Here is a 57,671-nt window from a genome sequence, read left to right as displayed (position 1 = left end):
CGCCGACACCGAGCCCGCCGGTCAGGCCGACGGCCGCCAGCAGGCCGTGCTCGGCCAGGACCGCCCGCACCAGCGCGGCGCGCGGCACGCCGAGGGCCTGCAGGCGGGCGAGCTCGAGCCGGCGCAGCCGGAGGCCTGCCGCGACGCTCGTCGCCACCCCGGCCCCCGCCAGGAGCACGGCCGCTGCCGAGAGGATCCAGAGGGCGGCCTGGAGGCCCACCCGGTCCGGCCCGTCGAGCAGGGCTGCGCGCTCGCCGGCCAGCGACTGCGCCTCGCCGAGGTCGACTGCGGCCGCGGTCAGGGCGGGGACGGCGTCGTCGGGCACGGTGCCCCACCACGCGTCGGGGCCGCGGGCAGCGGCGGCTGCCGCGAGCTCGGCGGCCTGCAGGGTGTCGCGGCGGACGAGGATCCCCGGGCCGGTCCCGCCCGGCAGGTGCTCGACGACGCCCGCCACCTCCAGCAAGAACGGTGCCGAGCCGCCGAGCCGCACGGTGTCGCCAGGCACCAGCTCCGCGGACGCGGCCAGCTCGGCCGTGACCACCGCGGGGAGCGGCTGCGGGACGGCGAGGGCGCCCGGCGCGGCGACGAAGCCGTCGCCCTCGAACGAGAAGGTCACGGGTTCGATCCTCTGCTCGAGGGTGAGGGCGCTCGCGGACGCCTCTGCGTCCACGGGGCTCTGCGTGCCGGCCCCGGGGATGCCCGTCCCGACCGTGCCGCCGGACTGCGGGCGGGTCAGCGCCGTCCATGAACCGTCGAGCGGCACAGGGGTGACGGCGCCGGTGCTGTCCGTCGCGGTCAGGTCGGCGACGGTCACCTGGAGGGTGCCCGGGCCACCCACGAGGTCCTCGTCCGGGAGGTCGCGCCCGGGGACGGCCGTGACCAGCAGGCCGACCACGCGCAGCGAGGCGCCGGCAGAACCGTCCGCGGGGGCCGCGTCGCGCAGCGTCACCTCGCCGACCGTGGACCCGCCGAGGGGCACCCCGCCGAGCGGGTTCGTCACGAGGGCGCTCTGCGTGCGGACCCCACGTTCGTCCTCGAGCACGACGTTCACGAAGACGCTGCCGGCCAGGGGCGGGTCGACGGTGGCGGTGATGCGCGCCGAGAGGCGGGTGGCCTCCGCCGGGAGGGGCAGGCCTGCCGCGGGGGCGGCGGCCGGCCCCAGGTGCGCGACGACGTCGTCCCAGGTGGTTGCCGTCCCGAGGCCCGCGCTCGGCTCGACGCGGCCCCGCAGGACCGAGGCGTCGTCGACGCCGAGCAGCCGCGCTCCCAGGCCTTCGCTGTCGCCGTCGGCCCCCTGGAAGGCCACCGCCCGGTCGGTGACGGGCAGGAGCGCCAGCGCGGCGACCTGGGCGGACGCGTCGAGCGGGGAGCCCGGCACGTCGGTGAGGCGCAGGTCGGTACCGACCGTCTGCGCGGCCTGCTCGACCTGCGAGGTGCGCCAGGTGGCGAGCGTGACCTGCGCGAACGTGCCGCTCGCGACCGCCAGGGTCACCAGCAGCACCGTGCCCGCGGCGCGGTCCGGACGACGCCCCGTCTCCCAGGCCGCGAGCGGCGCCACGAGGCGGCGCGAGCGGGCCGCGAGGGCGTCCGTCGCCCGCGCGAGCAGCGGGAGCGCCCGCACCACGAGGAGGGCGCAGGCGAGGAGGAGGAGCGCGGGCGCGGCGACCAGCACGGGGTCGGCACCTGCGTCGGCCGACGGCGTCCGGTACCGGTCGAGCTGCCAGCCCGCCACGCCCGCGACGACGAGCAGGGCGACGGTGCCGCCCGACCGCGCGAGGGCCGTCCGGACGGCGGCCGCGCGGCCGGGCCGGGTCGTCGGGGCGTCGGAGTCGGCATCGTCGGGGCGGAGGACCGGGACCATGAGCAGGGCGGCGAGGAGGGCGGCGCCCGCCGCGCACGTCCACCACAGAGCGGGCGTGGCGAGGGCGGTCGCGAACGGGAGGGCGGCGCCGCCGGAGCCCCCAGGGACGAGCGCGTCGGACACGGCGCTCACGAGCAGCGCGGCGAGCCACGGGGCGGCGAGAGCCGCGACCGCCGCGACCGCCGCCGCCTCGAGGGCGGCGAGGGCGAGGAGCTGCCCGTGGGACGTGCCCCGGGCAGCCATGAGCGCGAGGCCGGCCGTGCGCTGCTCCGACAGGAGCCGGGCGGCCAGGAGCAGCGCCGCGCCGCCGACGACGAGCAGTGCGAGGCCCGCCACCAGGACCCCGGCGTGGGTCGCCGCCAGCCGGGCGGCGACCCCCTCGAGCGTGTCGTCGAGGCGCGTGCTCAGCACCGACGACCTGGTCTGCCGGTCCGTGGCCGCGCGGAGGACGGACTGGCCGTCGACGAGCCGGTCCCGCATCGCGGCCGACCCGGCGGTCGTCAGGCCGGTGAGGTCGGGCATGCTCGTGACGCGGGCCTCGGCGGCGGGCACGACGCCGTCGAGCAGCGTCGCCTCAGGGGCGAGCAGCGGGCCCCATACGCGGACCGTGGCAAAGCCGAAGCTCTCGGGCAGCGGGAAGGCGGGGTCGTGGCTCGCGCCCTCGAGGAGGTCGGGCCGCCACGCGGAGCGAGGTCCGACCAGCTCGTACACGCCCGTGACCTCGACCGTCACGCGGCTCGCGCTGTTCGTGCCCCGGAGGTCGAGCCGGTCTCCCACGCTCCAGCCGAGGGCCTCCGCCGCGGACTCCGGCACGGCCACGGGCACGACGTCCGGCTCCAGCAGCGGGGCGCCGGGTGCCGGGACGGTGCCCTCGACGACCCGGACGAGGGAGGAGTCGGGCACGGACGCGAGGTACGTGGCCGGTTCGGTCAGGTCCTCACCGGGCTGCATCAGGCCGGTCGAGACCCAGGCCGACGTCGTGAGCGGGACGTCCCCGGCGAGCGAGGCGAGGGCGCCGGACGTCGTCTCGACGGCCGTGCGTGCGGCGCCGTCGGAGTTCATGGGGCCACCGAGGCGCAGGTCCGCGACGAGGGCGACGTCGGCGGGCCGTGCGCTGTCGAGCGCTGCGCCGAGCGCGCGGTCCTGCGCCGTGGTGAGCAGCAGCGAGAAGGAGCCCAGCAGCGAGCAGGTGACGAGCGTCAGCGCGGTCACGGCGGCGAGGACGCCGAGCTGGGCCCCGGCACGTCGGCCGAGCACGCGGGGCAGCCAGGCCACAGGTCTCCTCGGAGGTCGGGACGGCCCGCAGAAGAAACCCCGGCGTGCCGTGCCCCGCAGACGCTACCTCTCGGTGTGGGAGCGTTTCCATGCTCGGTTCGGGTCGTTACGAAGTTGTGACGCCGCACAGGTCCGCACCTCGCTGTGGGTGCGGACCTGTGCGGCGTGAGGGCTGGGTCAGGCCTGGGGCGGGCGCGTCATCGAGAGGACGTCCAGCGCGGTGTCGAGCTGCTCCTCCGTGACCTCGCCCCGCTCCACGAAGCCCAGGTCGATGACGGCCTGGCGCACGGTGATGCCGGCCTTCACCGAGTGCTTCGCGACCTTGGCGGCCGCCTCGTAGCCGATGACGCGGTTGAGCGGCGTCACGATCGACGGCGACGACTCGGCGAGCGCGCGTGCCCGCTCGACGTTCGCCGTGATGCCCACGACGGTCTTGTCCGCGAGCACGCGGCTCGCGTTGGCGAGGAGGCGGATCGACTCGAGGACGCCCTGGGCGATCACGGGGATCTGCACGTTCAGCTCGAACGAGCCCGACGCACCGGCCCACGCGACCGTGGCGTCGTTGCCGATGACGCGCGCGCACACCATGAGCACGGCCTCGGGCACCACGGGGTTGACCTTGCCCGGCATGATCGACGAGCCCGGCTGCAGGTCGGGGATGAAGATCTCGCCGAGTCCCGTGTTGGGGCCGGAGCCCATCCAGCGGAGGTCGTTGCAGATCTTCGTCAGCGACACCGCGATGGTGCGCAGCGCGCCGGACAGCTCGACGAGGCCGTCACGCGAGGACTGCGCCTCGAAGTGGTCGCGCGCCTCGGTGAGCGGCAGGCCCGTGTCCTCGGCGAGCAGGGCGATGACCCGCTGCGGGAAGCCGGCCGGCGTGTTGATGCCGGTGCCCACGGCGGTGCCGCCGAGCGGGACCTCCGCCGCGCGAGGGAGGGCCGCCTGCAGACGCTCGACGCCGTAGCGGATCGCCGCTGCGTAGCCGCCGAACTCCTGGCCGAGGGTGACCGGGGTGGCGTCCATGAGGTGCGTGCGGCCCGACTTCACGACGGTGGCGTACTCGTCGGACTTGGCCTGCAGCGCGCCCGCGAGGTGCTCCAGGGCCGGGACCAGGTCCTTGATGACGCCCGACGTCGCCGCGACGTGCACCGACGTGGGAAACACGTCGTTCGACGACTGGGACGCGTTGACGTGGTCGTTCGGGTGCACGTCGCTCCCCAGCGAGCGGGTCGCGAGCGTGGCGAGCACCTCGTTGGTGTTCATGTTCGACGACGTGCCCGAGCCCGTCTGGTACACGTCCACCGGGAAGTGCGCGTCGTGCACGCCGGTCGCCACCTCGTCGGCGGCGGCGACGATCGCGTCGGCGATCGCACGGTCCAGCACGCCCAGCTCGGCGTTGGCCTGCGCCGCAGCCTTCTTGATGCGGGCGAGCGCCTCGATGTGGCTGCGCTCGAGCGGCGTGCCCGAGATCGGGAAGTTCTCCACGGCCCGCTGCGTCTGGGCACGGTAGAGCGCGTGCGCGGGGACGCGCACCTCGCCCATCGTGTCGTGCTCGATGCGGTACTCGATGGGGTCGGCGCCGGCCGAGCCGGACGGGACGACGGTGTCTGCAGTCATGGATCTATCGTGCCGCACCGTGCGGGACGACCCGCCGTGAACCGTGTCACTCCGGCGCGTCGCCCCGGAGTGTCAGATCGCGGGCTGCTCGCCCACGTCCCCCACCACGTCGACGAGGCGGGCGCTGCCCTCGGCGAGGTCGTACTCCACGCCGACCACCGCGCACCGGCCCTCCGCGACGGCCCGCGCGAGACCCGCGGAGTAGCCGTGCAGCATGCCGACCGTGTGCACCACGTGCTGGCGCCGCAGGATGTTCGGGTCGGACAGCGCCCGGAGGTCGATCCCCGGGTCACCGGCGGTGATGTTGACGATCGAGGGGATGACTCGGTCCACGATGGCGCGCACGAAGCCCGACGGCTGCTCGCCCGTGGCCAGCGTGTGCGCCGCCGCTGCGACCGCGCCGCACGAGTCGTGGCCAAGGACGACAACGAGCGACGCCCCGAGCACGTCGACCCCGTACTCGATCGAGCCGATCACGGTGGTGTCGAGCACGTGCCCGGCGGTGCGCACCACGAAGACGTCGCCGAGGCCCTGGTCGAAGATGATCTCCGCGGCGACCCGCGAGTCGGAGCAACCGAAGATCACCGTGTGCGGGTACTGGGCGGCCTGCAGCTCCCGCCGCCGGTCGGCGCTCTGTGACGGGTGCGCCGGCTCGCCGGAGACGAAGCGGCCGTTGCCCGACCGCAGCAGGGCCCAGGCCTCCTGCGGGGTCAGCGGGACCCTGTCCTGCGGCGCGCCGGTCATCGGGCCACCTCCGCACGCCGCGGCGGGTTCGCCCCGGCCCGCGACACCGTGATCGCCGCGACCGCTGCGCACCGCCCGAGGATCGAGGCGGCGACGTCGTCGCCGATCGCGTGCAGCTCCGCACGACGCGCCGCCCCCAGCAGGTCCGCGTCCCACAGACCGTCGAGGAGCGCGCCCATGAACGAGTCGCCCGCACCCACGGTGTCGACGACCTCGACCTTCGGGGCCGCCACGTCGACCTCGCCCGCCGCGGTCACCGCGACGGCGCCCGCGCCGCCCAGGGTGACCACCACGAGGGCCGGGCCGCTGCTCCGCCACGTGCGTGCGACGTCCCGCGGGTCCTGTCCCGGGTAGAGCCAGGCGAGGTCCTCGTCGCTGACCTTCACCACGTCCGCCAGCGCGACCAGCGACTCGACCAGGGGGCGCGTGGTCCCCGCGTCACCCATGATCGCCGGGCGGGCGTTCGGGTCGTACGTCACGGTGGCGGTGGCGCGCGCCACCTCCAGCAGGGCGCGCACCTGGGAGGCCCCCGGCTCCAGCACGGCGGCGATCGAGCCGGTGTGCACCGCGAGCGTGCCGTCGGACGCGGCGGCGCCGTCGGGCACCCGCCAGGTGAGGTCGAAGTCGTACGTGGCCGCGCCCTGCGCGTCCAGCGTGGCCACGGCGACGCTCGTGTGCTCCGCGCCGTCGCTGCCCTCCACCACCGTGACGTCGGACTCCGCGAGCCAGCCGCGCACCAGGTCGCCCCGCGCGTCGGGTCCCGTCCACGTCGCCAGCCGCACGTCCCGCCCCAGGCGGCCGAGCGTCAGCGCGACGTTCGCGATGCTGCCGCCCGGGTGCTCGGCGGACGTGCCGTCGGGACGGTGCACCTCGTCCACCAGGGCCTCGCCCACGGCGAGGACGTGGCCGCTCACGCGGCGTCGCCCGAGGCGTTGGCACCATCAGTTGTCGCGGCCTGTGCCGCCGCGAGGCGCTCGCGCGCCCCGTCCAGCCACTCCTGGCAGCGGGCGGCGAGGGCCTCGCCGCGCTCCCAGAGCGCGAGCGACGCCTCCAGCGGCTCGCCGCCGGCCTCCAGCCGTCCGACGACGCGGACCAGCTCGTCACGCGCCTGTTCGTAGGAAAGGGATGCCACGTCAGGGAAGTCGAGGTCGGTACTCACGAGGAACAGTCAACAACACGTCACCCACATCCGGGGCGACTCGTCCACAGGTTGTCCGGGACCGGGGCCGACGGCGACCCGACAATGAGTTTGGACCTGGGCGCACCAGGCCGGACCATGGTGACCCATGGGCCATCTCGAAGTCGCGCACGTGGAGTACCAGCTCCCCGACGGCCGGACCCTCCTCGGGGACGTCTCCTTCCGGGTGGGCGAGGGCAGCGCCACCGCCCTCGTCGGGCCCAACGGTGCCGGCAAGACCACGCTCCTGCGGATCGTCACCGGCGAGCTCAAGCCGCACGGCGGCACCGTCACCGTGTCGGGCGGGCTGGGCGTCATGTCGCAGTTCGTGGGCTCCGTCCGCGACGCCTCCACCGTCCGCGACCTGCTCGTCTCCGTCGCGACGCCCCAGATCAAGGACGCCGCCCGCGCCGTCGACGCCGCCGAGCAGGCGATGCTCGAGTCCGACGACGAGGACGTCCAGATGGCGTACGCCCAGGCGCTCGCGGACTGGGCCGAGGTGCGCGGCTACGAGGCCGAGACGCTCTGGGACGTCTGCACCATGGCCGCCATGGGCGTGCCCTACGACCGCGCGCAGTTCCGCGAGGTCCGCACGATGTCCGGCGGCGAGCAGAAGCGGCTCGTCCTGGAGGCCCTGCTCCGCGGCACCGACGAGGTGCTGCTCCTCGACGAGCCGGACAACTACCTCGACGTGCCCGGCAAGCGGTGGCTGGAGGTGCGGATCCGCGAGACGCGCAAGACCGTCCTGTTCGTGTCCCACGACCGCGAGCTGCTGGCCAGCGCCGCCGACCGCATCGTGTCGCTCGAGCCCGGCCCCGCCGGGGCCGACGCCTGGGTGCACGGCGGGGGCTTCGCCACCTTCCACGAGGCCCGCCAGGAGCGTTTCGCGCGGTTCGAGGAGCTGCGCCGGCGCTGGGACGAGAAGCACGCCCAGCTCAAGAAGCTCGTGGTCACGCTGCGGCAGGCCGCCGCCGTGAGCCACGAGATGGCGTCACGCTACCGGGCCGCCCAGACGCGCCTGGCGAAGTTCGAGGAGGCCGGACCGCCGCCCGAGCCGCCGCGCGAGCAGGACATCACGATGCGCCTCCGGGGCGGGCGCACCGGGCTGCGCGCCGTGACCTGCGTAGGGCTCGAGCTCACGGGCCTCATGAAGCCGTTCGACCTCGAGGTCTTCTACGGCGAGCGCGTCGCCGTGCTCGGCTCGAACGGGTCGGGCAAGTCCCACTTCCTCCGGCTCCTCGCCGGCGGCGACGTGGCGCACACCGGCACCTGGAAGCTGGGAGCCCGCGTCGTGCCCGGCCACTTCGCCCAGACGCACGCCCACCCCGAGCTCATGGGGCGCTCGCTGCTGTCGATCCTGTGGGAGGACCACTCCCTGCAGATGGGGCCCGCGATGTCGTCGCTGCGCCGGTACGAGCTGGTCGGCGCGGCCGAGCGGCCGTTCGACCGGCTGTCGGGCGGCCAGCAGGCGCGGTTCCAGATCCTGCAGCTCGAGCTGTCCGGTTGCACGGCGCTGCTCCTCGACGAGCCCACCGACAACCTGGACCTCGAGTCGGCCGAGGCGCTCCAGGAGGGCCTGGAGGCGTTCGACGGCACGGTCCTGGCCGTCACCCACGACCGGTGGTTCGCCCGGTCGTTCGACCGGTACCTCGTGTTCGGGTCGGACGGCGTGGTGCGCGAGACCGCGGAACCTGTGTGGGACGAGCGGCGGGTGGACCGGGAGCGCTGACCGCGCCCGGCCCACCCGAATGAGGCGACCGCGTCAGCGGCGGTCCTTGTCCGCGATGTCGCGGATCGAGTCCTTGGTGTCGTCCATCGCGTCCTTCAGGCGGTCGCCGGCCTGCTTGGCCTCGGCGCCGGCCTGCTCGCCGCGGCCCTCGGCCTGCAGCTTCTCGTTGTTCGTCGCGTCGCCGAAGGCCTCCTTGGCCTTCCCCTTGGCCTCCTCGGCCTGGTGCTTCATCTTGTCGCCCGCGCTCATGGCTACTCCTCGGGTCGTTGCACGGCGCGCCAGCTTCCGGCGCCCCTGGACGTTGTCCACGGTGGCACCGAGCCACTCCGCTCGCACGTGTGGTGGTTCAGGCAGCGCGCTGCGCCGTCAGGCGCCCGCGGCCGTGACCTCCGCCTCGAGCGAGCCCTGCGCGAGGCGGACGTGCACGCCCGAGCCGACCGTGACGTCGTCGGGCGAGCGCACCACGTGGCCGTCCGCACGCTGGACGACGGCGTAGCCGCGCTCCAGGGTCGAGGCGGGGGAGAGGGCGCGGACCTGCGCGCCGAGGCGCCCGATCTCGCCCGCCGCGCGCAGGAGAAGGGCGTTCAGCGTGTGGCGGGCGTGGCCGACCGCCTGCGTGACGTCCCGCTCGCGCCACTCGATCATGACCTCCGGTGCGGCGAGGACCGGCCGGGACCGCATCCCGTCCAGACCGCGCTGCTCGCGGTCCAGCAGGCTCACGACGGCGCCGCGCATCCGCGCGCGGGCCTGGACGAGCCGGGACCGCTCCTCGGACACGTCCGGCACGATCCGCTTGGCGGCGTCCGTGGGGGTGGAGGCGCGGTAGTCGGCCACGAGGTCGAGGAGCGGGGCGTCGGTCTCATGGCCGATCGCGCTGACGAGCGGGGTGCGGCACGCCGCCGCGGCCCGCACGAGGGCCTCGTTGCTGAACGGCAGGAGGTCCTCGACCGAGCCGCCGCCTCGGGCCACGACGATCACCTCGACGTCCGGCCGGGCGTCGAGCTCGGCGATGGCGTTGCTCACCTCGCGCACCGCGTTCACGCCCTGGACCGCGACCTCGCGGGTCTCGAACCGGACCTGGGGCCAGCGGGCGCGGGCGTTGACCACGACGTCGTGCTCCGCCTTGGACTCCCGGCCGCACACCAGGCCGACCACCGCGGGCAGGAAGGGCAGGGGGCGCTTGCGCTCCGGGTCGAACAGCCCTTCCGCCGCGAGGACCCGGCGGAGCTGGTCGATCCGGGCCAGGAGCTCGCCCACGCCGACGGCGCGGAGCTCGCTCGCCTGCAGCTGGAACGTGCCGCGCTTGGTCCAGAAGGTGGGCTTCGCGTGGATCACGACGTGGTCGCCCTCGGTGGGCGCCACGGGGAGCACCGCGAGGATGCGGCTGAAGACCGTGACCGGCAGCGAGACGTCCAGGTCGGTGTCGCGCAGCGTCAGGTACTGCAGGCCGCTGCCGGGGCGCTGGTTGAACTGCACCACCTGCCCCTCCACCCACACCGGCGGCATGCGGTCGATGTAGCCGCGGATCTTCTCGGAGAGCACGCGCACCGGCCACGGGCGCGACGGCGTGGTGTCGAGGGCCTTCTCGGGCAGCGGCAGCGGGGCGGCGGGCTGGTCGGTCACGCTCCAAGCGTGCCCCACGCCACCCACACCGTGCCCCACGCCACCCACACAAGGCCTCCTCACCGCTCGCCTAGACTGGCCGCGTGACCGTCACCGCCTCGCCCACCCTCACCAAGCGCGTGCTCCTCGCCGCGCCCCGCGGCTACTGCGCGGGTGTCGACCGTGCCGTCGTCGCCGTCGAGAAGGCGCTGGAGCACTACGGCGCACCGGTGTACGTGCGCAAGGAGATCGTCCACAACAAGCACGTCGTGGAGACCCTGCGCGACCGCGGCGCCATCTTCGTCAACGAGACGGACGAGGTGCCCGAGGGCGCCCGCCTGGTGTTCTCGGCCCACGGCGTGTCGCCGGCCGTCCGGGCCGCGGCCGCGGTGCGGAAGCTGGACACCATCGACGCGACGTGCCCCCTCGTGACCAAGGTCCACAAGGAGGCCGTCCGGTTCGCGGACGACGACTACGACATCCTGCTGATCGGGCACACCGGTCACGAGGAGGTCGAGGGAACGGCGGGCGAGGCTCCCGACCACGTGCAGATCGTGAACTCGCCGGACGAGGTGGACAAGGTCGTGGTCCGCGACCCCGCCAAGGTGGTGTGGATCTCGCAGACCACCCTGTCGGTGGACGAGACCATGGAGACGGTGCGCCGCCTGCGCGAGAAGTTCCCGTCCCTGCAGGACCCGCCCAGCGACGACATCTGCTACGCCACCCAGAACCGCCAGGTCGCGGTCAAGAAGCTGGCCCCCGAGTGCGACGTCGTCATCGTCGTGGGCTCGGCCAACTCCTCCAACTCGGTGCGGCTCGTCGAGGTGGCGCTGCAGTCGGGCGCCCGCTCCTCGTACCGCGTCGACCGCGCCACCGAGATGCAGGACGAGTGGTTCGAGGACGCCACGACGGTGGGGGTCACCTCCGGGGCCTCCGTGCCCGAGATCCTCGTCAACGACGTCATCGCCCGGCTCGCCGAGCAGGGCTTCGCCGACGTGCAGGAGGTGCGCACCGCCACCGAGGACCTCATGTTCTCGCTGCCGCGCGAGCTGCGCCCCGCGCTGAAGGCCGCCGGCGAGGTGGACCCCCGCCCGCGTCGCGAGAAGCGCAAGGAGCTTCCGCTCGCCTGACGCGCGCTCAGCACAAAGCGACTCGGGTATGACGGGCCGTCCCTGGTTGTCCCGGGGCGGCCCGTCGTCCTACCAGGAACCGCCGAGGAGGAGCGCGCTGGCTCGCGTGCTCACCTCGGCGCGGCTGCGCCCGCCGGGGTGGTCGACGGTGATCAGGTGGGTGCCGATCGCCATGCAGAAGGCGAGCAGGCTTCGGGCCTCCACCTCGTCGGGGTCCGGGCAGAAGGTGCTGATGGCTTCGCGGAGCAGCTCCATCCGCCGGTTGTCCACCCGGCGAAGGCGCTCCGCGACCGCCGGGTCGCGCCGGGCCCAGTCGCGGACGGCAAGGTCGATGGGGAACAGGCGCTGGCTGGAGAACGTCAGCTGCCCGGCCAGCCGGGCCTTCTCCAGCGCGTCGCCACCAGCCTGCTCAACCTGCTCCAGGACGTCGTCGACGCTCTCGCGCTCCCAGGCGTCGAGCATCTCGCTCAGCAGCGCGCCGCGGTCCGTGAAGTAGCCGTAGAACCCGCCCTTGGTCACGCCGAGCGACGTGGCCAACGACTCCACGCGGACGGCGTCCACGCCGCCCCGGGCCAGCGTCAGCAGGCCCTCCTCGATCCATCTCTCTCGTGGGGTGCGCAGTGCGCCCATGTGACCCGCCTCACGATCCGCAGGGATATACGGCACCGTACAAGCGGTCTACCGTGTGTTGTACGCAACCGTACAACACCGAGGAGGTAGCGATGTCGACGCGAAGACGCCCGATGATCACCTGGGCCGGCGGACTGATCGCGTTCTACGGGGCGGCCCACACAGTGGGGGCCCTGACGGTCGAGGGCGCCGCCGGACATGCCGGGGCATGGTTCGGCGGGGAGCTCAGGGGTGCGGATCTCTCCGAGATGAGCCCGGCGAACAGCGCGTACTGGCTGAGCGTCGACAGCTTCGGGCCCCAGCTCGTCCTGATCGGACTCCTGGTGCTGTGGATCGACGGCCGGGGCCTCACGCCGCCAAAGTTCCTGCCCTGGGCGCTGGCGGCCTGGGTGGCTGTCGACGCGGTGATCCTCGGGTGGACACCCAACGGCCTGATCATCGTGGTACCGATCGTGCTGCTCCTGATCGGCGCCTACCGGACCCGACGCCCTGACAAGCAGAGCGAACCCCTCGTGCCGGCAGCGGAAAAGGTGGGCTGAGGCGGGGTCGCAGGCCTCAGCCCGCGGCCTGGGATGCCCCGGAGCCCCCCTCGGGGAGGGACTTCTCGACGGACTCGAGCGCACGCTGGTCGCTGGCGACGAGAGTGGTGACCTCGAGCTCTTGTACGAGGACGCTCCGGTCGAAGGACTGGTCGAGGCCGCGGTCGATCGCCACGATGCCGCCCTCCTCGGCGGCGAGCAGCTCGGACTTGGTGATGGGCCGGGGAACCTCCTCGATCCCGCGGACCTCGTCGATGTGCTCCTTCTCGTCCACGACGTCGAGCTCGATCATGCGCCGAGCCGAGGTGAGGACGTTTCGCTCCAGCGAGCCGATCATCGAGTTGTAGCTCTTGGTGGCCGACTCGAGCGCCCGCCCGGTCTTGGTGATGTGCGACGTCATGGTCACGAGGCGCGAGTACAGCTCCTTGCCGACCTTGAGCACCTGCGCGGCGTTCTCCGCGAGTGCGTCCTGGCGCCAGGCGTAGGCCACGGTGCGCAGCAGGGCGATCATCGTCATGGGCGTGGCCACGATGACGTTCTTGCTCACCGCGTACTCGAGCAGGTCCGGCTCGCGCTCGACCGCCGCGGAGAGGAACGCCTCGGCGGGCACGAACATCACGACGAACTCGGGCGCCGGGGAGAACTGGTTCCAGTACTTCTTGGAGGCCAGGTCGTCCACGTGCTTCTTCATGTGGCGCACGTGGGCGTCGAGCCGCTGCTCGCGGTAACCCTCGTCGGTGGCCTGCTGCGCCTCCAGGTACCCGAGGAAGGCGACCTTCGCGTCCACTACCACGTGCTTGCCGCCCGCGAGGTGCACCACCATGTCCGGCCGGAGCAGCGTGCCGTCCTCTGTGGTGGCCTGCGCCTGCTCGGTGAAGTCCACGCGGTTGATCATCCCGGCGGCCTCGACCACGCGCCGCAGCTGGAGCTCGCCCCACGCGCCGCGGGTCTGCGACGAGCGCAGGGCCGTGACGAGGTCGCTCGTGCCGACGCGCAGCTCGGCCGACGCCTCGGCGACAGCCCGCATCTGCTCGACGATGGCGCCCTGGCCCTCGATCCGCGCCTTCTCGGCCTGAGCCACCTCGGTGCGGACCTGGTCCACGGCCTTGGTCAGCGGGTCCACCAGCGCCTGGACCGCCTGCTCGCGCTGCGCGAGCACCTCCTCGCCGCGCACCGTGGACGCCTTCAGCCGCGCCTCCGCCAGCTCGAGGAACTGCTTGTTGTTCGCGGCCAGGGCCTCGCCCGCCAGCGCCTGGAAGTGCCGTGCGGCGTTCTCCTGCTCGGCGCGTGCCGCCGCCACCTGCTCCTCGGCCCGTTCCCGCGCGGCCTGCACCTCACGGTTCGCAGCCTCTACCTGGGCCTGGAAGCGCACCACCTCCACCTGGGCGGCGTGCCGGTCGGCGTCGGCCTCGGCGCGGACGCGCGCGGCCGACACCTCGGCGGCGCGCAGGACCGAGGCCGTGCGACCGGAGTGCCAGAGCCAGCCCACCAGGCCGCCCACCACGAGCGACCCCAGGGCCAGCAGCACCGTTCCGAGGATCTCCATGGGCACAGGCTGCCACGGGCCACCGACACTCCCGCGCAGAAACCCCGCGTCGCCCGCGAAGTAGCAGGTCAGGAACCCAGCATCTCCGCCGCCCGGGGGAGTCCGGACGCCGATCTCATCCTCCCGGACGATGCTCCGTGTGGGCGGCGCCCGCTACGTTGGCGGCATGACCGCGCAAGCCGGCCCGCCGCCGTCGGGCACCAGCGACCTTGCTTCCCAGAGCGCGCCCACGCCACCGCCCGACCCGGCGGCGGCGCTGAGCCTGCGGGGGCTCTGGAAGCGGTTCGGGCAGAAGATCGCCGTCCACGGCATCAGCCTCGACGTCCCTGCGGGCTCCTTCTACGGGCTCGTCGGGCCCAACGGCGCGGGCAAGACCACGACGCTGTCGATGGCGACGGGCCTCCTGCGCCCCGACTACGGGTCGGTCCACGTGAGCGGCACCGACCTGTGGGCGCAGCCGGACCAGGCGAAGCGGCAGCTCGGCGTGCTGCCTGACGGCGCGCGGCTGTTCGACCGCCTGACCGGCACCCAGCTGATCACCTACGCCGGTCTCCTCCGCGGGCTCGACCGGGACACGGTCGCGAGCCGTACGCAGGACCTCCTGCGAGCGCTCGACCTCACGAAGGACGCCAACACGTTCGTCGTCGACTACTCGGCCGGAATGACCAAGAAGATCGCGCTGGCCAGCGCCATGATCCACGCACCCGGCACGCTCGTGCTCGACGAGCCGTTCGAGGCGGTCGACCCGGTCAGCGCGGCCAACATCCGCGAGATCCTCGCCGACTACGTCCGCAGCGGCGGCACCGTCGTCGTGTCGAGCCACGTCATGGACCTGGTCCAGCGCATGTGCGACCACGTCGCGGTCGTCGCCGCGGGCCAGGTCCTCGCCGCCGGCACCGTCGACGACGTGCGGGGCGACCAGAGCCTCGAGGACCGCTTCGTCGACATGGTCGGCGGCCGGGCGACGGGGGAGGGACTCGAGTGGTTGCGCACCTCGTCCGCCTCAAGCTGACGCTCCTCGGCAACACGTTCCGGCGCAGCGTCTGGCAGACGATCGGCCTGATCGCGGCGTGTCTCTACGGGCTCGGCGTGGTCGGGATGCTCGTCGCCGCGGTGATCGCCACCGGTTCCTACGACACCGAGGTCCTCGGCCTCGTCGTGACGCTCGGTGGCGCGCTCGCGACGCTCGGCTGGTGGCTGATCCCGCTCTTCCTCTTCGGAGTGGACGCCACGCTGGACCCGCACCGCTTCGCCACGTTCGGCATCCCGCTGCGCACCCTCGTCACCGGGCTCGGAGTCGCTGCCCTGATCTCCGTCCCCGGGATCGCCACGCTCCTCACGGGGCTCGGCGTGACGCTCGCCTGGTGGCGTACGCCCGCGCTGCTGCCACTGGCGCTGCTCGGCGTCGCGCTCGGGGTGGCCACGTGCGTGCTGGGCTCACGGGCACTGACCACGGCGCTGGCGCCGCTCCTCGAGGCGCGCCGGTCCCGCGAGGTCCTCGCGATCCTCGCGATGGTCCTGCTCGTCATGATCGGGCCGATGATGTCGTGGCTCGGCGGGTCGTTCGGCGGGGGCGGGCCGCGCAGCCTCGAGGGGGTCGCCCGCACCAGCCCCGAGGGCATCCGGCTCCTCGCCGACCAGCTCGCCGGGGTGGTGGCGTGGACGCCGCTCGGGGCGGCCTGGTCGCTCCCGGCCACGGCGCACGACGGCGCCTGGCTCGCCTTCGTAGGCCACCTCGCCGTGGCGCTCGGCACGGTTGCGCTGCTCTGGCTGGTCTGGGAGCGGGCGCTGGGCCGCGCGCTCGTCCGGCCGCCGGTGGGTGGTGGTCGCGGTGCGAAGGCCAAGGGCCTCGGCTGGTTCGGTCGCTTCCCCGCGACGCCGACGGGCGCCGTCGCCGCCCGGAGCACCACGTACTGGCTCCGGGACCCGCGCTACGGCTCCGTGCTCGCGATCGTCCCGCTCATGCCGGTCATCCTGTGGTTCTCCGGCCGGGAGACCGACAACCAGCTGCTGCTGATCCTCGCCCCGATCGTGGCCTGGGTGCTCGGCTTCGGGCTCTCCAACGACGTGGCGTACGACCACACGGCGTTCGCGCTGCACGTGGCGACCGGCACGTCCGGCTCGGCCGACCGCTGGGGCCGCGTCATCCCGATCCTGTGCTTCGGCGTCCCGCTGGTGAGCCTGTTCGCCGTGCTCTCCGCGGTCGTCGCGGGCCACACGGCCCTGCTGCCGGCTGTGCTCGGCCTGAGCCTGGGCACGCTCGCGCTCGGCCTCGGGGTGTCCAGCGCCGTGTCGGCGCGACTGGTCTACCCCGTCCCCAAACCGGGGGAGAGCCCGTTCAAGCAGCCGCAGGGCGCCGCCGTGGCGTCGATGGTGTCGCAGACGATCGCGCTGCTCATCGTCGCCGTGCTGTCCCTCCCCGCGTTGGCGCTCTCGGTCCTCGCCTTCGCTCAGGACAGCCCGCCGCTCGCCTGGGTCGCGCTCGTCGTGAGCCTCGCGGTCGGCGTGGGAGTCCTCGTCGGTGGTGTGCGGATCGGCGCCCGGACGTACGACCGCCGGGCGCCCGAGCTGCTCCAGCAGGTCCAGTCCTTCGCCTGACGCGGCGGGCCTCCGCCCGCCGCACGTAGACTTGCGCGACGTGGCACTCACTATCGGCATCGTCGGCCTGCCCAACGTCGGCAAGTCCACCCTTTTCAACGCGCTGACCCGCAACCAGGTGCTCGCGGCGAACTACCCGTTCGCCACGATCGAGCCCAACGTGGGTGTGGTCCCGCTGCCGGACGCGCGCCTCGGGAAGCTCGCGGAGATCTTCGGCAGCGAGCGGATCCTGCCCGCCACGGTGTCCTTCGTGGACATCGCGGGCATCGTCAAGGGCGCCTCCGAGGGTGAGGGCCTGGGCAACAAGTTCCTGGCCAACATCCGTGAGGCGGACGCGATCTGCCAGGTGACCCGGGCGTTCGACGACCCGGACGTCATCCGGGTGGACGGCTCCACCGACGCCCCCGGCGATATCGAGACCATCTCCACCGAGCTGATCCTCGCCGACCTCCAGACCCTCGAGAAGACGCTGCCGCGCCTCGAGAAGGAGGCCAGGATCAAGAAGGGCGACGCCGCCCTCCTGGCGGCCGCCACCACGGCCCGCGACATCCTCGAGAAGGGCGACACGCTCTTCCAGGGGGCGCAGGCCGCAGGTCTCGACCTCGCCGAGATCGCGTCGCTGCAGCTCATGACGGCCAAGCCGTTCATCTACGTCTTCAACACGGACGACGCCGGCCTCGCCGACACCGAGCGCCAGGAGGCGCTGCGGAAGCTCGTCGCCCCGGCGCAGGCCATCTTCCTCGACGCCAAGTTCGAGTCGGAGCTGACCGAGCTCGAGCCCGACGAGGCCGCCGAGATGCTGGCCGACTCCGGCCAGGAGGAGCCCGGCCTGGACCAGCTGGCCCGCGTCGGCTTCACCACCCTCGGCCTGCAGACGTACCTCACCGCCGGGCCCAAGGAGGCCCGCGCCTGGACCATCCGCAAGGGCTGGACCGCCCCGCAGGCGGCAGGCGTGATCCACACGGACTTCGAGCGCGGCTTCATCAAGGCCGAGGTCATCTCGTACGAGGACCTGGTCGCGGCCGGTTCGGTCGCCGCGGTCAAGGCGGCGGGCAAGGCCCGCATCGAGGGCAAGGACTACGTGATGCAGGACGGCGACGTGGTGGAGTTCCGCTTCAACGTGTAGCCGCGAGGTCGAGACCTCCGCGCTGCTGCGCTGCACTGAGTTCGCTGCACCTTCGGCAGTGGTAGGTATGGCGAGTGCGATCGCCATAACCTGCTGTTGGGGCTACTCTGGTCGCCAGAGGGGATGTCATGGCTGCTTATCGAATCGATCGCCAGATCGAAACCCTTGGCGCGCATGTGCGCGGCTGGCGCATGGTCCTGGGTCTGACTGCGCAGCAGGTGGCAGAACGCGCAGGCATCACCCGGGACACGCTGCGCAAGGTCGAGACCGGGGACTCGAGTGTGAGTTTCGGCAACGTGGCGCAGGTGCTCCGGGCGCTCGGCGTCCTGGACCAGGCCGTGGACGCCGTCGACCCGTTGAACAGCGATATCGGCAGGCTGCGTGCCGACAAGCTCACTAAGAAGCGTGCGCGGTGAGCACCGTCGAGGTGCTCGTCGACGTGGCGGGGAGAACCCGACTGGTGGGTCAGGCGTACTTCACCCGGACGCGAGGCCAGATCTCCACGACCTTCCTCTACGACCCTCGCTATCTCGCGAGCGACGGCATGGGCATCGATCCGGCACTCCCCCTGGTGTCCGGTTCGCAGCACCAGCCCGGGCTCGTCCGAGCCTTTGCCGACAGCGCCCCCGATAGATGGGGCCGCAATCTCATTGAGAAGGCAGAGAGGGCGCGCGCCCGGGAAGAAGGCAGAGCGCCGCGCACTCTGGACGACCTGGACTTCCTTCTGGGAGTCAGCGACGACACCCGGCAGGGCGCATTGCGCTTCCGCGTTCCCGGGCGCGACGAGTTCTTGGGCAAGCCCTCGCAGGTGCCACCACTTGTCTCATTGCCGGGACTCTTGCGGGCGAGCGATGAGCTTGCGTCGCAGGACGATCCTTCTGGCGCAGTCAAGTTGCTCCTGGACACTGGAACTACGGGTCTCGGCGGCGCGCGACCGAAGGCTTCCGTTCGGCTCGAAGACGGAGCCCTCGCAATCGCCAAGTTCCCGCACACCAGCGACGGATGGGACGTCATGGCATGGGAAGCGACCGCACTCGACCTCATGGAATGCGCCGGCATCCGCACGCCGCGGCGTCGGCTCACCCACGTGGGAGAGCGCAGTGTGCTGATCCTGCGTAGGTTCGACCGTACGCACGCCGGTGACCGCATCGGGTACATCAGCGCCATGACGGCCACGGGGTCTGCCGATGGAGAGCAGCGCGACTACGCCGACGTCGCCGAGTCGATGAGGGATCTGTCGCTCTCTCCAAGGCGCGACCACCATGAGCTTTTCGATCGTGTCGTGGTAAGCGTCGCAATCGGCAACACGGATGACCACCTGCGCAACCATGGCTTCCTTGCTGACCGGGGCTCCTGGACCCTGAGCCCTGTCTTCGACGTGAACCCGAACCCGGATCTGTTCCGGCCGCGCTCGACCTCGATCATGGGGGCTGACGCGCAGCCTGACGAAGTTGATGGCCTTCTTGCTCTCGCGGACGACTGCAGCCTAAAGGTTGACCAGGCCCGCGCGAGGATGCGCCGCATCGCCTCGTCGCTCGCCGACTGGCGCATTGGCGCCCGAAAGAATCGGATCAGTGAGCACGAGATCACGATGATGGCCGAGTCGATCGAGCCGCGGCTACAGGCGATCGACAGCGCGGGTAGGGCGGTCACCTTGTGAGGCTGCTCCGTGCCGGGATCCGGGGCAGTTCCGCTTCAACATGTAGCCGCGAGCGTTCCGACCCCCGATCAGGGTCCGAGGGATTACCTTCGCTCCATGACCTGGTTCGCGTCCCTCCTCGGGGGCATCAACGTCGGTGGGCACCGCAACGTGCCGATGGGCGAGCTGCGCGGCCTGTTCGCTGACCTGGGCTACCCGGAGGCGAAGACGTACATCCAGTCGGGCAACGTCGTCTTCGAGGCGGAAGCGGAGGCCGCGGCTCTGGAGGCCGATCTCGGCGGCGCGATCGAGCGTCGGTTCGGGTTTCCGGTCCTGGTGATCGTGCGGAGCCGGGAAGAGCTCGATGCCGTCATTGCCGCCAACCCCTTCGACGGTCGTGATCTTGACCTGTCAAGGATGGTGGTGACGTTCCTGTCGGCCCCGATCCCCGAGGGCGTCTCGCTCGTCGTCCCCGACGGGTACCCGGAAGAGGTGGTCGGTGCCGGCCGCGAAGTGTATGTCTCCTACCCGGACGGAATGGGGCGTTCGACGCTGGACCGATCGGGAGTCTGGAAACCGCTGGCCGGGATCGGCGCGACGACCCGCAACTGGAGGACCGTCTGCACGCTGCGACGCCTGATGGGCGAATAGCCCCGCTTCACCGTGCGGCGCGCTCCCGGGGATCGAGCCACCGCGCGAGCGTCGTCGCCAGCGGGACAGGCTGGTCGAGCTGGACGAGGTGCCCGGACCCTTCGATGACCCGCACCTGAGCGGTGGGGATGAGCTCTCCCAGACGATGTGCACGGTCGACGGGGATCCAGGTGTCTTCGCGTCCCCACACCACGAGCACAGGCACGTCGATCTCACCGAGCCGAGCTTCGATCTCGTCCGTGTACGTCTGGTCGGCCTGCGCGATCTGACGGAAGAACGCCTGTTGCCCGCTCTCGCCCCGCCAGGGCGCCACGAGCATCTCCATGGCCTCCGACGACAGCCCGGTATGGCTCGCGCCCGCGATGTACGCACGGACGATGCCCTCGTGGATGTGAGGTGGGACGGAGGCGAAGACGTCGGCGTGCCGGCCGACGAGCCGGAAGAAGTCGGATCCCCAGGGTGCGAGGGCGACGACGTCGACGAGCACGAGCGAGGAGAAGCGGGCACCGTGCAACAGGTGCGCGCGGAGCGAGACCGCTCCGCCGAAGTCGTGAGAGACGACGTGCGGGGAGTCGAGCTCCCAGAAGGAGAGGAGGTCGGCGAAGAGCTCGCCCTGGACATCGAGCGACACCCGGTGCGCAGGTTCCTTCGATGACCGGCCGTATCCGGGCATGTCCCACAAGTACACCGTGTGGTCGGCGGCGAGGGCATCGGCGAAGGGGCGCCACAGGTCAGAGGACCAGGGAGTGCCGTGGCAGAACACGACTGCGGGGCCGGATCCGAACGACTCCCACCGCACGGTGCGGCCTCGCCACGCGAAGGCCTGGTCAGTGGTCATCGGACTTATCGAATCCCGCTCGGGTTGCATCTGTCCATCAGCAGCCTTGTGATCGGGCACGTCAGAGGACGCGCCCGAACAGTTCGAGGGCGTGAGTCGCCACTGCGTCGGGGAGGTCGTCCGCGATGAAATGTCCCGCACCCTCGATGACGTGGCCGACGAGGTCGTCCGCCGGGTCGCCATGGACGTCCAGCATCCGGGGCCGTATCCCCGCGTCGGCGCCCCCCAGGAGCGCGACCGTCGGGACGGTGAGGCGTCGCCGACGATAGGCCGCGGTGAAGAACCGGCCGGTCTCGCGAAGGATGAGGTTCCGATACAGCGCTGAGCCGGCTTCAGCGTGCCCCGGGGCATGGAGACGGCTCAGGAAGATGGCCTGGTCTTCGTCGGTCATCGACTCGGGCGACGTGGTGAAGCTTGTCAACAGGCGGCGCGGGAATCGGTCGGTGCCCAGGGCCCACGCTCCCAGCCTGGGCGTGGCGACGACCGGTTGGAACCACAGCTGCGGCACACCGGCGAGCATGTGCGGTGTGAAGTGGAGGTAGGGGTGCGGGCCCAGGCACAGGAAGCCCGCCACGCGCTCCGGGTGGTCGAAGCAGAGGTTGTACCCGACGAAAGCGCTGAAGTCGTGCGCGACCAGGCCGACCCGAGGGCTGCCGAGATGGTCGAGCAGGGCCAGCACGTCGTCCAGGATCTCTCCCGCCGTATAACGGGAAGGTGGCGCGTCCGTCCACCCCGCGCCACGGAGATCCGGCGCGATCACCCGGTAGCGCTCGGCCAGCACCGGGATGATCTTGCGCCACTCCCACCAGTGCTGCGGGAACCCGTGGAGGAGCAGGACTCGCGGAGCGTCCGGCTGACCGGCCTCTGCTACGTGCATCCGTAGACCGGTGGAGAGCGTCACGAAACGATGCCGCACGCCGGGCAGGTGCGGTAGGTCCGGGGCCTCCAACGGGCCCGGTGCGTGGGCTGCGTCGTGGGTGCTTGCCACCAGACCGTTGTACTCCCGCCCGACGGGGATCCGCCACCGGTCGATCCTTGTCCAGGTCTTGACACGCCCTCCGATCCGGATAAGTTTGGCGGCGAAACTATTTCACCGATGAAATCGTTTGCCACGACCGCTCGCGCGCAGCGCAGCGCGCGGAGCCCTCACTGGAGGAGCCGCATGCCCAGCCCGACCACGTCCGTACCGACCCGGCGGAGCACCCGTCGAACCAGGCGGGCGACCCGCCCTGTCGCGGCTTCCGCTCTCGCCACCCTGATGGCCCTCACCGTCCTGGGAGCAGGCCACCCGGCGGTCGCCGCCGCCGAGACGGACCTCCCGCCCACAGGGCAGACGTTCGAGCATTACCCCGCCATGAAGGACGTCTACCAGGACTACTTCTCCTTCGGCATCTTCGGGGCCGGCGAGATCGACGGTCTGATCTACAACTACGCGTCCTACACCCCGGGCAACGAGATGAAGCCCGAGAGCACGCAGGCGGTCAAGGGCGTGTTCACCTTCGACGCGGCGGACGCGGCCATGGCGAGGTATGCCGTGCGGAACCCCGACCTGACGTTCTCCGGGCACACCCTGGCGTGGCACTCCCAGACGCCCACCTGGATGTGGGACGCACCTCCGGCCCGGTACGACCAGCCGGGCACGTTCGACCGCGACGTGGCGCTCGCCAACCTGAACAACCACATCGACAACGTCCTCGGGCGCTTCGGCAGCGAGCTGGTGGCGTTCGACGTGGTGAACGAGGCCGTGGGGACCGCGAACCCGGCCGACTGGCGTGCGTCGCTGGCGAAGGGCGAGGGCTGGTACCAGGCGCTCGGCTCCGACTGGGTGGAGCTCGCCTTCCTGCGGTCCGCCCAGGTGGTCGACGCCAACGGCTGGGACGTGAAGCTCGTCTACAACGACTTCGGGCTGGACTCCCCGGCGAAGGCGCGCGTGGTCTACGAGATGGTCAAGGACATCAACGAGCGCAACGCGGGCGTGCGCCCGGACGGCAAGCCGCTGATCGAGGTGATCGGCATGCAGGGGCACTACAACCTCGACACCGACGTCGCGGCCGTCGAGAGCAACATCAAGCTCTTCGGCTCGCTGGGGAACGTGGAGGTCAACGTCACCGAGATGGACATCGCGCTCCCGCCCGGCACCCTCACGCCCGAGAACGAGAACAACCAGGGCATGAAGTACGCCGAGCTGTTCCAGGTCTACCGCGACCACGCGGCAGGCCCGGCCAACACGACGAGCAACCCGCACGTGATCACCGCCGTCAAGCTGGCGGGTGTCCGCGACGTGCTCACCGGCTGGAAGGGCGGCGAGTTCGCCATGCCGTACGACTACGACGGCAAGGCCAAGGACGCGCTGCTCGGCATCCTGTACCCGGCGGAGTTCCTCGCCACCCACGACTACATCGAGATCCCGGGAGGCGGGGAGCACCCGCCGGTCCCGGGCGTCCACGTCTTCGACACGTCGGAGGGCGACTCCTGGAGCGGCGCCAACATCGTCCTGGGCGACGACGCCTCGGTCTGGCCGTGGTCCACGACCGACGACGGCGAGGCCGCCTTCCGTCCGGAACAGGGCGCTACCTACCGCTTCACCGTCAACTACACCGCCAAGGGCACGACGGCGATCCGCGTCCGCTGGCTCCGGGACAACACCAACGGCGGCTACACGAGCGGCGACGGCGCACTGGTCAACAGCCACCCGTACCGTGCCGACCAGGTCGCCACGTTCGTCCCCGCGTACTTCAACAGCGGGATGGTCAACATGGGCAGCTACGACCTCGTCACGGAGATCACGCTCGACGGGACCCAGCCGGCCGACGGCCTGGTCGGCAACCTCGGCATCCGCGGCGGCGGGGGAGGCAACGCCTTCTCGATCAACACGATCACCGTGGAGAAGGTGAGCCCCGACGGCGACCAGCTCCTCGTGAACTGGCCGCAGGGCATCCCCGCCGCGCCGAGCACGACGCTGACCTACCAGGGCAACAACTGGATCACCGTCTCGCTGGCCGCCGAGGCCACGGCCCCGGCCACGCTCGCGCGCACCGAGTACCGGGTCGACGGCGGCGACTGGGTCACCTATACCGAGCCGTTCACGCTCAAGCGCTCCGACCGGCAGACCCTGGCCTACCGCAGCGTCGACTCCTTCGGAACCGCCGAGGAGGAGCGCTGCGTGGTCCTCGACCCTGGCGACGGCACCGTGGACGTGGAGATCGCGCCGGACGCGGAGAACGTGTGCGCCTGAGAGCCTGAGGAGGGAGGGCCGCGCGCAGCAGGGAGGCGCGCGGCCCTCTTGCGTGCGCCTCCGCCGCGGCCGCCCGTGCGGCGCTAAACGATTCGGATTCCCGCCTACCCTTGCTCGCCTGCCGGGCGGCTCTGAATAGTGGCGGCGACCCGCGTCGATGCGGACGTGGGCGGATCCGAGAGGCAGCCATGCATCCACGAACCACCGCACGACGACGCGCGGCGGCCGCGACCACCGCGCTCGCGGCGGCCTGCGCCCTGCTCGCCGGCGTGGCCGTCGGCCTCGCCCCCGCCGCGACGGCCGCCCCAGGAGCCGCCGCGCCCGCCGCGACGGCCACAGCAGCCGGCGACTACAACTACGCCGAGGTCCTGCAGAAGTCCCTGTTCTTCTACGACGCCCAGCGTTCGGGCGACCTCCCCGACGACTTCCGCGTCAGCTGGCGCGGGGACTCCGGCATGGACGACGGCGCCGACGTCGGGCTCGACCTGACGGGCGGCTGGTACGACGCCGGCGACCACGTCAAGTTCGGCCTGCCCATGGCCTTCACGGCGACGATGCTCGCGTGGGGCGCCCTCGAGAGCCCTGGCGGCTACGCGGCGTCGGGCCAGCAGGACGAGCTCCTCGACTCGCTGCGCTGGGTGAACGACTACTTCATCAAGGCGCACCCGTCGCCGAACGTGCTCTACGCGCAGGTGGGCGACGGCGAGGCCGACCACAAGTGGTGGGGCCCGGCCGAGGCGATGCAGATGGGTCGGCCGGCCTACAAGGTCGACGCGTCCTGCCCGGGCAGCGACGTCGCGGGCGAGACGGCGGCCGCGATGGCGGCGTCGTCTCTCGTGTTCGCCGACTCGGACCCGGCCTACGCGGCCGAGCTGGTCACCCATGCCCGGCAGCTCTACCGCTTCGCGGACACCTACCGTGGGAAGTACTCGGACTGCATCCCCGTGCAGAGCTACTACAACTCGTGGTCGGGCTACCAGGACGAGCTCGTCTGGGGCGCGTACTGGCTCTACGAGGCCACCGGCGACGCGACGTACCTCGCCAAGGCCGAGGCCGAGTACGACAAGCTGTCGACCGAGCCGCAGACGACCATCCGCTCGTACCGCTGGACCGTCGCGTGGGACGACAAGTCCTACGCGACCTACGCGCTGCTGGCGCAGGCGACCGGCAAGCAGCGGTACGTCGACGACGCGAACCGCTGGCTCGACTACTGGACGACGGGCTACAACGGCCAGCGCGTGCGGTACTCCCCGGGCGGGCAGGCGCACCTCGACACGTGGGGGTCGCTGCGCTACGCCGCGAACACGTCGTTCGTGGCACTGACCTACGGCGACTGGCTGGCCCAGCGGGGGGACACGGCCCGCGCCCGGACCTACCACGACTTCGGCGTCCGCCAGATCGACTACGCGCTCGGCGACAACCCGCGGAACTCGTCGTACGTCATCGGGTTCGGGGACAACGCGCCCCAGAACCCGCACCACCGCACGGCCCATGGTTCGTGGCTGGACTCGATGAAGGACCCGGCCGGCACGCGGCACGTGCTCTACGGCGCCCTGGTGGGCGGTCCGGGGTCGGCGAACGACTCCTACGTCGACGACCGCGGGGACTACGTCGCGAACGAGGTCGCCACCGACTACAACGCCGGGTTCACCTCCGCGGTCGCCTTCCTCGTCGGCGAGTACGGCGGCACGCCGGTGGCGGGCTTCCCGCGGCCGGAGACGCCCGACCAGGACGAGTTCTTCGTCGAGTCCAGCCTCAACCAGCCGGGGACCACGTTCACCGAGATCAAGGCCATGGTGCGCAACCGGTCCGCGTTCCCGGCGCGCGTGCTCGACGACGTGCGGGTGCGCTACTGGTTCACGCTCGACGCGGGCGCCGACCCCGCGACGGTCCGGGCGTCGACGAACTACTCCGAGTGCCCTGGCGTCACCACGCGCGTCGGGCATGCCGGTGGCTCTCAGTACTACGTCGAGATCGACTGCTCGGGCTCGCCGGTCTACCCGGGCGGGCAGTCCCAGCACCGCCGCGAGATCCAGTTCCGCGTGACGGCCAACGTCTGGGACCCCAGCAACGACTGGTCGTACGCGGGCATCGGCAGCACCCCGGCGAAGAACAGCCGGATCACGCTGACCGAGGGTCCCGAGCTCCTGTGGGGCACCCAGCCCGGCCCGGACGCCCCGGACACGACGCCGCCCACGGTCCCGGGCACGCCGGTGGTCAGCGGCATCACCGCCACGGGCGCGACCCTCACCTGGGCCGCCTCCGCGGACGCCGGTTCCGGCGTCGCCTCGTACGACGTGCTGCTCGACGGCGCGGTCGTGGCGACCACCCGGGCCACGACGTACCAGCTGACCGGGCTGGCCGCGGAGACCGCCTACCGGGTCGCTGTGGTGGCGACCGACAACGCCGGCAACCGGTCGCAGGCCGGCACCGCGGCCACGTTCACCACCACGGCGGCCACGGTCCCGGACACGACGCCGCCCACGGTCCCGGGCACGCCGGTGGTCAGCGGGGTCACCGCCACGGGCGCGACCCTCACCTGGGCCGCCTCCACGGACGCGGGGTCCGGCGTCGCCTCGTACGACGTGCTGCTCGACGGCGTCGTCGTGGCCACCACGGCGGCCAGGACGCACCAGCTCACCGGGCTCGCTCCCGAGACCGCCTACCGGGCCTCGGTCGTCGCCATCGACAACGCCAGGAACCGGTCGCAGGCCAGCACCGCGGCCACGTTCACCACCGCCCGGCAGACGACCGAACCCGGGATCTCCTGCTCGGCCTCGTACCGCGTCGTCAACCAGTGGCAGGGCGGGTTCCAGGCCGAGGTGACGGTCCGGAACACGGGGACTACCACGGTCCGCAACGCCGTCATCACGTGGCAGTTCACGAACGGCGAGACCGTCACGCAGTCCTGGAGCGGGACGGCGACGCAGTCCGGGTCGACCGTGACCGTCCGGGCGCCCGGCTGGGCGCCGGACCTGGCGCCCGGCGCGACGTGGACCTTCGGCCTCATCGGGTCGGGCACGCCGCAGACGCCGCGCGCCATCCTCCTCAACGGCACGCCCTGCACCATGGGGTGATGCCGACCGGCTCACGACGGCCGACGGCCGGGAACGTCGACTCCGACGCTCCCGGCCGTCGGCGTGCCCAGGTCCCCGACCCTGTCGGCGCCCGCTACCGACCTCCTCCGGCATCGGGCGGAGGAAGGGCACGAACCGGACAACTCCGGTCCAGGTTTCGATCCGGTATCGATCCTGCATCGATAGGGGAGCCTCCGGCCCGGCCCCCTGGCGCGCCCTCTGACCTCGGGTGAAGATGACCGCGAGGCGGCACGCAGACCAGCGTGTTACCCCGGTGTTTCGGAGCTGTCAGGCGTTCGTCACCCGCGCTACAGGGCAATATCAAGTCGGTAACGATCGGTTCGGGTACTGGGCGAAGTGACCTAAAACACCCGAGGCCGTGAGTACCGTGAGCCGAAACCATGACGGTGACTCGGGCATCAGGCCGGAAACATCCCTACAGGGACGGCTGTTCGAGGCGGTGTCATACCCCTGAGGAGGAACATTGAAGATCAGGCGTGCAAGCGCCGCCATCGCTATGGCGGCCACCGGTGCACTGCTGTTCTCGGCCTGCAACACCCCTGGTGGTGGACAGGCTGAGCCGACGGAGACTAGCGGCTCCGGCACGGTCGAGCCCACGGACGGCTGCAAGGCCGACCTGGGTGACGTCGAGACCGCCGAGGGCGAGATCAAGTACTCGATCGGCGAGGACGAGTGGCACGCGTACAACAACGACACGGGCGCGACGAACTCGACGTACAACACCGTTGTCAACACGCAGCTGTTCAGCGGCTTCTACTACTTCGGTTCTGACGGCACGATCTGCCACGACGAGAACTTCGGTTCTTACGAGGCGGTCTCCGAGGACCCGCTGGTCGTCGAGTACACGATCAACGAGGACGCGGTCTGGTCCGACGGCGAGCCGATCGCGTACGAGGACTACCTCCTCGACTGGGCGACCCAGTACTTCCAGGCGGACGGCAAGCCGACCGTCGACGGTACGGAGGAGCCGCTGTTCGACTTCGCCGGCGGCATGACCCTCGGTACCTACGTGACGACCTTCCCCGAGGGTGAGGTGGGTGGCAAGACCGTCACGTACAACTACGACCGTGTCTACGCCGACTGGGAGGCTGCGGTCTCCGACACCATGCCGGCGCACATCGTCGCCGAGAAGGCCGGGACCGACGTCGCGGGTCTGGTCGACGCGATCAAGACCGGCAACGTGGACATCCTGACCAAGGCTGCCGAGTTCTGGAACACCGGCTGGGCCTACGAGCCGGGCGACATGCCCCCCGCTGAGGACGTTCCTTCCTCGGGCCCGTACATCCTGGACCCGGAGGGCTGGACCGCTGGTCAGGCCATCTCCGTGATCCCGAACGAGGCCTACTGGGGCCCGGCTCCCGCCACGAGCAAGCTCACGTTCCGCTTCGCCGCCCCCGAGACGCACGTTCAGGCGCTCTCGAACGGTGACCTGAACGCGATCGAGCCCCAGGCCACGGTCGACACCGTCACGCAGCTCGAGGCGCTCGGCGACTCGGTGACCGTCTCCACCGGCCAGGAGTTCACCTGGGAGCACGTGGACTTCAACTTCGCCTCGGGTCGTCCGTTCGCGGAGGACCAGGGTGGTCTCGCTCTCCGTGAGGCCTTCGCGCTCTGCTTCCCGCGTCAGAAGATCGTGGACGACCTGATCAAGCCGATCAACCCGGACGCCGTGGTCATGAACGCCCGTGAGGTCTTCCCGTTCCAGGACGCCTACGCCGACGTGATCGAAGCCTCCTACGGTGGCGAGTACGACGAGGTCGACATCGAGGCCTCGAAGGCCAAGATCGCCGAGTCGGGTCTCACCACGCCGATCGACGTCGAGATCTCGTACAACGCTCCGAACGAGCGTCGTTCGCAGGAGGTCGCGCTGATCAAGTCCAGCTGCGACGAGGCCGGCTTCAACATCGTCGACGGTGGTTCGGAGGCGTTCTTCGACTCCGAGCTCAGCGCTGGTGACTGGGACATCGCCCTGTTCGCCTGGGCCGGTTCCGGCCTGGTCGCCTCGGGCCAGTCGATCTACAGCAACGGTGGCGGTCAGAACTACGGCAAGTACGAGTCCGACGCCGTGACCGAGGCCTGGACCGCGCTCGCCGACTCCGCTGACCCCGAGGTCCACCTCGAGCAGCAGAAGATCCTCGAGACGGAGCTGTGGAAGGACCTGCACGGCATGCCGATCTTCGCCCACCCGGGCGTGGCGGCGTACTCGTCCGAGCTGCAGAACGTGCGCCAGACGGTGGCCCAGAACGGCCTCCCCTGGAACGCCGAGCAGTGGTCGATGGCTTCCTGAGCCGGCTGACCTGGGACTGAGCCCGGGCTGACAGCCCGGGCTCAGTCCCGCCCGTCGGAGTTCCGACACACACCCTGTGGGGCAGGGGGCGTCACCCGCCTCCTGCCCCACAGGGCTGTTCGAGCAGCTGTACGAGCGAGCCGGCAGGGGCCGGCGTGGCATTCCTCACGAGCCACATCGACGTGGCCGTCTGCGTCATCGCTGTGCCGTACAGTGACTTGCTGATCCCATGCCGCAGACGCCGTGATCCGGCGCCCGCATCGAAGGGCCATTCCCGTGCTGAAGTTCATACTCCGCCGTGTCGGAGCATCCGTCCTGGTGCTGCTGGGCGCGTCAGTCCTCATGTACATCCTCGTGATCAACTCCGGCGACCCGCTGGCGGATTTCCGCGAGAGCAACGACCCCCGAGCCGCGGCCCAGATGCGTTCTCGCATCGCCGCCATGGGTCTTGAGAATCCGTGGTACGAGCGGTACTGGGACTGGTTGAAGGGTGTCGGCGGCTGCTTCACCGGGCAGTGCGACCTCGGCAACTCCGTCAACGGCACCTCGGTGCTCGCGCTGACCGAGCAGGCCGCCGGTTCGACGCTCCGCCTGGTCACGCTCGCCACGCTCCTCGCCATCGTCCTCGGCGTCGGCCTGGGCATCCTGACCGCCATCCGCCAGTACTCGGCGTTCGACTACACCGTCACGTTCGGCGCGTTCCTCTTCTTCGCGCTCCCCGTCTTCTGGGCCGCCGTGCTGCTCAAGGAGTTCGGCGCGATCCGTTACAACAACTGGATCGCGGAAGGCCAGTACGCGCCAGGGACGATCCTCGTCATCGCGGCGGTCCTGGCACTGGCGCTCGCCGGGCTGCTGGGCGGCAGCCGCAGGCGCCGCCTGCTGACGGGCGCGGCCACCTTCGTGTTCGTGGCGGCCGTCATGTTCGTGTTCAACATGATCGACTGGTACCGCAACCCGAGCTTCGGCCTCGTCATGGTGGTGCTGACCTCCGCCGGCGCGGCCGTGCTCGTGACCGCGCTGGTCTCCGGTCTCAAGAACCGCAAGGCCCTCTACGCCTCGCTCACCACCGTCGCGGTGGGGGCGGTGATCTACCTCGTGCTGGCGATCGCCGGCGTGCTGGCCGAGCCCACGTGGCTCCTCCTGGCCGGCCTGTTCGTGCTCGCTCTCGCGATCTCGGTGGGCATCGGCTACTTCATGGGCGGCTACGCGAAGAAGCAGGTCATGATGATCACCGGTATCACCGGGACCATCACGAGCCTCATGGTGGTGGTCGACCAGCTCATCGCCCACTGGGCCAGCTTCCTGGGGCTCAAGTCCCGGCCGATCTCCACGATCGGCGCCGAGACGCCGCAGTTCGGTGGCGGTTTCTGGGAGTCCGCGCTGGACAAGGGTGCCCAGCTCCTCCTCCCGACGCTGCTGCTCGCGCTGATCTCCGTGGCCACGCACAGCCGCTACACCCGCGCATCGATGCTCGAGGTGATGGGTCAGGACTACGTGCGTACCGCGCGGTCGAAGGGCCTCTCGGAGCGCGAGGTGATCGTGAAGCACGCGTTCCGCAACGCGCTGATCCCGATCACCACGATCGTGGCCTTCGACTTCGCGGCCCTGATCGGCGGCGCGGTCATCACCGAGCGCGTCTTCGGCTGGAAGGGCATGGGCCAGCTGTTCCAGCAAGGCCTCAACGCCACCGACCCCAACCCGGTGATGGCGTTCTTCCTCGTGACGGGAGTCGCCGCGGTGACGATGAACCTGCTTGCCGACATCGCGTACGCCTCGCTCGACCCGCGGATCCGGCGGTGACCGCCGTGCACACCACGACCCCCGCCTCGACCCAGCGCGCGACCCGCGCTCTTGCACCTGCCGGAGACCGAGATGAGTGACATCAGGAACACCGCGCCGCACGGGGAGGACTTCGAGCCCGTCCCCGGCGCTCAGAGCATCGACGTCCAGGGCGGTGTCGGTGCGGGACACCTCCCGCCCGAGCCGCTCCCCACCGAGGACAAGTCCTACAGCCAGACCCAGCTCGTCTGGCGCCGCTTCCTGCGGCACCGCGCCGCGATGATCTCGTGCGCCGTCATCGTGCTGATCGTGCTGGTCGCGTACTCGTCGATCGGCGTGGGGCCCATCCCGGGCTGGTGGGACAAGACCTACCTCGCCACGTACGACAAGATCGGTACGGGGTCGCCCACGCTGACGCACCCGTTCGGTCAGGACGCCATCGGCAAGGACTACTTCGCCATGACGATGCGAGGGACCCAGCACTCGCTCTTCATCGCGCTGGGCATCGGCGTCCTCTCGACGATCCTGGGCACCCTGGTCGGCGCGCTCGCCGGCTACTTCCGCGGCTGGGTCGACTCGGTGCTCATGCGGATGACCGACGTGTTCATCGTCATCCCGCTCCTCGTCATCGCCGCGGTCCTGGGCAAGATGGCGAGCAGCTGGGGCATCTGGGGGCTCACCCTGATCCTCGGAGCGGTGACCTGGACGGGCCTCGCGCGACTCGTGCGCGGCGAGGTGCTCTCGCTGCGTGAGCGCGAGTTCGTCATGGCCGCGCAGGCCGTGGGCACGAGCGCGTCGCGGATCATCGTCAAGCACATCCTTCCGAACGCGGTGGGCGTCATCATCGTCAACGCGACGCTCGCGATCTCGTCGGCGATCCTGCTCGAGACCGCCCTGAGCTTCCTGGGCTACGGCGTCCAGTCGCCCGACACGTCGCTCGGCCTGCTGATCTCGCAGAACCAGAACGCGTTCGCCACGCGCCCGTGGCTGTTCTGGTGGCCGGGTCTGCTGATCCTCACCATCGCCCTGTGCGTGAACTTCATCGGTGACGGTCTGCGCGACGCGTTCGACCCCCGTCAGACCCGGAAGGACTGAGATGACCACCCTCGACATCACCTCCCCCGGCCCACAGGCCACCCCGGGTGACGCCGTCCTGTCCTTCGAGGACCTCACCGTCACGTTCGGCACCGACTTCGGTGACGTCCACGCGGTCAAGGGCATCACGCTCGACGTGCGCCCCGGCGAGGTCGTCGCCCTGGTGGGCGAGTCCGGCTCGGGCAAGTCCGTCACGTCGATGACGGCCCTCGGCCTGCTGCCCGGCAACGCCCGCGTGGGCGGGACCGTGCGCGTGGGCGACAAGGACGTCAGCAAGCTCGACGGCAAGGGCCTGCGCCAGATGCGCGGCAACGACGTGGCCATGGTGTTCCAGGAGCCCATGACCGCGCTCAACCCGGTCCTCACCATCGGTGACCAGCTCACCGAGGGCCTCCAGCTGCACGGCATCGCCTTCGGCAAGCAGGCAGAGGCCCGTGCCGCGGAGCTGCTCCGGATGGTCGGGATCCCCGAGCCGGAGCGTCGCCTCAAGCAGTTCCCGCACGAGCTCTCCGGTGGTCAGCGGCAGCGCGTGGTCATCGCCATGGCGATCGCGTGCGACCCGAAGGTGATCATCGCCGACGAGCCCACCACGGCCCTCGACGTGACGGTGCAGGCGGACATCCTCGACCTGCTCCGGTCGCTGAAGGAGAAGCTGAACACCGGCATCCTCCTGATCACCCACAACATGGGTGTGGTGGCCGACATGGCGGACCGCGTGGCCGTCATGCTCAAGGGCGACATCGTGGAGATGGGCACCGTGGAGCAGGTGCTCAACAACCCGCGCCACGAGTACACCCGCCGGCTGCTCGCGGCCGTGCCGCGACTCGGCGTCACGTCCGCGGCGCCGCTCGTGGAGGACCACACGGAGGAGCTCCCCGCGCTCGACCTGCGCAACCTGGTGATCGAGTACCACCGCCTCGGCAAGCCGGCGTTCCGCGCGGTGGACGACGTGTCGTTCCAGGTCGGGCCCGGCGAGATCGTGGGCCTCGTGGGTGAGTCGGGCTCCGGCAAGTCGACGATCGGCAAGTGCGCGCTGGGCCTCATCCCGGCGCACTCCGGTTCCGTGTCGATCCTGGGCCAGGACCTCACCAAGCTGCGCGGCAAGGAGCTGAAGGCGCTGCGCAAGCGCATCGGCGTCGTGTTCCAGGACCCGTCCGCGTCGATGAACCCGCGTCTGCCCGTGGGCGAGGTCATCGCCGAGCCCATGGTGGTGCACAAGATCGGCGACGACCGGTCGCGCCGCCGCCGGGTGCTCGAGCTGCTCGACGCCGTGGAGCTGCCGCGCAGCTTCTACAACCGGTACCCGCACGAGCTGTCCGGTGGTCAGCGCCAGCGCGTGAGCGTGGCGCGCGCCCTGACGCTCGAGCCGGAGCTGCTCGTCGCCGACGAGCCGACGTCGGCCCTGGACGTGTCGGTCCAGGCCAGCGTCCTGAAGATGTTCACGAACCTGCAGGAGCGCTACCGGTTCGCCTGCCTGTTCGTGAGCCACGACCTGGCGGTCGTCGACATGCTGGCCCACCGCGTGGTGGTGCTCCAGAACGGCGAGATCGTCGAGCAGGGCCTGCGCGAGGACGTGCTGCACAACCCCCGCGAGGAGTACACGCGCCGCCTGCTGGCCGCGGCGCCCGTGCCCGAGCCGGTCGAGCAGCGCCGCCGCCGGGAGGAGCGCCACGCGCTCCTGCTCGAGCTCGGCGACGAGATCGCGGAGCTCCACGTGGAGGACGGCTACGAGCGTCCGGGGGTCGACCTCCCCAAGGGTCACAACCCGTACACCACGATCGACGGGCCCGGCGTGTAGCCCGTCCGTGCCAGACGCCGGTCTGGTCGCCCTCCGCGGAAGGCGACCAGACCGGCGTCGTCGTACCTGGGCGTCGCCCGGGGGCGTCGAGACCGAACCGTGATCCCGGGGCAACAATCCGGGGCGCCGACCTGGGTAGTCTCGGCGGCACCGGACATCTCCGGACCTGTGCGCACCGCCGAGGGAGGACGCGTTGAGCCGAGCATCGCTGCTGGCCCGGAGGTCGGGCGCGCACCGAGGGCTCCTGGTGCTGGTCGCCCTCCTCGTCGTGGCCGTCACGGGGACGCTCGGCGTCACGCTCGGGTACGTGCAGGCCGCGGCGGTCGACGGCGCGCGGGCGAGCCTCACGGCGGCCCCGCCGACGGCGCGCGGGGTGCTCCTGACGACGCGGCTGGCGTCCGGCGAGGCCGACGGCCAGGCGCAGGACGCCCGGGTCCGCGAGGTCGCTGCCGACCTGCTCGCCGGCACCGAGCACGACGTGGTCCGCCAGGTGCGGACCGAGCCGCTGGCCACCACCCGCGAGGACGGCACGGACTTGGGCCGCTGGGCCCTGGCCGCCCTCCCGGAGCCGGGCGGGACCGAGGGCCTCGAGACCGTCGAGGGCACCTGGCCGGCGGGTGACGAGCAGGTGGCGGTCCAGGCCGAGGCCGCCGAGGCCACGGGCCTGGCGGTGGGCGACGTGCTCCAGGTCGGCGACCCCGGCACCACCGTCACCGTCTCCGGCACGTGGCGGGTCGCCGACCCTGACGACCCCCGCTGGTTCGCCGACCAGCTCCTCCTGGAAGGTGCGGACGGCACGGGCCGCGGCCCGCTCGTCGCGTCGCCGGCGCTGATCGCGGCCCAGGACACCGACCCGCTCGTGCGCTGGACGGTGGTGCCCGGCGCCGCCGTCGTCCGGCCCGGCGACCTTCCCGCGCTCGCCACGCTCGCCGACGACCTCGACTCCCGCCTCGGGGAGGACGACGGCGTGGCGCCCCGCGGGCTGCGGGTCGAGGGCAGTCTCGCGGAGACCGCCGCGGAGACCGCCGAGACGCTGCGCGCGGCCGACGCCGTGGCCCTCGTCCCGCTGGGACTGCTCGCTGTCGTCAGCCTCGTCGCCCTGGTGCAGGTGGCACGGCTGCTCGCCGCCACACGCGAGGCGGAGGTGGCGCTGCTCGTCGCGCGCGGTGCGGCGCCCGCGACCGTCACCGCCGGGGCGGCGGCCGAGGCCGCGCTGCTCGCCGCGGCGTCGTCGGCCGCCGGGCTCCTGGCCGCCGGGCTCGCCCTGCGGCTGCTCGTGCCGGACGCCGAGCAGGGCGGGACCGTGGCGACCGTGGCCGTCGTGGTGGCCGTCGCCGCGACGGCGGTGCTGGCGCTCGTGGCGGGCCTGCAGGCCCGGGCCGCGGCGCGCCGCCAGGTGACCGACCGGTCGGGCCGGGCCCGGACGGTCGCGGCACTGAGTACCGTGATCCTCACCGTGGTGGCGGCCGCCGTGTGCCTGTGGCAGCTGCGCCGCTACGGCTCGCCCCTGGTCATTACCGCCGACGGTGCGCGGACCGACCCGCTGTCGGCCCTCGCGCCCGCCCTCGTCCTCGCCGGGCTGGCTGTCGCCGTCATGGCGGTGCTCGGGCCGGTCACCCGCCTGTGGTCGGCCCTCGCCGCGCGGGCGCGCGGCGCGGTGGGCGTGCTGGCGGCGCGGCAGGTCGCCCGGCGGCTCGTGGTCTACGTGGTGCCCGTGGTGCTGCTGGTGCTCGCGGGCGGGTCGGCGACCCTCGCCGCGGGCTACGCGGGAACCTCCGAGCGGCTGCAGGACGACGTCGCCACGGTGCGCAACGGCACGGACGTGCGGGTCGCGCTGCCGAAGGGCATTGCGGTGGACCCGGCGCTGGTGTCGGCGCTCGCCGGGCTCGACGGGGTGACCGCCGCCGCGCCGGTGGGGCGCCACCGGGCCTCCGCGGGCTCGATGCCGGTCACGCTGCTGACCGTCCCGGCGTCGGCCGTCGAGGGCGTGGTGCGCGCCCCGGCCCAGGTGGCCGACGTGCCGTCGCTGGCAGAGGCGCTCGTCGCGCCGGAGTCCGCGGGACCTGTGCTGCCCGACGGCGCCCGGGAGGTGACCCTGTCGGTCACCGCCTCGGCCCAGCTCTGGGACCCGTTCACCGACGCCCCGGCGCCGGTCCCGGCGGACGACTGGTACCTGGACCGGCTCGAGCAGGTGAGCGTCACGCGGGTCGACCTCGTCCTCACCGCACCCGACGGGTCGGTGGTGCAGCTGGTCGCGGGGGAGCTGAGCCACGACCTCGACGGGGACGGAACCGGCGCGAGCCCTCAGGCCGTCGGCGCCACCCCGGAGCGCCGGGAGCTGACGGCGACGCTCCCGGAGACCGCCGGGGACCTCCCGTGGCAGCTCCTCGCCATCGACGTCGACCTCGGCGTGGACTGGAACCCGGCCCGGACGACGCTCGCGGTCCACGCGCTGGACGTCGACGGCGCCCCCGTCGACCTCGGCGACGGCTGGGTCCACGCGCCCGACGTGACGGGTCCCGGCTACGAGCTCGCGGACTCCGGCACGCCCGCCGTGGACCTCGTGGCCTTCGAGGACCTCACCGTGCGCTACCTGCCGGACGGCGCCCTCGTCGCACCGGTCGTGCTGTCGGCGGGCCTCGCCGAGGACCTCGGCGTGGCGCGTGGCGACTCCTTCGAGGCGGTCGTCGCCGGTGGCGCCGCGCAGGTCGAGGTGGCCGACGTGGTCGCCGTCGTCCCCGGGGCGCTCGAGCGGCACGTCCTGGTGGCAGACCCGGTCGCCCTCGCCCGGAGCCTGCTCGCCACGCCCACCCGCCCGCCGACGGACCAGGAGGTCTGGCTCGCCGCCTCGAGCCCGGGCGCCACGGTGCTGCCCGACGACGCCGCGCGCGTCGCCGGCGAGGCCCGTGCCCTCGTCGTGGCCGCCGCCGAGGCGGGCGGGACCCCGGCCGAGGCGCCCGAGGTGACCACCCCCGGCTATGACGCGGGAGCGGTCGACGCCTCGGCGCCGATCCGGGTCTCGTTCTGGCTGGCCGCCGTGGGCGCCGTGATCCTGGCGCTGTCCGGGGTGCTCGCCGTCTCCGTCGCCCTGCTCCGGTCCCGGCGCGGCGAGGTCGTCGTGCTGCGCGCGGTCGGCCTCGGGCCCGTCGCCCAGGGCCGCACCCGCGCCACCGAGCTGCTCGCGGTCGGGGCTGCGGCGCTGCTGCTCGGCGTGGTCGCCGGCGGGGCCGTCGGCCTGATCACCGTGCCCGGACTCACCGTCGCCACCCTGACCGGCCTCGACACCGCGCCGCCCGCACGGTTCGGCGTGGACGGCCTGGGGGTCGTCCTCTGCGTCGGGGTCGCGCTGGCCGGGCTGGTCGCCGTCGCGCTGGTGGTGGCCGGCCGGGTCGCCGCGCAGGCGCGCGACACCGAGTACCGCGAGGAGGTGCGCTGATGGCGGGCGTCGGGTCGGGTTACGGCGGGTCCAAGGGCTGGGGCCTGCTGGCCCGCCGCCAGCTGCGGTCCTCCTGGGGGGCGACGCTCACGCTCGCCGCCGTGGCGCTGCTCGCCGCGCTCGTGCTGTCCGCCGCGCCGCGCGCCCTCGCCGACGTGCACGCCCGCCAGACCGCGTACGCGACGGCAGGGCTTCCTGCCGCGACGCGCGACGTGGTGGCCGTCAACGCGGGCCGGGTGCCGGGGGCGATCGGTCACGGCGTGACGATGACCGACGGCGACCCGGCGACGACCCCGCCCGCGGACCCCGGCTGGGACGTGTACCTCGCGGGTCTCCAGGACCTGCGGGACGGGCAGCCGGAGCCGCTGCGGTCGATGCTCGGGGAGCCGTCGTTCCAGGTGACGAGCTCCGGCCAGGAGACCGTCGCGCCGGTCGAGGGCAGCGACCTGTACCGGGTGTCGGTCGCGTTCCGGGCGTCCCTCGACATCCAGGACCACGTCCGGGTCGTCGACGGCCGATGGCCGGTCGCCACGCCCGCCGCGCCCGGCGGGGGCCGGATCATCTCGGAGCGCGACTACGAGAGCTTCTCGCGCGCGCCCTTCGAGGTGGCCGTGTCCCGGGCGGTCGCGGAGCGGTTCGGCTGGGAGGCGGGCGGTTCCTACCCGCTGCCGCAGCTCGTGGGCGACGACGTCCGGGCCGGCGAGCTCGGGCGCTCGGGTGCCGGCCCGCTGGTCGTGGCCGCGGTCTACGAGCCGCTCGACCCCGACGACGAGTACTGGGAGCACCACCCCTCGGCGACCGGACCCTTCCTCGAGAACAGCCCGTCGTTCGGTCTCCTCGGCAGCGCCACGGTCTACGTGGACCCGGCGATGATCGCTCCGCTCAGCCCCGTGGGCGCCGACACCCGCACGTGGGTCCCGGTGAGCGCCGACGGGCTCGCGGCCGACGAGGTCCCTGCCGTGGTGTCCCAGCTGCGGCGCCTCGACGCGCAGACGGTGACGATCGAGACCGGGGCCGGGCTCGGGGGACCGGGCGGCACGGCGCCCTTCACCGTCGAGCCTTCGACCGGGCTCACGGGCGTCGTCGAGGACCTGCTCGCCCAGCGGTCCGGCGTGGACGCCATCGTGGGGGTGCTGGCCGCGGGACCCCTCGGGGGCACCGTCGCGGTGCTCGCCCTCGGCGCGCGCCTCGTGATCGACCGCCGTCGGACGGCGCTGGCCCTGCTCCGCGCCCGTGGCGCCTCCGGCGCCCAGCTCCGCGGCCTGATGGCCGCCGAGGGCCTCGCCACCGGGCTCGTCGCGGCCCTGGCCGGGTTCGCGGCGGGGCTGGCTCTCGTGCCTGGCCCCGTGACCACGACCCAGGTCGCACTGGCCCTGCTGGCCGGGCTCGCCCCGGCGGTCGCCCTCGCGACCGCGGCGTCGCCGCGCGGCCTGCGGGCCGAGCGCAGCGACCTCGGCACCCGGTCGCGCAGCCGCCTGCGGTGGGTCGTGGAAGTCGTCGTGGTCGCGGCCGCGGTCGTCGCGACCTGGCTCCTGCTGGGGCGCGGCGTCGTCGCCGGGACGAGCGCGCCGACGTCGGGCGGCGGGCTGGGCGTGGACCCGCTGCTCGCCTCCGCCCCGCTGCTGCTCTCGCTCGCCGCGACGCTCCTGGCCGTCCGTGCCTACCCCTGGCTGGCGCTGGCCGCCGAGCGGGCGCTCGCGCGGCGACGCGACCTCGTGCCGTTCCTCGGCGCCGCGCGCGCCACCCGCGACCCGGCCGGCGGACCGGTCCCGGCCGTCGCCCTCGTGCTCGCCGTGGCGGTCGCCGCGTCGTCGACCGTCCTGTACGCGACCGTGTCCGGCGGGGTGGCCCGCGAGGCGTGGCACGAGGTGGGCGCCGACCTGCGCGTGTCCGGTCCCGTTGTCGCCCCCGAGACGGTCGCCGCGCTCGCGGCGCTGGACGGGGTGGAGGCCGTGTCGTCCCTGACCGACCTCGGACAGGTCCCCCTGCGCACCGGGCTCGCGGGCGAGCGGGTCCAGGTCTACGCCGTCGACGGCGCGGCGCTCGGCGAGGTGCAGCACGGCACGGCGGGCGGCCCCCGGCTGCTGGGGGAGCTGGCTGGGGGCGGCGACGAGCTGCGGGCCGTCGCGTCCGAGGGCCTGGCCGCCGCCGGGGTGACCGTGGGCATGGGCGGTCTCGAGCTGGTCGGCAGCACCGTGGCGCCGCTCGATGTCGTGGAGACGGTGGACCAGGTGCCTGGAGTCGCGTCGGGCGAGCGGTTCCTCGTCGTGGACGCAGACCGGGCCGCCGAGCTCCTCGACGTCAGCGAGACCTCCCGGATCGCGCTCCTGGGCCTCGCCGACGGGGCTGACGCCGCGGCCGTGGCAGAGCAGGTCCGCGGGCTCCTGCCGACCGCGGTGGTGGACGACCCGGACCGGAGGGCCGCGCAGATCCTCGAGTCGCCCGTGTCGTCCGGCCTTGCGGCGGCCTTCCTCGTGGCCGTCGCGCTGGCCGGGGTCCTCGTGGCCGCGGCCGTGGCGATGACGCTGATGCTGGCGGCGCCGGTCCGGGCGCGGTTGCTGGCGGTGCTGGAGACGCTGGGGCTGTCGGGGCGGCAGGCACGTGGGCTCGTGGGCTGGGAGATCGGGCCGTGGACGGTGGTGGCGCTGCTGGTGGGCGCGCTGCTGGGCGTGGTGGTGCCGTGGGTGGTGCTGGCGGCGGTGGACGTGACGGCGTTGACGGGTGGTGCCGAGCAGCCGGGTCTGGTGTTCGACCCGCTGCTGCTCGGTGCGGTGGGTGCGGGGTTCGTGGTGGTGGTCGGGCTGGGTGTGGTGGTGGCGGCGGCGCTGGGCCGGCGTGGTGAGGTCGCGGCGCAGCTGCGCATGGGTGAGGAGAGATGAGCATGGGTGCGATGACGGCGGAGGTGCTGGTCCCGGAGGCGGTGGTGCCCGGCGGGGAGATCGTGTGCCGTGACCTGGTACGGATCTTCGCCACGGACGGGGTGGAGGTCCAGGCGTTGCAGGGTCTGACCCTGACGGTGGACCCGGGGGAGATCGTGGCGGTGGTGGGCGCGTCGGGGTCGGGCAAGTCGACGCTGCTGACGATCTTGTCGGGCCTGGACACTCCTACCGGCGGGTCGTGCGTGGTGGCCGGGACGGACCTGCTGACGATGTCCGCCCGGCAGCGGGTGGCCTACCAGCGGGGGACGGTGGGGTTCGTGTGGCAGCAGACGTCGCGCAACCTGTTGCCGTACCTGAGTGCGGCGGAGAACGTGCGGGTGCCGCTGGAGCTGTCGGGGTCGCTGCCCGCGCGGCAGCGGGCGGCGCGGGCCGCGGTGCTGCTGGAGCTGCTGGAGGTGGGGCACGTGGCCGACCGGCGGCCGTCGCAGATGTCGGGCGGTGAGCAGCAGCGGGTCGCGGTCGCCGTGGCTGTGGCGAACAGCCCGCGGGTGCTGCTCGCGGACGAGCCCACGGGCGAGCTGGACGAGGCCACGAGCGTGGAGGTGCTGGAGGCACTGCGCGGGGTGAACCGGGAGACCGGGGTGACGACGCTCATCGTGACGCACGACCCGGCCGTCTCGGAGCACGTGGCCCGGACGATCCAGATCCGGGACGGGCGCACCTCGACCGAGGTGCTGCGCCGCACGGAGGTGGACGAGCACGGGGCCGAGCGGCACGTCGCGGAGGAGTTCGCGGTGCTGGACCGGGTGGGGCGGCTCCAGCTCCCGTCGGACTTCGTGACCTCGCTCGGGCTCAAGGACCGGGTGCGGCTCGCGCTGGAGACCGACCATGTGGGGGTGTGGCCGGACGCGCGCCGGACCGACGGTGCCCGTGAGACCGAGGAGGGCGAGCGATGAGCGCGACTGTGACGACGGCGGCGCTGCGCGCCGAAGGCCTGACCCGGGTGTTCGGCACGGGCGCGGCGCAGGTGACGGCACTGTCGGGCGCCGCGGTGAGCGTGGCGCCGGGCGAGCTGCTGGTGGTGCGGGGGCCGTCCGGGTCGGGCAAGACGACGCTGCTGAACCTGCTGGGCGGGCTGGACAAGCCCACCTCCGGGCAGGTGTGGCTGGGCGAGCGGGAGCTCACGGCGATGAGCGAGGCGCAGGTCCTGGCCGCGCGGCGGGACGAGATCGGGTACGTGTTCCAGTCGTTCGGGCTGGTGCCGGTGCTGTCCGCGGCGGAGAACGTGGAGGTGCCGCTGCGGCTGCGCCGCACCCCGGCCGCCGAGCGCGCCCGCCGGGTCGACGAGGCCCTGGCCGCGGTGGGGCTGGAGGGGCACGCGAAGCAGCGGCCGTACGAGCTGTCGGGCGGGCAGCAGCAGCGCGTGGGCATCGCGCGGGCGCTGGCCGCCGACCCGAAGGTCCTCATCGCCGACGAGCCCACCGGGCAGCTCGACTCCGCCACCGCCGCCATGGTCATGAACCTGCTCGCCGAGATCGTCCACACCCGCGGGGTCGCCGCGATCGTCTCGACCCATGACCCGCTGCTCATGGCGCGGGCCGACCGCGTCGTCGAGCTCCACGACGGGCAGGTCACCACGGCGTGACCCGGGTGTGACGCAGCAGGGGGCAGCCTGGGGGAGGCCGCCCGGGTAGGATGGGGTCCGCGCGACGATTGCGCAAATCCCTCACCTGAGAAGAGATGCCTTCTATGACCGTGTCCACGACCCGCGCAGTGCGCTCCGACCTGCGCAACGTCGCGATCGTCGCTCACGTCGACCACGGCAAGACCACGCTTGTGGACGCCATGCTCAAGCAGTCGGGCGCCTTCGGCGCGCACCAGCACGTGGACGACCGCGTGATGGACTCCGGCGACCTCGAGCGCGAGAAGGGCATCACGATCCTCGCGAAGAACACCGCGGTCCGGTACTCCGGTCCTTCCGCGGCGGCGCACGGCCACCCGGACGGCATCACGATCAACGTGATCGACACCCCGGGCCACGCCGACTTCGGTGGTGAGGTCGAGCGCGGCCTGTCCATGGTCGACGGCGTCGTGCTCCTCGTCGACGCGTCCGAGGGCCCGCTGCCCCAGACCCGCTTCGTGCTGCGCAAGGCGCTGGCCGCCAAGCTGCCCGTCATCGTCGTCGTGAACAAGGTGGACCGGCCGGACGCGCGCATCGACGAGGTCGTCGCCGAGACCACGGACCTGCTCCTGGGCCTCGCGAGCGACCTGGCCGACGAGGTCCCGGACCTCGACCTCGACGCGGTCCTCGACGTGCCCGTCGTGTACGCCGCCGCGAAGGTCGGCCGCGCCTCGACCCAGCAGCCGGCCGACGGTGGCATGCCCGCCGACGAGGACCTCGAGCCGCTGTTCGCCACGATCCTCGAGAAGATCCCGGCGCCCACGTACGAGGAGGGCTCGCCGCTCCAGGCGCACGTCACCAACCTCGACGCGTCGCCGTTCCTGGGCCGCCTCGCGCTGCTCCGCATCTTCAACGGCACGCTGACCAAGGGTCAGACGGTCGCCTGGGCCCGGCACGACGGCACCCTGCAGAACGTGCGCATCACCGAGCTCCTCGAGACCAAGGCGCTCACCCGCGTCCCGACCGACCAGGCCGGGCCGGGCGACATCGTCGCCGTGGCGGGCATCGCCGACATCACCATCGGCGAGACCCTCACCGACCCGGACGACCCGCGCCCGCTGCCGCTCATCACCGTGGACGACCCGGCCATCTCGATGACCGTCGGTATCAACACGTCGCCGCTCGCAGGCAAGGGCGGCAAGGGCCACAAGGTCACGGCCCGCCAGGTCAAGGACCGCCTCGACCAGGAGCTGGTCGGCAACGTGTCGCTCAAGGTGCTCCCGACCGAGCGCCCCGACGCCTGGGAGGTCCAGGGCCGTGGCGAGCTCGCCCTGGCCATCCTCGTGGAGCAGATGCGCCGTGAGGGCTTCGAGCTCACGGTCGGCAAGCCGCAGGTCGTCACCAAGGTGATCGACGGCAAGATCCACGAGCCCATGGAGCGCATGACGATCGACGTGCCGGAGGAGTACCTCGGCGCCGTCACCCAGCTGCTCGCGCAGCGCAAGGGCCGCATGGAGTCCATGACGAACCACGGCACCGGCTGGGTGCGCATGGAGTTCATGGTCCCCGCGCGCGGGCTCATCGGCTTCCGGACGCGCTTCCTCACGGACACGCGCGGCACCGGCATCGCCTCGTCGATCTCCGACGGCTACGAGCCGTGGGTGGGCCCCATCGAGACCCGCATGGTCGGCTCGCTGGTCGCGGACCGCACCGGCAAGGTGACGCCGTTCGCCATGATCAACCTGCAGGAGCGCGGCTCCTTCTTCGTGGACCCCACGCAGGAGGTGTACGAGGGCATGATCGTGGGCGAGAACTCCCGCAACGAGGACATGGACGTCAACATCACCAAGGAGAAGAAGCTGACGAACATGCGGTCCTCGAACGCCGACAACTTCGAGAACCTCATCCCCCCGCGTCACCTGACGCTGGAGGAGTCGCTCGAGTTCGCCCGCGAGGACGAGTGCGTCGAGGTCACCCCCGAGATCGTCCGCATCCGCAAGGTCCTGCTGGACGCGACGGAGCGCGCACGGGCCACGGCCCGCCTCAAGCGGTCCTGACCTTCGATGTCCGACGCCGCCTCGTCGGCTTCTGCGAGCCCGTCGCCCTGGCCTGATGTTCGGCCGGGCGGCGGGCTCGTCGCCGTCCACGCCCATCCCGACGACGAGACGCTGTCGACGGGGGCGCTGCTCGCGACCTGGGCCGCGGCGGGGCTGCCCGCCACCGTCGTGACGTGCACCCGGGGCGAGCGCGGCGAGGTCCTGGCGCTACCGGGCACCACGTCCGAGGGGCTCGCTCACCTCGGCGGCGACGGGCCCAGGCTCGGGGCGTACCGCGAGACGGAGCTGGCCCGTGCGGTCGCGGCGCTCGGCGTCGACCAGGTGTTCCTGGACGCTCTGCCCGAGAACAACACTGGGCAGGCAACGGCCCCGGGTTTCCGGCGCGATGTTGTTCTCGCGGGTTCTCCGGTCCGTCGGTACGAGGACTCCGGCATGCGGTGGGTGCGCCCGGGGGTCGCCGGGCCGGCGCCCGACGCCCCGGCGCGCGCGTTCTCCCTGCTCCCGCTCGAGGAGCCCGCCGCGCGGCTGGCGGGGCTGCTGCGCAGGCTGCGGCCGTCCGTCGTCGTCACGTACGAACCGGGTGGCGGGTACGGGCACCCCGATCATGTCCGGACGCACCAGGTGGCGGTCCGGGCGATCGAGCTGGCGGCGGACGCGGACGCCGTCGTGCCGGGCGACCCCTGGGCGGGGGCCGGGCTGTGGCAGGTCGTGGCGCCCGCCCACGAGGTCCGGGCCGCCCGCCGGGCGCTGGCCGCGGACCCTGCCGCTCGCGCGGTCGCCGAGGTGGCCGGTCTGGCCTTCGCCGATCCCGGCGAGCCGTTGCCGCCGTTCGCGAAGGAGCGGCTCGACGGGCGGGTGGTGCGGTGCGCCGTCGGCCCGATGCTCGACCGCGTGCTCGCGGCCCTGCGCGCCCACGCGACCCAGGTCCAGGGCGCCGGGGCGGCCGGGCCGGACCTGCGGCAGCGCGGCGTGGCGGGCTGGTACGCCCTCGGCCACGACGTGCTGGCGCCGGTCCCTGCCCACGAGACCTACCTGGTGGGCTGAGGGCGTCAGCGACCCTGGAGCGCGTCCACCCCGACCGTCATCGCGATCACGAGACGGCGGTCCACGTGCGGGGAGTGGATCTCGACGTCGTACCGGTCGCGGAAGCCCCACTTCTTGACGATCGAGAAGGCCGGCTGGTCGCCGAGCACGAAGTCGAAGTGGTACGGGAGCCAGGCGAGGCTGTCGGACAGGCGGCGCAGGATCGCGACGGTCATGTTCCGCTCCTGGCCCACCAGGTTGCCGAGGCCCGGCTGCTCGACGTGCCAGGTGGTGCGCAGGAACGACTTCTTGAAGTCCTTGCGGAACAGGCCGACCGCGTTCCCGGCGGCGTCCAGCACGTCGTACGTGGCGGCGAGGTCGAGCACCTGGCGTGCCTTGAAGCCGAGCACCGGGACCTGCTTGGTGTCGTCCGCGTAGAGCGTCACCTGCTCACGCATGGCCATACGCTTCTGCTGGGCGAAGGCCAGCAGCTCGCCCTCCGATCCGTCCGGCTGGGCGGCGCGGATCTCGTACTGGTTCACCATCATGCGGATGCGCTGGCGCATGACGAGCCGGCGCTGCTCCTGGAGGGTGTCAGGGGTCATGGGGTCCTCCGTCGTGGGGGCGGCCGGGGCGACCGCCGCCGGGAGTCTCCCACACCTGCGGCCGCACTCGTCCGCGTGCGGGAGGATGGGGGAGTGAGCTTCCCGAACGACGCATACCCGCCCGCCCAGCCTCCTGGCTCTCCCTCCGGCGCGGGCGGGTCCCGCGGCTCGATCGGCGGGCTGGTCGTGCGGATGGTCCTCTCCCTGGTGCTCGGGGTGGTCGTCGCCGTGCTCGGCACGGTGGTGCACCGCTACGGCGACGACAGCTGGTACGCGGGCATCGTCCTGGCCCTCGCGCTGACCGCGTCCGGGGCCGTGCTCTGCCGGGCGTGGTCGGGGCTGGGGGCGCTGCTCGTGTTCGGCGGCGGCTGGATCGTCGCCGCGCAGGCGCTGTCGGTCACCGGATCGGGCGGTGATGTCCTCGTCGTCCAGGGAGTTCTCGGTCTCGTCTGGTCGTACGGCGGCCTCGCCGTGATCGCGCTGGCGGCCTTCGCGCCCGGCTCCTGGTTCTCGGAGGCCCCGGTCCGACGCCGGTCGCTCACCTCCTAGAGTCATCCCGCCGCAGGTCATGGCCCCGCGGGCGGGTTGAGAAGTGTCGGCGGGATCGCCACAGGACCTCCACGCGAGGCGGAGAGAACGTGGCGAATGCCACGCGCTGCAGTGAGTAGGATTCCTTGGAGGGCGGATTCTGCCGACTCGGGCCACCCCGTCGGCGCCCCCCAACGGGTGCGGAGAGTCCGTGCTCGAGTAGTTCGCACGGAGCGTGTCGATGGGCCAGCCGACCGAGCGTGACAACCCTGCGCTCGAGCCGACCTCGCAGGACCAGACCGACGAGAGCTCCACGCCCGCAAGGGACGTGGAGGCCGTCACGACCCCGGCCGAGGTGCCGCTCCACGAGGACCCTGGCGTCGAGCCGATTGCCGAGAAGCCTGCTGCCGTCGTGAGCGGTCCCGCGCCTGCGAGCCCGCCGCCGTCCATCCCGCCGCGGCTCTCGCCGACCCGGCCGGGAATGCCGGCTGTCCGCGTGGGCGACAAGCCTGCTGCGGCTGTGCCGCCTGCCGCTGCGGCCGAGCCGGTGACCCCGGTGGCACCCGCAGAGGACAAGCCGGTGTCGGCCGAGGCGGGGGAGAAGCCCACGCCCCCGACGTCCGCTGCGGAGCCCGCTGGGTCTGGTGCTGTTCCTGCGGACGCCCCGGCGGACAAGCCTGCTGCGCCTGCTGCCGCTCCCGAGGCTCCGGCGTCGGACAAGCCTGCCGCGCCCGAGGAGCCCGCTGCTTCCGAGAAGCCTGCGGCGGCGCCCCCGTCGGACAAGCCGGTGCCCGCCGCTGCTCCGCCGAGCCTGCCTCCGGCGATCCCGCCGGCCGCCTCGGTAGCGGGCCCGCCGAAGTCCTCCGTGCCCGCGAAGCCGGTCACCCCCACGCAGCCGACGGGACCGGCGACTCCGGCCACGCCTGCTCCGGCCACGCCTGCTCCGGCGAGTGCAGACCCGGCGACGCCCGCCCCGGCGACGCCCGCCCCGGTCACGCCGAGCCCGGTCACGCCGAGCCCGGCGACACCTAGCCCGGCGACACCGACCCCGGCGACACCGCCCCCGGCGCAGCCCTCGACGGTCGCGCCGGCGCCCACCGTTGCCCCGGCGCCGACGGTCGCTCCGGCTGTTCCCGCGGCGTCGTCCGCGACTCCGCCCGGCTCTGCTCCGGCGACGCCGACCGCGCCCCCGGCCTCCGCCGACTCGCCGGACGAGGTGGCGCTGCTGCAGGCGGTCGTCGACACGCTGGCCGCGCCCACGCACACCGCGCCGACGCCCAAGGTCAAGTACATGCCTCGGGTGTTCGCGTTCGAGCGTCCCGCCAAGGGCGCTGCCGCCGCAGCCGGGGCCGCTGGTGCGGCCGCAGCCACGGCGGCGGGCGCCGCCGCTGCCGCCTCGTCCGCTGCCGCCGCACCAGCGGGCGCCGCGGCGCCGGTGGTCGACTCCGTTCCCGGACCCGGCACCCCTGCGGGCACCCCCGCGGGCGCAGCCGCTCCAGGCCTCTCGTCCTCGCGACCCTCGCTGGACGGCCCCACCGGGCCGAAGGCGCCCGCCGCGACCCAGGTGATCCCGCCGCCGCCGGGCGCCTTCGCGCCGCCGCTCGACGTGCCCACCGTGGTTCAGAGCGCTCCCGCGCCCGTGGGGCCGGGCGAGATCCCGCTCCCGCACGCCACGTCGCGGTTCAAGCCGCTGACCGACGCGACGCAGCGGGTCATGCGGCCCCTGACCGGCGCCATCTCGCTGCCGTGGGGCCGCACCGGCTCCACGCAGGGCGGCATGCCGCCGGTGCCCGGGCCGCCGTCGGGCCAGGGGCACGTGGCCGGCGGCCCGCCGACCGGCTCGCTCTTCGGGCTGCAGGGTGACGGGGCGCCGAGCCGCATGCCCAAGGTCGCGATGTACGCGGGGCTCGGCCTCGTGGTGCTGCTCGGCATCTACTCGATCATGGCCTGGACGTTCGGCGACAAGGTCCCGCGTGACACCACCGTCGCGGGGGTCGAGATCGGCGGGCTGACCGAGCCCCAGGCGGTCGACGCGATCGAGAAGGAGCTCGGGCCGCGCGCCGTCGAGCCGATCGCGCTCGTGGCCGGCGAGGCGTCCACCACGCTGGACCCTGCGGCGAGCGGGCTCGCGCTCGACGCCGACGGCACGGTCGACGAGCTGACCGGGTTCTCGCTGAGCCCGGCCCGCATGTGGCAGCACCTGTTCGGCGGCTCCGACGAGGAGCTGATGATCGCGGTGGACGAGCCGACGCTGGAGGCGACGGTCGACGGACTCCAGGAGTCGATGACCGTGGCGCCGGTCGACGGCACCGTCGTGATGGTCGACGGGCAGCCCACGGCCACCCCCGCTGCTGACGGCACCCGCGTGGTGTCCGCACAGGCGCAGGACGTCCTGACGTCCCGCTGGCTGCGCGCTGCGGGTCCGTACGAGCTCCCGACCGAGCCGGTCGCCCCCGAGATCACCCAGGAGGAGACCGACGCGGCGCTCGCCGAGGCGCAGAAGATCGTCTCGGCCCCGGTCGTCGTCCAGGTGGGCGGCCAGAATCCCGAGCTGCCGGGCGACGTGCTGGGCCGGGCGGTGTCGTTCGCGCCCGTGGACGGGAAGCTCCAGGCCACGTTCGACGGGGCGGTGCTCGTGCAGGCCGTCATCGACCGCACGGACGACCTGCTGAGCACACCCGACGACGCGCACTTCGAGTTCCAGGGTGGCGCGCCGGTGATCGTGGGCGGTGAATCCGGCACCACGCTCGACCCGGCCGCCGTGGCGACCGCCGTGCAGGCAGCCGCCCTGGGCGACGCCCGCAGCACCTCCGTGGAGCTCGTCGAGCAGGACCCGGCGGACTCCCGTGCCGCGCTCGAGGCGCTCGGCGTCAAGGAGGTCGTCGGTGCGTTCGACACACCGCTGACCAACGACCCGGTCCGCACGGCGAACCTCGTTCGCGGCGCGCAGATGATCACGGGCACGCTGGTCAAGCCGGGCGAGACGTTCTCGCTCGTCGACGCGCTGTCGCCCATCACCGTGGCCAACGGCTACGTCGCCTCGGGAGTCGTGGAGAACGGCCAGCACACCGAGGGCGTGGGCGGTGGTCTGTCGCAGATGGCCACCACCACCTACAACGCCGGATTCTTCGCGGGATTCGACGACGTGGAGCACTGGGAGCACAGCTTCTGGTTCCCGCGGTACCCCGCCGGGCGCGAGGCCACCATCTTCGTGGGCTCGAAGGACATGAGGTTCAAGAACGACACCCCGTACGGTGCGCTCATGCAGTCGTGGGTGGCGAACGGCCGCCTGTACGTGCAGATCTGGAGCACCAAGCACTACACGGTGGAGACGTCGAACAGCGGGCACCAGAACGTGCGCGCCACGTCCGTGGTGCACAGCACCTCGCCGGACTGCAAGGACTACCCAGGCGGCGAGGCCGGCTTCTCGATCACCAACTACCGCAAGGTCTACGGGCCGGACGGCGCGCTGGTGAAGGACGAGTCGTACGGCCACACCTACAAGCCCGACAACCCCATGGTCTGCGGCGGCCCGCCCGGCGCGGGCGGCTGACCCCCCTGGGCACGGGATCTGAGTAAGGTCGGGCAGGGCCGTTCCGGCCCTGCCCGCACCTATGACGGAAGAGGTAGTCATGCTGGGACGCACCGAGCGTGAGTCCCCGGCGCACGCGGCTCTCGCCGCGCGCATCGGCGGCTGGGCTGTCGAGGACACGCTGGAGCTGCTCGACCTGGGCACGACGACGGGCACGCTGGCCACCGTCGCGTCCATCGACGACCTGGGCGCCGTGATGCACCTCGGGCACCCGGAGCAGCCGTGGCCCGAGCTGGAGGAGGCGCTGCTGCAGAGCGCGTCGTCGCTCATCGTCACGTCGGCGGTGGCCGTGCCCGGCGAGTGGGTCTGGGTGGGGCCCGCCAGCGGCGGCCCGGTGGGCGGCCAGGTGATCGTGGACGAGGCAGGCATGCGCGACTGCCGCTCGGTGCTGCGCGGGCTCGGGGTGAGCCCCCGGCTGGTGCCGAGCCGCACCACCGTCGATGAGCGTGTCGCCCTCGCGGGCCCCGACGGCTCCCTGGTGATCGAGCGCTCGCGCGTGCCCGCCGGGTACGCCGAGCTGCCCGACAGCGCGGCCCTGCAGGGCCGCCCGCCCGTCTGGTACGGCCTCCTCGAGTCGCGGCACGCCTGGCCGGTCTTCGACGAGCCCGCACAGGTGTGGCTGGCGTTCGGCCCCTATGACGACCACCGCGGCTCGCTGCAGCCCACCCTTGCCGTGATCGCCGGGACCGGGATCGACCTGCAGCACCTGCGCAGCCACCAGTCGGTCCTCGGGCCGCACGTGTTCTTCACGTCGTTCTCGTGCCCCAGCTCGGCCGTGCTCGACGCGCTCGTCGCGGAGCTGGACCAGCACGGCGTGGCCCACCGGACCCTGGCCGTGCTGCCGGGGGCCGACTTCGTGCCCGGGCCGCTGTCCCTGGACCCGCAGTGGGCACCCGCCGGCGGGGACGGACGAGCGCGCTCATGAGCGCGGGCGCCGTCGCCTACCTCGGGCCGGAGGGCACGTTCACGCACCAGGCGGCTCTGGAGTGGGCGGCGAGCCCGTCGGCGGTGGCGCCGTCGGGCGGCGTGCGGACCGTGCCGCTCGCCACGGTCCACGAGGTGCACGACGCCGTCGCCGCGGGCGAGGCGGCCGTCGGCGTGGTGGCGATCGAGAGCTCGGTCGAGGGCTACGTGGTGCCGTCGCTCGACGCGCTCGTCGGGAGCCCCGACGTGGTCGCCGTCGACGAGGTGGTGATCGACGTGTCGTTCGACGCGTTCGTGCGCCCGGGGCACGGGGAGCTGCGCGAGGTGTCCGCGCACCCGCACGGGCTCGCGCAGTGCTCCGGCTTCGTCGCCGCTCAGGGCCTGGCGCCCGTCGCGGCCACGTCCAACGCGGCGGCCTGCCGGGACGCGGGCCCGCACACCGTGGCGCTGGGTCCCCGGCTCTGCGGCGAGCTGTACGGGCTCGACCTGTACTCGAAGGCCGTCGAGGACTTCCGCGGCGGGCGCACCCGGTTCCTCGTCCTCGCCCCGCGCGCCGACGCGGCCCAGCACCTCGAGCGGTCCCGGCGCGCGGGCGTCCAGGCGTGGCGCACCATGCTGGCGATCACGCCCGTCGTGACCGGACCGGGCGTGCTGGCCCGCATCACCGCCGCCTTCGGCGACCGCGGCGTGAACATGTCGAGCCTGATCACGCGCCCGCTCAAGGCGCAGCAGAGCAAGTACGTGTTCGTGGTGACGTGCGACGACGCGCCCTGGGGCTCCGGTGCCCGCGCGGTGCTCGAGGACCTGCTCGCCGCCGGCGACTCCCTCAAGACCCTGGGCGTCCTCCCCGCCGGGGAGGAGCTGGACGAGCGGCTCGACACCGACCACGTGCCTGTGGGCTCCGTGTCCGCGGCCGAGCCGGCGGAGACGCTGGCCCAGGGGCTGCTGTGGTGACGGCGGGCGAGCCCGTCACCGTCACGGTCGGCGTGGTCGGGCTGGGTCTGATCGGGGGCTCGCTCGCCCGCGCGCTGTCCGGCCGGGGCGTGGCCGTGGTCGCCACCGACGTGTCGGGCGTGGCCCGGTCCGCCGCCCGCCACGCGGGTCTCGACGTGGCCGACGACGTCGCCGCTCTTGTGGCGCGCCGTCCCGCGATCCTGGTGCTGGCCGCCCCGCTGCGCGCCATGCGGTCGGTCGCCGGGGACGTCGCGCGGGCGGTCGAGGCCCAGATCGAGGCCTCAGCGGGGTGGGACCCCACGGTCATGGACGTGGGCAGCGTCAAGGGCCCGGTGCGGGAGGCCGTCACCGACGCAGGCCTGGGCGGACGCTTCGTGGGCGCCCATCCCATGGCGGGCACGGAGCGGAGCGGGTTCACCGCGTCCGACGACCGGCTGCTGGTGGGCGCGCGCTGGGCCGTCACGGTCGACGACGCCACCGACCTCCGCCGCCTGGAGCAGGTGCTGCGGCTGCTCACCGGGCCGCTGGCGGGCACCGTCGCGGTCCTCACCGACGACCTCCACGACGAGGCCACCGCCCTGATCTCCCACGTGCCGCACGTCCTCGCGACCCAGCTCCTCAACGCCGTGGCGGGTTCCGACGTGCGGGACCTCGCGCTCGGGCTGTCCGCGGGCTCGTTCCGGGACGGGACCCGCGTCGCGTTCAGCGACCCGCGGCGCACCCAGGCCATGGTCACGGAGAACGCCGCCTGGGTCACCCCCGTGCTGCGGCTCGCCGTGCGCGACCTGGAGGCGCTCGCCGACGCGCTCGACGCCAACGCCCCGACCCACGAGTTCTTCGACCGGGCGGCGGCAGTGCGGGAGACCCGGCAGGCGGCGGTGCCGGTCGCGCGTGTTCCGGCCCCGGGGGCGCAGGCGTCGGGCGGCGCGTCCGCGGGCGGCACGCCCGCAGGGGAGGGATCCGCGTCCGCGGCGGAACGCATCCCGCTGGCAGACGCCGCCGCGGCGCTCGTCGCGCGCTGTGCTGCGGGGGCCGTCGTGGTCGGCGTCCAGGACGGCGCGGCGCTCGTCCGCTGACGGACGCTCACCGGACGCCAGCGGATGCCCACGGCGCCGCTCGGCGCATCCGTGGACTTCACCTGGTCGTGAGCAGTGCGGCACCGTCGACCCGGGGCAGACTTCGACCATGCGAATCGCTCCAGGCACGGCGCTCGTCGAGCTGGTCGCGCGGCTGGAGGACGCGGCGACCGGCGCGGCCCAGGTGGTGTCCGTGCACGGGCGCGTCGGGAGCGGCAAGTCCTGGGTGCTCGACGAGCTCGCGGCGCGGGCCGCCGGCCGGGCGCGCGTGCTGCGCTGCTCGGGCCACCCGGCCGAGCGTGACCTGCCCTACGCGGGCCTCTCCGCGGCGCTCGCACCTCTCGGTGCCGAGATCGCGCGCCTCGGGCCGCAGCGGAGCGCTCCGCTCGAGATGGCGCTGGCCCGGCTGCCCGCCGCGCCGGCGCAGACGGCAGCCGGCGCAGCGGCCGGGGAGGCCGCACCCGCGTCGCCACCCGACCGCCTCGCCGTCGCCTCGGCCGTGCTCGCCCTGGTGGCGTCGGTCGCGGAGCGTGAGCCTGTGGTGCTCCTCGTGGACGACGTGCAGTGGCTCGACGTCGCCTCGGTGCTCGCGCTCACGTTCACCGCGCGGCGCCTCGAGGCCGACGCGGTGCTGGTCGTCCTGGCGGGGCGCGACGAGCCGCACGACCTCGACGACGTGCCCGGCGGCACAGCGGGGACCCTCCTCGACGACCGCTCGTTCGCGGGCACCCGGATCGACCTCGCCCCGCTCGACGACGTCGACGCCCGCCGGGTGCTCGCCACCACCTGCCCCGCGCTCCACCCCGCGGTGGCCGACCGGGTCCTGGAGCATGCCGCCGGGCTGCCGCTCGCCCTCGTCCAGGTGCCGCAGGGCCTGTCGGCCGCCGAGCGCGCGGGGCGGGCCGAGCTGCCCGACATCCTGGCCGTGGGTCCCACGCTCTCCGGGTACTACGGTCGCCGGCTCCACCGGCTGCCGGAGGCGACGACGCTGGCGCTCCTCGTCGTGGCGCTGGACGAGCTCTCCCCGGCCGAGACGCTCGACGCCCTCGACCGGCTCGGGCTCGACGCGTCCGCGCTGGCCCCCGCCGAGCGGTCCGGCCTGGTCGAGGCGGGCTCCGCGGGCATCCGGGTGCAGCACCCCACGGTCCGCCAGGCGGTGACGGCGGCCGCGACGTACGCGCACCGCCGTCGGGCGCACGCCGCGCTCGCCGACGTGCTGGGAGCCGAGCCCGCACGGGCGGCGCGCCACCTGGAGGCGCTCGCGACGGGACCGGACGCCCGGACGGCGGACGTGCTGGAGAAGGCGGCCCTCGCCGCCGCGCGGCGCGGCGCCCACGACCAGGCGGGCCGGGCCTGGCAGAGCGCCGCACGGCTGAGCCCCGACGCCGGCACCGCCGCGCGCCGCCGGGAGGCCGCCGCGCTCGCCTGGTTCGATGCCGGGCGCGGCGCCCCGCTCCTGGCTCTCCTCGACCGGCTCGTGGCCGACGCCACGGACCCGGGGGCAGCCGCTCGCTGGCTCACCCTCCGCCTGCTGGCCGGGGCCGACGCCGGCTCCCCGGTCGCGCAGGCAGCGGCGGTCGAGGACCTCGTCGCCCGGCTGCTGCCCGGGCGGTCCGGGGAGGCCGCCGCCCTCCTCGTCGCCTACGCCATCACGCTCGCCCTCGGCGGCTACCTCCGCCCCGCGGGCGACATGGCGGACCGGGCGCGCTCCGTCCGCGGCGAGCCGGGCCTCGCGCTCGTGCACCGGCTGGCCGTGGACAGCGTGGACGTGTTCCGTGGCCGCCCCGGCTCCGGCCACACCCTGCGGTCCAGCTGGGCAGAGCTGCTCGACGACGACGCGTTGCTCGACCCCGCGCTGCCCGTCTCGCCGTTCGTGGTCCACCTGGCCTGGATGGGCGACCCGGACCGCGCGGCGACCGTCATGGCGCGGCAGCGGCGCGCGCTCGAGGGTCGCGGCCGGCCGAGCGCCCTGGCGATCGCGGTGGCGCAGGAGGCCGTCGTCCTGGAGATCCAGGGACGCTGGGCGGAGGCCGCCGCCGGCTTCGAGCGGGCGGCACAGCTCGGCGAGGCGGGCACGCTCGACGCCGCGCTCCCGTACTTCCGGTTGCGGCACGCGCGCCTGCTCGCCGCCCGCGGGGACACCGCGCGGGTCGAGGAGATCCTCGCGGAACCGGCGGTGGCGGCGCTCCAGGGCCTGCCCATGCACCGGCACGCCGCCGCCTGCGCCCGGGGGCTGCTGCTCCTGGGCACCGGCGACGCCCAGGGAGCCGCCGCCCAGCTCGCGGCGGCCGCGGTGACCGAGGACGAGATGGGCCTCGGCGAGCCGGCCTTCCTGCCCCGGTTCGGTGACGCTTTCGAGGCGGCCTGGCGCCTCGGCACGCACGAGGAGCTCCGTGCCGCGCTCGACGCGTTCGAGGCGCACGCACGCGACCTCGGGCGCACCACGGCGATCGCGATCGCCCTGCGCTGCCGGGGCCTCCTCTCGGGCGACGACGCCGACTTCACCGCCGCCTGCGCTGCCCACGAGTCGTCGCCGCAGCCGTTCGAGCAGGCCCGGACGCTCCTCGCCTGGGGGAGGGTCCGGCGTCGGGCACGGCGCAGGGCCGCCGCCCGCGAGCCCCTCCACCGCGCCCTGGCGGTGTTCGCCGTGCTCGGCGCCGACTGCTGGACCGGCGCCGCCGAGGCCGAGCTCGCCGCCTGCGGGGAGCGCCGGGCGACCGCCCCGGCCGCGGCGCTCGCCGGTCTCACCCCGCGGGAGGCCGACATCGCGCTCGAGGTGGCCCGCGGCGCGAGCAACGCGGAGGTGGCCGCGCGCCTCGTCCTCTCCCGCCGGACGGTCGAGTACCACCTGGGCAACGCGTTCCGGAAGCTCGCCGTCTCGGGACGGGGCGACCTCGCGTCCGCGCTGGGCGTGACACACCCCCGTACCGCTCACTGATGCCCCGCCGGGCACGGCGCCCCTAGCGTCCTGAGCATGCTCAGGAGAACCATGCGCACAGCGGCGCTGCCCGTCGCCCTCGTCCTCGTGCTGCCGCTCGCGGCGTGCGGCGCCCCCACGTCCCCGGCCGCGTCCCCCAGCGCGTCCGCCGACGCCTCGGCCGAGGCGGGCGCCACGACGGAGCCCGCCGACGCCGCGGTCCCCGCCGACTTCTGCACCGCGTACGCCGAGGTCGCGGAGCGCGTGGCGTCCATCGAGGAGAGCGGCGACTGGGCAGTGGCGATCGCCAACGTCGTCTCGCTCGCCGGGGACGCCGGCACCGTCTCGCCGCCCGCGCCCCTGGCCGAGGACTGGGCGGTCGTGACCGCGTTCGCCGTCGCCGTCGAGGACCACTTCGGAGGCGTCGACACCGCCGACGAAGAGGCCCTCGAGGCGGCGATGGACGCCATGCCGCAGGACGTCATCGACTCCTCGGACGCCGCAAAGGCCTCGGCCATCGCCGTGCGCGAGCACGCGGAGACCGACTGCGCGGGCGAGGTCCCCGTGGCTGCCGTCCCCGCGGACGTCTGCGAGCTGCTCACCGACTCGGACCTGGTCGGCCTCCTGGCGGCCCCGCCGCCCGGCGAGGGCGAGGACTACGGCGAGGGCTTCAAGGAGTGCACCTGGGTCGCGCAGATCGTGAACGACCACGGCACGCACAACGAGGTGTGGCTCTCCCTCCTCCCGATCGAGAACCTCCACTCCGAGTACATCGAGCCGTCGGTCGAGCTGCCGCACCGTGAGTACATCGGCGAGGACATCCCCGACGGGCACGTCTACGACGCGAGCATCGGCATCGGCCGGGTCAGCTCGGACGGCCACACCGTCAGCTTCTCGCACGGGGATATCGGCGGCCTCGTCGCCGTCCGCACCGGCAAGGGCGACAACGAGGCGGCCGACGTCGGCGGTGCGGTCCGGCTGGCCGAGACGGTCCTCGAGATCCTCGGCTCCTGACCGGTGGCCCTCCCGGGACGGCGCTCGTGCGCCCTCCCGGGAGGGTCCCTCAGCCGACCCGGGTGAGGGTGATCAGGACCTGCTTCCCCTCCGGGGTGTCGACGGTGTAGGTCAGGACGTCACCGACGATCGTGTGGGCGACGGACCCGCCGAAGGAGTCGCGGAACCCGTCCACGACCGGGAGCGGCATGGTGACCCCGGCGACCGTCAGGGAGCCCTCGCCGACGAGGTCGGTCACGGTGAACGACGTGGCGTTGCTGGTCCACGACCCGTTCATGCTGGCCGTCGAGGTCATCGTGATCCCGTCGCGGTAGCACTCGGCGCTGAACCCGGCGTGCCAGGTGGCGTCCGCGCCGAAGGTGACGAGCCAGGGGCCCGTGCAGCTCGCGAACTGCTCGCCGTAGGCGCTCGAGAGCGAGCCCATGACCGCGGCGACGGAGGTCTCCCAGGTGCCGACGAGCGAGGGGGCCCGCGCGCAGGCCTCGTCGACGGTGAGGATCTCGGCTGACACGGCAGCCTCGCCCGCCGTCACCGCGCCGACGGCGACCGCGCCGTCGCCCGCTGACGCCGTCAGGATCTCCGTGCCTCCCGGCACTGAGCCGTCCGGGCACGCGCAGCCGCCGTCGGCCAGGCAGAACGGTGTCACGACGCCCGGCGCCAGCTCGATCGTCCCCGTGCCGGGCAACGAGGCAGAGGCCGCTGCACCGCCGTCGGCCCGCAGCAGGAGAACGTCGCCGGAGCCGATGTGCAGGCGAACCGGGAGCGTGCCGAACCGAGCGAGCGACATGCGGATCTCGCCGGGGGCGCCGATCTCGGCCACCACGGGGAACTCCGTGCGCGCGTCCGTGATGCCGGGCCCGTGGGACTCCCACTCGGCGCCGAGCGCGGGGATCCGGACGTGGGCCATCGCCTGCTGGGCCGCGGCGATGTCCACGGGGTTGCCGAACAACGTCGCGACGGCCGGCTCCGTGCTGAGGCCGAGCATCGGCAGCATCGTGCGCCAGACGTCCGCGCCGGAGGCGTCGGCCGTCCCGTACAGCCCGATGGCGTC

At 73.1% G+C, this 57,671-nt stretch carries 41 protein-coding genes (2 of these 41 cut by a window edge); 28 read left to right on the top strand and 13 right to left on the bottom strand.

All coding sequences use genetic code 11. The annotated features are described in order from the left end of the window. The 5 genes from D1350_RS14665 to D1350_RS14645 form a co-directional block, all read right to left on the bottom strand. Positions 1 to 3,136, bottom strand: the 5' portion of a protein-coding gene (locus tag D1350_RS14665; RefSeq protein ID WP_125776780.1) for an FtsX-like permease family protein. It extends 212 nt beyond the left edge of the window; the window shows 3,136 of its 3,348 coding nt (coding positions 1-3,136); its start codon is at positions 3,134 to 3,136; its stop codon lies off the left edge, out of view. A 177-nt stretch (positions 3,137 to 3,313) separates the two neighbouring features. Continuing rightward, complete coding sequence (locus tag D1350_RS14660; protein ID WP_125776779.1) at positions 3,314 to 4,753, bottom strand: class II fumarate hydratase; 1,440 nt, start codon at positions 4,751 to 4,753, stop codon at positions 3,314 to 3,316. Positions 4,754 to 4,825: 72 nt separating this feature from the next. After that, on the bottom strand, positions 4,826 to 5,497 hold the full coding sequence (locus tag D1350_RS14655; RefSeq protein ID WP_125776778.1) for a carbonic anhydrase: 672 nt from the start codon (positions 5,495 to 5,497) through the stop codon (positions 4,826 to 4,828). Further along, positions 5,494 to 6,411, bottom strand: coding sequence for a carbohydrate kinase family protein (locus D1350_RS14650; protein ID WP_125776777.1), 918 nt, complete (start codon positions 6,409 to 6,411; stop codon positions 5,494 to 5,496). The genes D1350_RS14655 and D1350_RS14650 overlap by 4 nt, the downstream gene beginning before the upstream one ends. Further along, entirely contained in the window at positions 6,408 to 6,656 is a 249-nt protein-coding gene (locus D1350_RS14645; RefSeq protein WP_125776776.1) for an exodeoxyribonuclease VII small subunit, read from the bottom strand. The genes D1350_RS14650 and D1350_RS14645 overlap by 4 nt, the downstream gene beginning before the upstream one ends. Positions 6,657 to 6,783: 127 nt before the next feature. On the opposite strand from D1350_RS14645, the gene D1350_RS14640 reads away from it, so the two are divergent. Next, positions 6,784 to 8,403: an ATP-binding cassette domain-containing protein gene (locus D1350_RS14640; RefSeq protein ID WP_125776775.1), complete on the top strand. Its 1,620-nt coding sequence runs from the start codon at positions 6,784 to 6,786 to the stop codon at positions 8,401 to 8,403. Between the two features lie 33 nt (positions 8,404 to 8,436). Here the strand turns inward: D1350_RS14640 and D1350_RS14635 are convergent, their stop codons facing one another. Beyond that, a complete protein-coding gene (locus D1350_RS14635) occupies positions 8,437 to 8,652 on the bottom strand; it encodes a CsbD family protein (RefSeq protein ID WP_125776774.1) in 216 nt (71 codons plus the stop codon). 117 nt (positions 8,653 to 8,769) lie between these two features. Further along, complete coding sequence (gene xseA / locus D1350_RS14630) at positions 8,770 to 10,026, bottom strand: exodeoxyribonuclease VII large subunit (RefSeq protein ID WP_125776773.1); 1,257 nt, start codon at positions 10,024 to 10,026, stop codon at positions 8,770 to 8,772. 83 nt (positions 10,027 to 10,109) lie between these two features. On the opposite strand from xseA, the gene D1350_RS14625 reads away from it, so the two are divergent. Then, complete coding sequence (locus tag D1350_RS14625) at positions 10,110 to 11,135, top strand: 4-hydroxy-3-methylbut-2-enyl diphosphate reductase (RefSeq protein WP_125776772.1); 1,026 nt, start codon at positions 10,110 to 10,112, stop codon at positions 11,133 to 11,135. Positions 11,136 to 11,204: 69 nt separating this feature from the next. Here the strand turns inward: D1350_RS14625 and D1350_RS14620 are convergent, their stop codons facing one another. Next, complete coding sequence (locus D1350_RS14620; protein WP_125776771.1) at positions 11,205 to 11,765, bottom strand: TetR/AcrR family transcriptional regulator; 561 nt, start codon at positions 11,763 to 11,765, stop codon at positions 11,205 to 11,207. Between the two features lie 92 nt (positions 11,766 to 11,857). Between D1350_RS14620 and D1350_RS14615 the strand changes: the two genes are divergently transcribed. After that, on the top strand, positions 11,858 to 12,304 hold the full coding sequence (locus D1350_RS14615) for a hypothetical protein (RefSeq protein WP_125776770.1): 447 nt from the start codon (positions 11,858 to 11,860) through the stop codon (positions 12,302 to 12,304). Between the two features lie 16 nt (positions 12,305 to 12,320). Here D1350_RS14615 and D1350_RS14610 read toward each other — a convergent pair whose 3' ends face one another. After that, entirely contained in the window at positions 12,321 to 13,850 is a 1,530-nt protein-coding gene (locus tag D1350_RS14610) for a DNA recombination protein RmuC (protein WP_125776769.1), read from the bottom strand. A gap of 166 nt (positions 13,851 to 14,016) precedes the next feature. Between D1350_RS14610 and D1350_RS14605 the strand changes: the two genes are divergently transcribed. The 6 genes from D1350_RS14605 (at position 14,017) to D1350_RS14580 (ending at position 19,864) form a co-directional block, all read left to right on the top strand. Continuing rightward, positions 14,017 to 14,862 carry an ABC transporter ATP-binding protein gene (locus D1350_RS14605; RefSeq protein ID WP_125776768.1) on the top strand — a complete coding sequence of 282 codons (846 nt, stop codon included), beginning with the start codon at positions 14,017 to 14,019 and terminating at the stop codon, positions 14,860 to 14,862. Beyond that, positions 14,832 to 16,448 (top strand): hypothetical protein, encoded by a 1,617-nt coding sequence (locus D1350_RS14600; RefSeq protein ID WP_125776767.1) that lies wholly within the window; start codon positions 14,832 to 14,834, stop codon positions 16,446 to 16,448. The genes D1350_RS14605 and D1350_RS14600 overlap by 31 nt, the downstream gene beginning before the upstream one ends. Positions 16,449 to 16,488: 40 nt before the next feature. Continuing rightward, entirely contained in the window at positions 16,489 to 17,574 is a 1,086-nt protein-coding gene (gene ychF / locus D1350_RS14595; protein ID WP_125776766.1) for a redox-regulated ATPase YchF, read from the top strand. 128 nt (positions 17,575 to 17,702) lie between these two features. Next, positions 17,703 to 17,990, top strand: coding sequence for a helix-turn-helix domain-containing protein (locus D1350_RS14590; RefSeq protein ID WP_125776765.1), 288 nt, complete (start codon positions 17,703 to 17,705; stop codon positions 17,988 to 17,990). Next, complete coding sequence (locus tag D1350_RS14585; protein WP_125776764.1) at positions 17,987 to 19,234, top strand: type II toxin-antitoxin system HipA family toxin; 1,248 nt, start codon at positions 17,987 to 17,989, stop codon at positions 19,232 to 19,234. The genes D1350_RS14590 and D1350_RS14585 overlap by 4 nt, the downstream gene beginning before the upstream one ends. A 96-nt stretch (positions 19,235 to 19,330) precedes the next feature. After that, complete coding sequence (locus D1350_RS14580) at positions 19,331 to 19,864, top strand: DUF1697 domain-containing protein (RefSeq protein WP_125776763.1); 534 nt, start codon at positions 19,331 to 19,333, stop codon at positions 19,862 to 19,864. A gap of 7 nt (positions 19,865 to 19,871) precedes the next feature. Here the strand turns inward: D1350_RS14580 and D1350_RS14575 are convergent, their stop codons facing one another. Both D1350_RS14575 and D1350_RS14570 read right to left on the bottom strand, forming a co-directional pair. Then, the gene (locus D1350_RS14575) at positions 19,872 to 20,702 is read right to left on the bottom strand and encodes an alpha/beta fold hydrolase (protein WP_125776762.1); all 831 of its coding nucleotides are present in this window, start codon (positions 20,700 to 20,702) and stop codon (positions 19,872 to 19,874) included. Positions 20,703 to 20,763: 61 nt separating this feature from the next. Beyond that, positions 20,764 to 21,579 carry an alpha/beta fold hydrolase gene (locus D1350_RS14570; RefSeq protein WP_125776761.1) on the bottom strand — a complete coding sequence of 272 codons (816 nt, stop codon included), beginning with the start codon at positions 21,577 to 21,579 and terminating at the stop codon, positions 20,764 to 20,766. A 285-nt stretch (positions 21,580 to 21,864) separates the two neighbouring features. Here D1350_RS14570 and D1350_RS14565 point away from each other — a divergent pair, with 285 nt between their 5' ends. The 12 genes from D1350_RS14565 to D1350_RS24145 all read left to right on the top strand — a co-directional run bounded on the left by D1350_RS14565 (position 21,865) and on the right by D1350_RS24145 (position 45,031). Continuing rightward, positions 21,865 to 23,937: an endo-1,4-beta-xylanase gene (locus D1350_RS14565; protein ID WP_164545175.1), complete on the top strand. Its 2,073-nt coding sequence runs from the start codon at positions 21,865 to 21,867 to the stop codon at positions 23,935 to 23,937. Between the two features lie 188 nt (positions 23,938 to 24,125). After that, positions 24,126 to 27,014: a glycoside hydrolase family 9 protein gene (locus D1350_RS14560; RefSeq protein WP_125776759.1), complete on the top strand. Its 2,889-nt coding sequence runs from the start codon at positions 24,126 to 24,128 to the stop codon at positions 27,012 to 27,014. Between the two features lie 484 nt (positions 27,015 to 27,498). Next, complete coding sequence (locus D1350_RS14555; RefSeq protein WP_125776758.1) at positions 27,499 to 29,322, top strand: ABC transporter substrate-binding protein; 1,824 nt, start codon at positions 27,499 to 27,501, stop codon at positions 29,320 to 29,322. Positions 29,323 to 29,598: 276 nt separating this feature from the next. Beyond that, positions 29,599 to 31,122 carry an ABC transporter permease gene (locus D1350_RS14550; protein WP_125776757.1) on the top strand — a complete coding sequence of 508 codons (1,524 nt, stop codon included), beginning with the start codon at positions 29,599 to 29,601 and terminating at the stop codon, positions 31,120 to 31,122. 72 nt (positions 31,123 to 31,194) lie between these two features. After that, positions 31,195 to 32,196: an ABC transporter permease gene (locus tag D1350_RS14545; RefSeq protein ID WP_125776756.1), complete on the top strand. Its 1,002-nt coding sequence runs from the start codon at positions 31,195 to 31,197 to the stop codon at positions 32,194 to 32,196. Position 32,197: 1 nt separating this feature from the next. After that, positions 32,198 to 33,994 carry an ABC transporter ATP-binding protein gene (locus D1350_RS14540; RefSeq protein ID WP_125776755.1) on the top strand — a complete coding sequence of 599 codons (1,797 nt, stop codon included), beginning with the start codon at positions 32,198 to 32,200 and terminating at the stop codon, positions 33,992 to 33,994. Positions 33,995 to 34,187: 193 nt separating this feature from the next. Next, on the top strand, positions 34,188 to 37,430 hold the full coding sequence (locus D1350_RS14535; protein ID WP_125776754.1) for a hypothetical protein: 3,243 nt from the start codon (positions 34,188 to 34,190) through the stop codon (positions 37,428 to 37,430). Next, positions 37,430 to 40,309: a hypothetical protein gene (locus D1350_RS14530; protein ID WP_125776753.1), complete on the top strand. Its 2,880-nt coding sequence runs from the start codon at positions 37,430 to 37,432 to the stop codon at positions 40,307 to 40,309. Before D1350_RS14535 ends, D1350_RS14530 begins: the two co-directional genes overlap by 1 nt. A gap of 2 nt (positions 40,310 to 40,311) precedes the next feature. Continuing rightward, positions 40,312 to 41,265: an ABC transporter ATP-binding protein gene (locus tag D1350_RS14525; RefSeq protein ID WP_240644112.1), complete on the top strand. Its 954-nt coding sequence runs from the start codon at positions 40,312 to 40,314 to the stop codon at positions 41,263 to 41,265. Then, positions 41,262 to 41,954: an ABC transporter ATP-binding protein gene (locus D1350_RS14520; protein WP_125776751.1), complete on the top strand. Its 693-nt coding sequence runs from the start codon at positions 41,262 to 41,264 to the stop codon at positions 41,952 to 41,954. The genes D1350_RS14525 and D1350_RS14520 overlap by 4 nt, the downstream gene beginning before the upstream one ends. Positions 41,955 to 42,058: 104 nt before the next feature. Then, positions 42,059 to 43,987 (top strand): translational GTPase TypA, encoded by a 1,929-nt coding sequence (typA, locus tag D1350_RS14515; RefSeq protein ID WP_420807814.1) that lies wholly within the window; start codon positions 42,059 to 42,061, stop codon positions 43,985 to 43,987. A gap of 6 nt (positions 43,988 to 43,993) precedes the next feature. Then, entirely contained in the window at positions 43,994 to 45,031 is a 1,038-nt protein-coding gene (locus D1350_RS24145) for a PIG-L family deacetylase (protein WP_206074548.1), read from the top strand. Between the two features lie 5 nt (positions 45,032 to 45,036). On the opposite strand, the gene D1350_RS14505 is transcribed toward D1350_RS24145, so the two are convergent. Then, positions 45,037 to 45,615, bottom strand: coding sequence for an LURP-one-related family protein (locus tag D1350_RS14505; RefSeq protein WP_125776933.1), 579 nt, complete (start codon positions 45,613 to 45,615; stop codon positions 45,037 to 45,039). A gap of 93 nt (positions 45,616 to 45,708) precedes the next feature. Here D1350_RS14505 and D1350_RS14500 point away from each other — a divergent pair, with 93 nt between their 5' ends. The 7 genes from D1350_RS14500 (at position 45,709) to D1350_RS14465 (ending at position 56,620) form a co-directional block, all read left to right on the top strand. Next, positions 45,709 to 46,164, top strand: coding sequence for a hypothetical protein (locus tag D1350_RS14500; RefSeq protein ID WP_240644111.1), 456 nt, complete (start codon positions 45,709 to 45,711; stop codon positions 46,162 to 46,164). A 220-nt stretch (positions 46,165 to 46,384) separates the two neighbouring features. Then, positions 46,385 to 49,696 (top strand): VanW family protein, encoded by a 3,312-nt coding sequence (locus tag D1350_RS24490; RefSeq protein WP_240644110.1) that lies wholly within the window; start codon positions 46,385 to 46,387, stop codon positions 49,694 to 49,696. Positions 49,697 to 49,775: 79 nt separating this feature from the next. Next, positions 49,776 to 50,660 carry a hypothetical protein gene (locus tag D1350_RS14485; protein WP_125776749.1) on the top strand — a complete coding sequence of 295 codons (885 nt, stop codon included), beginning with the start codon at positions 49,776 to 49,778 and terminating at the stop codon, positions 50,658 to 50,660. Beyond that, on the top strand, positions 50,657 to 51,613 hold the full coding sequence (locus D1350_RS14480) for a prephenate dehydratase (RefSeq protein ID WP_125776748.1): 957 nt from the start codon (positions 50,657 to 50,659) through the stop codon (positions 51,611 to 51,613). The genes D1350_RS14485 and D1350_RS14480 overlap by 4 nt, the downstream gene beginning before the upstream one ends. Then, entirely contained in the window at positions 51,610 to 52,689 is a 1,080-nt protein-coding gene (locus D1350_RS14475) for a prephenate dehydrogenase (RefSeq protein ID WP_125776747.1), read from the top strand. The genes D1350_RS14480 and D1350_RS14475 overlap by 4 nt, the downstream gene beginning before the upstream one ends. A 109-nt stretch (positions 52,690 to 52,798) precedes the next feature. Further along, complete coding sequence (locus D1350_RS14470) at positions 52,799 to 55,627, top strand: AAA family ATPase (RefSeq protein ID WP_125776746.1); 2,829 nt, start codon at positions 52,799 to 52,801, stop codon at positions 55,625 to 55,627. Positions 55,628 to 55,663: 36 nt separating this feature from the next. Further along, positions 55,664 to 56,620 carry a hypothetical protein gene (locus D1350_RS14465; RefSeq protein WP_125776745.1) on the top strand — a complete coding sequence of 319 codons (957 nt, stop codon included), beginning with the start codon at positions 55,664 to 55,666 and terminating at the stop codon, positions 56,618 to 56,620. 49 nt (positions 56,621 to 56,669) lie between these two features. Here D1350_RS14465 and D1350_RS14460 read toward each other — a convergent pair whose 3' ends face one another. Then, positions 56,670 to 57,671: the 3' portion of a hypothetical protein gene (locus D1350_RS14460; RefSeq protein ID WP_125776744.1), read on the bottom strand. Its footprint extends 888 nt past the window's final position; the window shows 1,002 of its 1,890 coding nt (coding positions 889-1,890); its start codon lies beyond the right edge, outside the window; it ends in the stop codon at positions 56,670 to 56,672.

It is taken from the genome of Antribacter gilvus (assembly GCF_003946865.1).
Lineage (GTDB): Bacteria > Actinomycetota > Actinomycetes > Actinomycetales > Cellulomonadaceae > Antribacter > Antribacter gilvus.
The sequence above is the reverse complement of the archived record's forward strand: the minus strand, read 5'-3'. Positions and strand labels throughout refer to the sequence as shown.

What these genes read in the sequence shown, in the direction of transcription:
- D1350_RS14660 (WP_125776779.1), bottom strand. Translation starts at nt 4,753, where the DNA reads ATGACTGCAGACACCGTCGTCCCGTCCGGCTCGGCCGGCGCCGACCCC.
- D1350_RS14655 (WP_125776778.1), bottom strand. Translation starts at nt 5,497, where the DNA reads ATGACCGGCGCGCCGCAGGACAGGGTCCCGCTGACCCCGCAGGAGGCC.
- D1350_RS14640 (WP_125776775.1), top strand. Translation starts at nt 6,784, where the DNA reads ATGGGCCATCTCGAAGTCGCGCACGTGGAGTACCAGCTCCCCGACGGC.
- D1350_RS14635 (WP_125776774.1), bottom strand. Translation starts at nt 8,652, where the DNA reads ATGAGCGCGGGCGACAAGATGAAGCACCAGGCCGAGGAGGCCAAGGGG.
- D1350_RS14620 (WP_125776771.1), bottom strand. Translation starts at nt 11,765, where the DNA reads ATGGGCGCACTGCGCACCCCACGAGAGAGATGGATCGAGGAGGGCCTG.
- D1350_RS14615 (WP_125776770.1), top strand. Translation starts at nt 11,858, where the DNA reads ATGTCGACGCGAAGACGCCCGATGATCACCTGGGCCGGCGGACTGATC.
- D1350_RS14610 (WP_125776769.1), bottom strand. Translation starts at nt 13,850, where the DNA reads ATGGAGATCCTCGGAACGGTGCTGCTGGCCCTGGGGTCGCTCGTGGTG.
- D1350_RS14605 (WP_125776768.1), top strand. Translation starts at nt 14,017, where the DNA reads ATGACCGCGCAAGCCGGCCCGCCGCCGTCGGGCACCAGCGACCTTGCT.
- D1350_RS14590 (WP_125776765.1), top strand. Translation starts at nt 17,703, where the DNA reads ATGGCTGCTTATCGAATCGATCGCCAGATCGAAACCCTTGGCGCGCAT.
- D1350_RS14580 (WP_125776763.1), top strand. Translation starts at nt 19,331, where the DNA reads ATGACCTGGTTCGCGTCCCTCCTCGGGGGCATCAACGTCGGTGGGCAC.
- D1350_RS14575 (WP_125776762.1), bottom strand. Translation starts at nt 20,702, where the DNA reads ATGACCACTGACCAGGCCTTCGCGTGGCGAGGCCGCACCGTGCGGTGG.
- D1350_RS14570 (WP_125776761.1), bottom strand. Translation starts at nt 21,579, where the DNA reads ATGCACGTAGCAGAGGCCGGTCAGCCGGACGCTCCGCGAGTCCTGCTC.
- D1350_RS14565 (WP_164545175.1), top strand. Translation starts at nt 21,865, where the DNA reads ATGCCCAGCCCGACCACGTCCGTACCGACCCGGCGGAGCACCCGTCGA.
- D1350_RS14560 (WP_125776759.1), top strand. Translation starts at nt 24,126, where the DNA reads ATGCATCCACGAACCACCGCACGACGACGCGCGGCGGCCGCGACCACC.
- D1350_RS14545 (WP_125776756.1), top strand. Translation starts at nt 31,195, where the DNA reads ATGAGTGACATCAGGAACACCGCGCCGCACGGGGAGGACTTCGAGCCC.
- D1350_RS14540 (WP_125776755.1), top strand. Translation starts at nt 32,198, where the DNA reads ATGACCACCCTCGACATCACCTCCCCCGGCCCACAGGCCACCCCGGGT.
- D1350_RS14530 (WP_125776753.1), top strand. Translation starts at nt 37,430, where the DNA reads ATGGCGGGCGTCGGGTCGGGTTACGGCGGGTCCAAGGGCTGGGGCCTG.
- D1350_RS14525 (WP_240644112.1), top strand. Translation starts at nt 40,312, where the DNA reads ATGGGTGCGATGACGGCGGAGGTGCTGGTCCCGGAGGCGGTGGTGCCC.
- D1350_RS14520 (WP_125776751.1), top strand. Translation starts at nt 41,262, where the DNA reads ATGAGCGCGACTGTGACGACGGCGGCGCTGCGCGCCGAAGGCCTGACC.
- typA (WP_420807814.1), top strand. Translation starts at nt 42,059, where the DNA reads ATGACCGTGTCCACGACCCGCGCAGTGCGCTCCGACCTGCGCAACGTC.
- D1350_RS24145 (WP_206074548.1), top strand. Translation starts at nt 43,994, where the DNA reads ATGTCCGACGCCGCCTCGTCGGCTTCTGCGAGCCCGTCGCCCTGGCCT.
- D1350_RS14505 (WP_125776933.1), bottom strand. Translation starts at nt 45,615, where the DNA reads ATGACCCCTGACACCCTCCAGGAGCAGCGCCGGCTCGTCATGCGCCAG.
- D1350_RS24490 (WP_240644110.1), top strand. Translation starts at nt 46,385, where the DNA reads ATGGGCCAGCCGACCGAGCGTGACAACCCTGCGCTCGAGCCGACCTCG.
- D1350_RS14485 (WP_125776749.1), top strand. Translation starts at nt 49,776, where the DNA reads ATGCTGGGACGCACCGAGCGTGAGTCCCCGGCGCACGCGGCTCTCGCC.
- D1350_RS14480 (WP_125776748.1), top strand. Translation starts at nt 50,657, where the DNA reads ATGAGCGCGGGCGCCGTCGCCTACCTCGGGCCGGAGGGCACGTTCACG.
- D1350_RS14470 (WP_125776746.1), top strand. Translation starts at nt 52,799, where the DNA reads ATGCGAATCGCTCCAGGCACGGCGCTCGTCGAGCTGGTCGCGCGGCTG.
- D1350_RS14465 (WP_125776745.1), top strand. Translation starts at nt 55,664, where the DNA reads ATGCTCAGGAGAACCATGCGCACAGCGGCGCTGCCCGTCGCCCTCGTC.